General features: G+C 60.7%; 51 protein-coding genes, 1 tRNA gene and 2 riboswitches. Of the genes, 25 read left to right on the top strand and 27 right to left on the bottom strand.

Features of this window, described 5'->3' with window-relative positions; all coding sequences use genetic code 11:
• Positions 1-27 precede the first annotated feature (27 nt).
• Positions 28-654 carry a TetR/AcrR family transcriptional regulator gene (locus AB0P14_RS14595; protein ID WP_363843675.1) on the top strand — a complete coding sequence of 209 codons (627 nt, stop codon included), beginning with the start codon at positions 28-30 and terminating at the stop codon, positions 652-654.
• A 10-nt stretch (positions 655-664) separates the two neighbouring features.
• On the opposite strand, the gene AB0P14_RS14590 is transcribed toward AB0P14_RS14595, so the two are convergent.
• The 5 genes from AB0P14_RS14590 to AB0P14_RS14570 all read right to left on the bottom strand — a co-directional run bounded on the left by AB0P14_RS14590 (position 665) and on the right by AB0P14_RS14570 (position 5,841).
• The gene (locus AB0P14_RS14590; protein ID WP_363843672.1) at positions 665-1,714 is read right to left on the bottom strand and encodes a hypothetical protein; all 1,050 of its coding nucleotides are present in this window, start codon (positions 1,712-1,714) and stop codon (positions 665-667) included.
• Between the two features lie 21 nt (positions 1,715-1,735).
• On the bottom strand, positions 1,736-3,331 hold the full coding sequence (locus AB0P14_RS14585) for a helicase HerA-like domain-containing protein (RefSeq protein WP_363843669.1): 1,596 nt from the start codon (positions 3,329-3,331) through the stop codon (positions 1,736-1,738).
• A gap of 84 nt (positions 3,332-3,415) precedes the next feature.
• Positions 3,416-4,342 (bottom strand): AEC family transporter, encoded by a 927-nt coding sequence (locus AB0P14_RS14580; RefSeq protein ID WP_363843666.1) that lies wholly within the window; start codon positions 4,340-4,342, stop codon positions 3,416-3,418.
• 179 nt (positions 4,343-4,521) lie between these two features.
• A complete protein-coding gene (gene panD / locus AB0P14_RS14575) occupies positions 4,522-4,932 on the bottom strand; it encodes an aspartate 1-decarboxylase (RefSeq protein WP_363843663.1) in 411 nt (136 codons plus the stop codon).
• A gap of 48 nt (positions 4,933-4,980) precedes the next feature.
• A complete protein-coding gene (locus AB0P14_RS14570; RefSeq protein ID WP_363843962.1) occupies positions 4,981-5,841 on the bottom strand; it encodes a LysR substrate-binding domain-containing protein in 861 nt (286 codons plus the stop codon).
• A 143-nt stretch (positions 5,842-5,984) separates the two neighbouring features.
• On the opposite strand from AB0P14_RS14570, the gene AB0P14_RS14565 reads away from it, so the two are divergent.
• Positions 5,985-7,316 (top strand): MFS transporter, encoded by a 1,332-nt coding sequence (locus AB0P14_RS14565; protein WP_363843660.1) that lies wholly within the window; start codon positions 5,985-5,987, stop codon positions 7,314-7,316.
• Between the two features lie 24 nt (positions 7,317-7,340).
• Here AB0P14_RS14565 and AB0P14_RS14560 read toward each other — a convergent pair whose 3' ends face one another.
• From AB0P14_RS14560 to AB0P14_RS14535, 6 genes are all read right to left on the bottom strand, one after another.
• Entirely contained in the window at positions 7,341-8,504 is a 1,164-nt protein-coding gene (locus tag AB0P14_RS14560) for a N(5)-(carboxyethyl)ornithine synthase (RefSeq protein ID WP_363843657.1), read from the bottom strand.
• Complete coding sequence (locus AB0P14_RS14555; protein WP_363843654.1) at positions 8,501-8,635, bottom strand: hypothetical protein; 135 nt, start codon at positions 8,633-8,635, stop codon at positions 8,501-8,503. Before AB0P14_RS14555 ends, AB0P14_RS14560 begins: the two co-directional genes overlap by 4 nt.
• A gap of 116 nt (positions 8,636-8,751) precedes the next feature.
• A tRNA-Gly gene (locus AB0P14_RS14550) sits at positions 8,752-8,822 on the bottom strand.
• A 214-nt stretch (positions 8,823-9,036) separates the two neighbouring features.
• Positions 9,037-9,369 carry an SHOCT domain-containing protein gene (locus AB0P14_RS14545; RefSeq protein WP_363843651.1) on the bottom strand — a complete coding sequence of 111 codons (333 nt, stop codon included), beginning with the start codon at positions 9,367-9,369 and terminating at the stop codon, positions 9,037-9,039.
• A 178-nt stretch (positions 9,370-9,547) separates the two neighbouring features.
• Positions 9,548-10,726 carry a cation:proton antiporter gene (locus AB0P14_RS14540; protein WP_363843648.1) on the bottom strand — a complete coding sequence of 393 codons (1,179 nt, stop codon included), beginning with the start codon at positions 10,724-10,726 and terminating at the stop codon, positions 9,548-9,550.
• A gap of 8 nt (positions 10,727-10,734) precedes the next feature.
• The gene (locus AB0P14_RS14535) at positions 10,735-11,220 is read right to left on the bottom strand and encodes a cation:proton antiporter regulatory subunit (RefSeq protein ID WP_363843645.1); all 486 of its coding nucleotides are present in this window, start codon (positions 11,218-11,220) and stop codon (positions 10,735-10,737) included.
• A 121-nt stretch (positions 11,221-11,341) separates the two neighbouring features.
• On the opposite strand from AB0P14_RS14535, the gene dcd reads away from it, so the two are divergent.
• Positions 11,342-11,929, top strand: a complete 588-nt coding sequence (gene dcd / locus AB0P14_RS14530; RefSeq protein WP_363843642.1) for a dCTP deaminase — start codon at positions 11,342-11,344, stop codon at positions 11,927-11,929.
• Positions 11,930-12,168: 239 nt separating this feature from the next.
• On the opposite strand, the gene AB0P14_RS14525 is transcribed toward dcd, so the two are convergent.
• Positions 12,169-13,488, bottom strand: a complete 1,320-nt coding sequence (locus AB0P14_RS14525; protein WP_363843639.1) for an MFS transporter — start codon at positions 13,486-13,488, stop codon at positions 12,169-12,171.
• A 244-nt stretch (positions 13,489-13,732) separates the two neighbouring features.
• Between AB0P14_RS14525 and AB0P14_RS14520 the strand changes: the two genes are divergently transcribed.
• Genes AB0P14_RS14520 through mnhG form a run of 6 tightly spaced genes read left to right on the top strand, consistent with a single transcriptional unit; the run spans position 13,733 to position 20,180 of the window.
• The gene (locus AB0P14_RS14520; RefSeq protein WP_363843636.1) at positions 13,733-16,714 is read left to right on the top strand and encodes a Na+/H+ antiporter subunit A; all 2,982 of its coding nucleotides are present in this window, start codon (positions 13,733-13,735) and stop codon (positions 16,712-16,714) included.
• Positions 16,711-17,277, top strand: coding sequence for a Na(+)/H(+) antiporter subunit C (locus AB0P14_RS14515; protein WP_363843633.1), 567 nt, complete (start codon positions 16,711-16,713; stop codon positions 17,275-17,277). The genes AB0P14_RS14520 and AB0P14_RS14515 overlap by 4 nt, the downstream gene beginning before the upstream one ends.
• Positions 17,274-18,902 (top strand): Na+/H+ antiporter subunit D, encoded by a 1,629-nt coding sequence (locus AB0P14_RS14510; protein ID WP_363843630.1) that lies wholly within the window; start codon positions 17,274-17,276, stop codon positions 18,900-18,902. The genes AB0P14_RS14515 and AB0P14_RS14510 overlap by 4 nt, the downstream gene beginning before the upstream one ends.
• Entirely contained in the window at positions 18,899-19,549 is a 651-nt protein-coding gene (locus tag AB0P14_RS14505) for a Na+/H+ antiporter subunit E (RefSeq protein ID WP_363843627.1), read from the top strand. Before AB0P14_RS14510 ends, AB0P14_RS14505 begins: the two co-directional genes overlap by 4 nt.
• Before the next feature lie 5 nt (positions 19,550-19,554).
• On the top strand, positions 19,555-19,821 hold the full coding sequence (locus AB0P14_RS14500; RefSeq protein WP_363843959.1) for a monovalent cation/H+ antiporter complex subunit F: 267 nt from the start codon (positions 19,555-19,557) through the stop codon (positions 19,819-19,821).
• Entirely contained in the window at positions 19,818-20,180 is a 363-nt protein-coding gene (gene mnhG, locus AB0P14_RS14495) for a monovalent cation/H(+) antiporter subunit G (protein ID WP_363843624.1), read from the top strand. Before AB0P14_RS14500 ends, mnhG begins: the two co-directional genes overlap by 4 nt.
• Positions 20,181-20,333: 153 nt before the next feature.
• Here the strand turns inward: mnhG and AB0P14_RS14490 are convergent, their stop codons facing one another.
• The gene (locus tag AB0P14_RS14490) at positions 20,334-20,594 is read right to left on the bottom strand and encodes a DUF4235 domain-containing protein (RefSeq protein WP_363843621.1); all 261 of its coding nucleotides are present in this window, start codon (positions 20,592-20,594) and stop codon (positions 20,334-20,336) included.
• 193 nt (positions 20,595-20,787) lie between these two features.
• Positions 20,788-20,905, top strand: a riboswitch (TPP riboswitch).
• Positions 20,906-20,951: 46 nt separating this feature from the next.
• Here AB0P14_RS14490 and AB0P14_RS14485 point away from each other — a divergent pair.
• The 7 genes from AB0P14_RS14485 (at position 20,952) to AB0P14_RS14455 (ending at position 28,820) form a co-directional block, all read left to right on the top strand.
• Positions 20,952-21,602 (top strand): ECF transporter S component, encoded by a 651-nt coding sequence (locus tag AB0P14_RS14485; RefSeq protein WP_363843618.1) that lies wholly within the window; start codon positions 20,952-20,954, stop codon positions 21,600-21,602.
• Between the two features lie 3 nt (positions 21,603-21,605).
• Positions 21,606-23,171, top strand: coding sequence for an ABC transporter ATP-binding protein (locus tag AB0P14_RS14480; protein ID WP_363843615.1), 1,566 nt, complete (start codon positions 21,606-21,608; stop codon positions 23,169-23,171).
• A complete protein-coding gene (locus tag AB0P14_RS14475) occupies positions 23,168-23,965 on the top strand; it encodes an energy-coupling factor transporter transmembrane component T (protein ID WP_363843612.1) in 798 nt (265 codons plus the stop codon). The genes AB0P14_RS14480 and AB0P14_RS14475 overlap by 4 nt, the downstream gene beginning before the upstream one ends.
• Before the next feature lie 233 nt (positions 23,966-24,198).
• A complete protein-coding gene (locus AB0P14_RS14470) occupies positions 24,199-25,593 on the top strand; it encodes an extracellular solute-binding protein (protein WP_363843609.1) in 1,395 nt (464 codons plus the stop codon).
• Positions 25,593-26,561, top strand: coding sequence for a sugar ABC transporter permease (locus AB0P14_RS14465; RefSeq protein WP_363843606.1), 969 nt, complete (start codon positions 25,593-25,595; stop codon positions 26,559-26,561). Before AB0P14_RS14470 ends, AB0P14_RS14465 begins: the two co-directional genes overlap by 1 nt.
• Positions 26,562-26,571: 10 nt before the next feature.
• Positions 26,572-27,459 (top strand): carbohydrate ABC transporter permease, encoded by an 888-nt coding sequence (locus tag AB0P14_RS14460; RefSeq protein ID WP_363843603.1) that lies wholly within the window; start codon positions 26,572-26,574, stop codon positions 27,457-27,459.
• Between the two features lie 71 nt (positions 27,460-27,530).
• Positions 27,531-28,820, top strand: a complete 1,290-nt coding sequence (locus tag AB0P14_RS14455) for a glycoside hydrolase family 32 protein (protein ID WP_363843600.1) — start codon at positions 27,531-27,533, stop codon at positions 28,818-28,820.
• Here AB0P14_RS14455 and AB0P14_RS14450 read toward each other — a convergent pair.
• Positions 28,817-29,992 (bottom strand): LacI family DNA-binding transcriptional regulator, encoded by a 1,176-nt coding sequence (locus AB0P14_RS14450; protein WP_363843598.1) that lies wholly within the window; start codon positions 29,990-29,992, stop codon positions 28,817-28,819. The genes AB0P14_RS14455 and AB0P14_RS14450 overlap by 4 nt on opposite strands.
• Positions 29,993-30,291: 299 nt before the next feature.
• Between AB0P14_RS14450 and AB0P14_RS14445 the strand changes: the two genes are divergently transcribed.
• Complete coding sequence (locus AB0P14_RS14445) at positions 30,292-31,824, top strand: UDP-N-acetylglucosamine 1-carboxyvinyltransferase (protein WP_363843595.1); 1,533 nt, start codon at positions 30,292-30,294, stop codon at positions 31,822-31,824.
• A gap of 106 nt (positions 31,825-31,930) precedes the next feature.
• On the opposite strand, the gene AB0P14_RS14440 is transcribed toward AB0P14_RS14445, so the two are convergent.
• The 4 genes from AB0P14_RS14440 to AB0P14_RS14425 form a co-directional block, all read right to left on the bottom strand.
• A complete protein-coding gene (locus AB0P14_RS14440; protein ID WP_363843592.1) occupies positions 31,931-34,732 on the bottom strand; it encodes a rhamnogalacturonan lyase in 2,802 nt (933 codons plus the stop codon).
• Between the two features lie 415 nt (positions 34,733-35,147).
• Positions 35,148-36,359, bottom strand: a complete 1,212-nt coding sequence (locus AB0P14_RS14435; protein WP_363843589.1) for an O-succinylhomoserine sulfhydrylase — start codon at positions 36,357-36,359, stop codon at positions 35,148-35,150.
• 113 nt (positions 36,360-36,472) lie between these two features.
• A complete protein-coding gene (locus tag AB0P14_RS14430) occupies positions 36,473-36,865 on the bottom strand; it encodes a rhodanese-like domain-containing protein (protein ID WP_363843586.1) in 393 nt (130 codons plus the stop codon).
• On the bottom strand, positions 36,862-37,122 hold the full coding sequence (locus tag AB0P14_RS14425) for a DUF1737 domain-containing protein (protein ID WP_363843583.1): 261 nt from the start codon (positions 37,120-37,122) through the stop codon (positions 36,862-36,864). The genes AB0P14_RS14430 and AB0P14_RS14425 overlap by 4 nt, the downstream gene beginning before the upstream one ends.
• An 89-nt stretch (positions 37,123-37,211) precedes the next feature.
• Positions 37,212-37,331, bottom strand: a riboswitch (SAM riboswitch).
• A 112-nt stretch (positions 37,332-37,443) separates the two neighbouring features.
• Between AB0P14_RS14425 and AB0P14_RS14420 the strand changes: the two genes are divergently transcribed.
• The gene (locus tag AB0P14_RS14420; protein ID WP_363843580.1) at positions 37,444-38,088 is read left to right on the top strand and encodes a Pr6Pr family membrane protein; all 645 of its coding nucleotides are present in this window, start codon (positions 37,444-37,446) and stop codon (positions 38,086-38,088) included.
• Positions 38,089-38,096: 8 nt separating this feature from the next.
• On the opposite strand, the gene AB0P14_RS14415 is transcribed toward AB0P14_RS14420, so the two are convergent.
• The 4 genes from AB0P14_RS14415 to AB0P14_RS14400 all read right to left on the bottom strand — a co-directional run bounded on the left by AB0P14_RS14415 (position 38,097) and on the right by AB0P14_RS14400 (position 40,976).
• Entirely contained in the window at positions 38,097-39,008 is a 912-nt protein-coding gene (locus AB0P14_RS14415) for an aminodeoxychorismate lyase (RefSeq protein WP_363843577.1), read from the bottom strand.
• 77 nt (positions 39,009-39,085) lie between these two features.
• The gene (locus AB0P14_RS14410; protein WP_363843574.1) at positions 39,086-39,607 is read right to left on the bottom strand and encodes a GNAT family protein; all 522 of its coding nucleotides are present in this window, start codon (positions 39,605-39,607) and stop codon (positions 39,086-39,088) included.
• A gap of 68 nt (positions 39,608-39,675) precedes the next feature.
• The gene (locus AB0P14_RS14405) at positions 39,676-40,206 is read right to left on the bottom strand and encodes a class IV adenylate cyclase (RefSeq protein ID WP_363843572.1); all 531 of its coding nucleotides are present in this window, start codon (positions 40,204-40,206) and stop codon (positions 39,676-39,678) included.
• A gap of 155 nt (positions 40,207-40,361) precedes the next feature.
• Positions 40,362-40,976, bottom strand: a complete 615-nt coding sequence (locus AB0P14_RS14400) for a DUF308 domain-containing protein (protein WP_363843569.1) — start codon at positions 40,974-40,976, stop codon at positions 40,362-40,364.
• A 184-nt stretch (positions 40,977-41,160) separates the two neighbouring features.
• On the opposite strand from AB0P14_RS14400, the gene cls reads away from it, so the two are divergent.
• Positions 41,161-42,639 carry a cardiolipin synthase gene (cls, locus tag AB0P14_RS14395; protein WP_363843566.1) on the top strand — a complete coding sequence of 493 codons (1,479 nt, stop codon included), beginning with the start codon at positions 41,161-41,163 and terminating at the stop codon, positions 42,637-42,639.
• Positions 42,640-42,692: 53 nt separating this feature from the next.
• Here the strand turns inward: cls and AB0P14_RS14390 are convergent, their stop codons facing one another.
• From AB0P14_RS14390 to AB0P14_RS14380, 3 genes are all read right to left on the bottom strand, one after another.
• Positions 42,693-44,864: a chorismate-binding protein gene (locus AB0P14_RS14390; RefSeq protein WP_363843563.1), complete on the bottom strand. Its 2,172-nt coding sequence runs from the start codon at positions 44,862-44,864 to the stop codon at positions 42,693-42,695.
• Complete coding sequence (locus AB0P14_RS14385; RefSeq protein ID WP_363843560.1) at positions 44,857-45,342, bottom strand: low molecular weight protein-tyrosine-phosphatase; 486 nt, start codon at positions 45,340-45,342, stop codon at positions 44,857-44,859. The genes AB0P14_RS14390 and AB0P14_RS14385 overlap by 8 nt, the downstream gene beginning before the upstream one ends.
• Positions 45,343-45,441: 99 nt before the next feature.
• Positions 45,442-46,062: a LysE family transporter gene (locus AB0P14_RS14380; protein WP_363843557.1), complete on the bottom strand. Its 621-nt coding sequence runs from the start codon at positions 46,060-46,062 to the stop codon at positions 45,442-45,444.
• A gap of 126 nt (positions 46,063-46,188) precedes the next feature.
• Here AB0P14_RS14380 and AB0P14_RS14375 point away from each other — a divergent pair, with 126 nt between their 5' ends.
• Positions 46,189-47,673, top strand: coding sequence for a multicopper oxidase domain-containing protein (locus tag AB0P14_RS14375; protein WP_363843554.1), 1,485 nt, complete (start codon positions 46,189-46,191; stop codon positions 47,671-47,673).
• A gap of 44 nt (positions 47,674-47,717) precedes the next feature.
• Here the strand turns inward: AB0P14_RS14375 and AB0P14_RS14370 are convergent, their stop codons facing one another.
• Positions 47,718-48,536, bottom strand: coding sequence for a class I SAM-dependent methyltransferase (locus AB0P14_RS14370; protein ID WP_363843551.1), 819 nt, complete (start codon positions 48,534-48,536; stop codon positions 47,718-47,720).
• A 331-nt stretch (positions 48,537-48,867) separates the two neighbouring features.
• Between AB0P14_RS14370 and dnaK the strand changes: the two genes are divergently transcribed.
• The 4 genes from dnaK to AB0P14_RS14350 all read left to right on the top strand — a co-directional run bounded on the left by dnaK (position 48,868) and on the right by AB0P14_RS14350 (position 52,972).
• A complete protein-coding gene (gene dnaK / locus AB0P14_RS14365) occupies positions 48,868-50,739 on the top strand; it encodes a molecular chaperone DnaK (RefSeq protein ID WP_363843548.1) in 1,872 nt (623 codons plus the stop codon).
• Positions 50,740-50,741: 2 nt separating this feature from the next.
• Positions 50,742-51,338, top strand: a complete 597-nt coding sequence (locus AB0P14_RS14360; RefSeq protein ID WP_363843545.1) for a nucleotide exchange factor GrpE — start codon at positions 50,742-50,744, stop codon at positions 51,336-51,338.
• Between the two features lie 90 nt (positions 51,339-51,428).
• Complete coding sequence (locus AB0P14_RS14355) at positions 51,429-52,412, top strand: DnaJ C-terminal domain-containing protein (RefSeq protein WP_363843542.1); 984 nt, start codon at positions 51,429-51,431, stop codon at positions 52,410-52,412.
• An 83-nt stretch (positions 52,413-52,495) separates the two neighbouring features.
• Complete coding sequence (locus AB0P14_RS14350) at positions 52,496-52,972, top strand: helix-turn-helix transcriptional regulator (protein WP_363843539.1); 477 nt, start codon at positions 52,496-52,498, stop codon at positions 52,970-52,972.
• Between the two features lie 68 nt (positions 52,973-53,040).
• Here AB0P14_RS14350 and AB0P14_RS14345 read toward each other — a convergent pair whose 3' ends face one another.
• Positions 53,041-56,442 carry a DEAD/DEAH box helicase gene (locus tag AB0P14_RS14345; RefSeq protein WP_363843956.1) on the bottom strand — a complete coding sequence of 1,134 codons (3,402 nt, stop codon included), beginning with the start codon at positions 56,440-56,442 and terminating at the stop codon, positions 53,041-53,043.
• A gap of 108 nt (positions 56,443-56,550) precedes the next feature.
• On the opposite strand from AB0P14_RS14345, the gene AB0P14_RS14340 reads away from it, so the two are divergent.
• Positions 56,551-56,733: a hypothetical protein gene (locus AB0P14_RS14340; protein WP_363843536.1), complete on the top strand. Its 183-nt coding sequence runs from the start codon at positions 56,551-56,553 to the stop codon at positions 56,731-56,733.
• Positions 56,734-56,742: the final 9 nt, after the last annotated feature.

Genomic DNA, 56,742 nt, shown 5'->3' with positions numbered 1-56,742 from the left:
ACGAAATTTACCTGCGCACATCCCTGCGTGTCCCTGCGCGAGCGTCTCTACCGGGGCGGCTATACGCTCAGGATAGTCGCCCGGGCAGTTTGGGCCGCAGCCTCGGCGGGATCGGCCACCGGCATCAGCCAGCCCTATGCGGTGCGCATGTTCGGCACCAAGGAAAATCTCTTCCTTGAGGCGATGGACAGGGCGATGGGCAAACTGTTCGTGACGTTCCGTGCCGTAATTTCCGAGTACGACGCCGGTCAGCTCACCACCGAGGTGGCCGCCCTCGAACCATCCATGGATGACACACGTGGCGGGCATCTTGCAGGCCTGATGGGCCGAGCTTACGCTGACTTGATTCAAGACCGCGGGATCCTGTTGCTACTGATGCAGTCGTTTGTCTCCGGCCATGAGCCGGTCATTGGTCCGCGTGCCCGGGACGGCTTCCTGGCTCTCTATGAGCTGGTGCGCGATGAGGCCGACCTAGGAGCCCACCACGCATCGGACTTCCTCGCGCAGGGCATGCTGATGAACACGCTCATCAGCTTGCGGATGCCCGAGCTCTTCGACTCCAGCGCCGTGGCCAACGATCTACTCAAGTGCACCATGAAGACCAAATTGGACGTGGTGTTGGCCGCCAGCCAGGCTCACCCGCGTATCAGCTGAACCGGGAGTTCTAGTACTCCACCACCGGGGTAACCACCACGTTGTTCCCCGTGATGGTCAGCTTGGCTGTGAAGCCAAAATTCTTGGGCTGTTTGACGGGGGAGATCAGACCCGTGAAAAGGTCCTGCTCCTCGTATTCCACCTGAGCCTTTACCTTCAGCGGTGCCACAACCCACTGACCACCAAACGGTGAGATGGCGATGGGTGGGTATTCCACAATGGACCATTTCACCGGGGAGACTACCCGGTTGTTGGTTTCAGCGGTCATGGGGCACCCGGTAGGCATCAACACCGCTTGCTTGGCGCAGGCGTCCAAGTATTTGCGGATGGTGCCGTCAACTTGGGACAGGAGATCGCTGGTGGGTCCTGTTGCGAGGCTCACCGTGGCATTTGATTCACCGGCCGCCGTGACGGTGCGAGTCACTGGGGGAGCGGCAAAGAGAGGCGAACGGTACTCCATCTCGTAGCTGCCGGGGTAGAACACGGCAAAGGTGTTACTGCCATCGGGCATGTTGGCGTCAGCGCCGTTGATGCTGGCCTGATTGGCGTTGACCACCGAGGCGTTGATGACAGGCAAGGTGGTTGGAACCATGGTCCAGCTGTCAAAGAACAGCCAGTGCTTCTCGCCCGGAGCGAGCAGGAAATCTGTGCTCAGCGCGGTATCGCCAACCTTGTAATTAACAGTGACTTTCTTCCGGTCATCGGGGGCGGGCACGGCTTCGGCGATGCTGACATCTTTCAAAGCCTCTTGAGATTTCGCTAAGGCTTCGCCGTCCAAGGCTGCCGCATTGGCGCCGGGCACCTTGGCTTGCGAGAGGCCAAGTGCTGTAGCGCCGTCGCCTGCTTTTAGGGCAGCCAAGTAGTTGGCCACGGTCTTTTCGGGGCCAAAATCCTTGGCGTTGACCATGGAGATGGTCACGATGGACGCGGCGATACCGAGCAGGAAGATCAACAGCCAGATGGCAGCGATCTTGATGAGTTTGGTCCCGTTCTTCACGCCGTCAACTGTACCGGCTCTGGGAGCTGGGGCATGAACCTGAGGTTCTTGGCTAACGCTCATGCTGTCTCCTCTGCCGCCCGGTTAGCGACGGCGTTTTCGAGGCGCTGTCCCGAAGATGTCGCGCATCAGATTACGGCCAAGGGAGGAGCCCATGGAACGGACCATGCTTTTCAGTCCGCCGCCCAAAGCCCCACCCAAGGCGCCGATGACGTCTGAGGCGATGCCGCCGTCGTTCGCGGGAGCAGGAAGCGCAACGGGAGGCGGCGGTGGTGGCAGCGGGGTGCCCACGGCCGGTCCGGTGCTCGGTGTAGGGGCGGGCGAAGCTGTGGGCGCCTGCAACTTCTCGTAGGCGGAGACCGGGTCGACGGCGGTGCCATAGGTGGGCAGCAGCGCTGAGGCGGCGATAACGGCCTTGACGGTCGCCTCGGAGCTGGGCCCCATGACGGAACCGGGGGCGCGCAGACGGGTCAGGGCCACCGGGGTCGGGGCGCCATTTTCATTCATGACCGTGACCACGGCCTCACCAATGCCGGCGCTGGTCAGCACTTCCTCAAGATCGTAATCGTTGATGGGGAACGTGGAGACCGTGGCCTTGAGCGCCTTGGCGTCCTCGGGAGTGAAGGCACGAAGGGCGTGCTGGACGCGGTTGGCCAGCTGGGCCAGGACATCGGCCGGGACGTCCTTGGGAGTCTGGGTGACGAAGAAGATCCCCACGCCCTTGGAACGAATGAGCCGGACCGTCTGGGTGATGGCGTTCAGGAATGCCTTGCTGGCGCCGTTGAACAGCAGGTGCGCTTCGTCGAAGAAGAACACCAGCTTGGGTTTGTCGGCGTCGCCAATCTCGGGCAGATCGCGGAACAAATCGGCCAGCAGCCACATGAGGAAGGTGGAGAACAGCAGCGGCTTGTCTTGGATGCTGGGCAGTTCCAGGCAAGTGATGACGCCGCGGCCGTCGGGGGCCGTGCGCAGCAGCTCGGCGGTGTCGAACTCGGGCATGCCAAAGAACTCGCCCATGCCTTGGGCGTCGAGGGTGATCAGGTTACGCAGGATGACGCCGGCCGTGGCCTTGGAGAGCCCGCCCAGGTCCTTCAGGTCCGCCTTGCCCTCGTCGGAGGTGAGGAACGCGATGACGGCGCGCAGATCCTTCAGATCGTAAAGTTCCAAGCCTTTGGTGTCCGCGTAATGGAACACGAGCTGCAGGCTGGATTCCTGCGTTTCGTTCAGGTCTAGGACGCGGGCCAACAGGATGGGGCCAAAGGAGGTGATGGTGGCACGCACCGGGACGCCATTGCCATTACCGCCTAGGGCGAGGAACTCCACGGGGAACGCCTTGGACTCCCATTGCTGACCCAAGGCCTGGGTGCGGGCCGTGAGCTTTTCACTGCCCTCTGCGGCGGTGGTTAGGCCGGTGAGATCGCCCTTGATGTCGGCCATGAAGACCGGGACGCCAGCTGTGGAGAGCTGTTCGGCGATCATGTGCAGCGTGACGGTCTTGCCCGTCCCTGTAGCGCCGGCAACGAGCCCGTGCCGGTTCATCATGGCCAGCGGTAGGGAGACTTGAGCCTCGGGGTGAATTTCGCCGTCAATCATGGCTGCACCCAGCGCGATAGATGAACCGCTGAAGGTGTAGCCGGCCTGAAGCGCGGAAATGAGTTCTGCCGGGGTCTTGGTAGCCATAATCACAGCGTACCGTGGCTCATATTCCGAGCGCGGTAACTGGTGCCAGGTGGTGCCGTGCCGTCTTCGCTGAGGAGGTCCTGATCAGCCGAGCAGGAAGGCCACGGCAAACATGGCGGGAATGGCTAAGACCGTGGTGAGCAGGACGGTGTCCTTGGCCACCGCGACGCCAACTTGGTAGCGCTGCGCGGTCACGTACACGTTCTGTGCCGTGGGCAGCGCTGCGGCAACCACGATGGCGAACAGTCCGGCCCCGTCCATGCCGAGGACAAAGTGCCCCAACAGATAGGCGACGAGTGGGTGCAGCAGAAGTTTGAAGGACGTGGCCAGCAGAATGTCGGGGCGCCGCCCGTCCTCAGCCGAGAGGGGCTTGGTGGTGCCCAGTGACATGCCAAAGGCGATCAAGATCGCTGGGATGGCTGCTCCGGCAATGAGATGAAGTGGTTCAGCGACGAGGCTGGGCAGCTGCCAGCTGGTCGCGGCTAGGACGAGGCCCACGGCGGTTCCTAGGATCATGGGGTTGCTGATGATCTGGAGCAGGATCCGTCCGGGGGTGGCTCGCCGTCCGCTGGTGAGGCTGTCCAGCACCATGAGGTAGACGGGGGTGTAGAACGCCAACTGAAAAACAAGGACGGGGGCGATCAAGGCGGCGTCGCCCAGAACGTAGGCCGCGATGGGGATACCGAGGTTGGCGGCGTTGGCCGTGGAGGAAGACATGGCCGCGAGCAGTGACTCGGCGACGGGCCGTTTGAGCCAGAACTTTACGATCACCAAGAATATGAGGGCGGTGGTGACGGCACTGCTGGCAGCCACGAGTAGGGGTTCGGCAAAAACGGTGTGTAGATCTGCGCGGGCCAGAGTTTCCACTAGGAGTGCCGGGCTGGCGACAAAGAACGACAGGCGGCTCAGCACCATTTGCGCGTTGTCGCCGAGAACTTTTTTGCGGCCGACAAACCAGCCCACCAAGATGACCAGCCAAACAACCGAAAAGCCCTCGATGACGGCTAACACGGGGTTCCTGGTGCTGCGGCTTTTACAGTTGGCACTCCCCCAGACTAAACAGTGATGCTCGCTGTCCGCACATCAGTCCGCAGGCCGGGACAAAAAAAGGCAGAACGGGCAGGGTTGGGCCGTCGTTTAGCTACGCAGTTGTTTGGCTGCGCAGTTGTTTAGCTGCGCAGTTGCTTGGCTTAGAGGGCCAGCGCGGGGCGGAGGAGGCCCTCGGTGATGGCTTCGGCCGGGTCTGTGCCCAGGTGCACAATCTTGTTCTGGGCATCGACGTGAACTACGGAGGGCACATAGTCGCGCGCCTCGGCTTCGCTCATCTGGGCGTAGGTCATCAAGATGACCAGATCGCCAACATTAACGAGGTGGGCGGCTGCGCCATTGATGCCAATGACGCCGGAACCGCGCTCGCCGGGGATGGTGTAGGTTTCCAGGCGGGAACCGTTGGTGATGTCCACAATGGAGACCAGCTCGCCGGGCAAAATGTCGGCAGCGTCCAGTAGATCTGCGTCCACGGTCACGGAGCCGACGTAGTGCAGATCGGCGTGGGTGACGGTTGCGCGGTGAATCTTGGATTTAAACATGGTTCGATTCATAACCCCACTAGTCTACCGTGCCGGGGTGTGGCTTGGCTGTGAGCTAAATTACCGCCTGCTGACCGGGGTGAGTTTGCGGCCCATGATGGCCCGCGTCAGGGCGTCCACAACTTCGGTGTTGGCCAACGGATTGCGGATCAGGGTGAAGTCCACATCGCCCACCGGCGGCAAATCAAAGCGCTTGGTGATGATTTTTAGGTCTTCCGGAACCAGCGACGTCGGCATCACCGCAATGCCGATCCCTGCCCGTAATGCTGCCAGGACCCCGCTGATCTGCTTGGTGGTGCACGTGACTTGCCACGTGCGCCCGGCGTCCTCGAGCGCATCGAGGGCAAGTTTGCGGCTCAGGCTCGGGGCGGGATACACGATGACCGGAACCGGCGCGCCGGGCTCGAGGACCGTTTCTTCCAGGCCCACCCACGCAAAGGTGTCCTGTTTAACCACTTCGCCTTCCTGCGTGCCAGACACCCACTTCACAAACACCAGATCCAGCGCGCCGGCCTTCAGTCGGCGATGTAGTTGATCGCTTTGGCTGACGGTGAGTTCTAAGTTGATTTGCGGATACAGCTGGCGGAATTCGCGCAGGATCCGCGGTAGGCCGGTGATCGCCAAATCGTCGGCGGTGCCAAACCGCAGCCGGCCACGCATGGCAGCACCGGAAAAGTAGCGGGTGGCCAGATCGTTGGCGGCCAAGATGGTGCGGGCAAAACCGGCCATGGCATCGCCGTTATCGGTCAGGCGGACCTGGCGGGTATCGCGGGTAACCAAGGCGCGCCCTGCCGCTTGCTCTAGCTTGCGCACATGTTGGCTGACAGTGGGCTGGCTAATCCCGAGCCGTTCTGCGGCGCGGGTGAAGTTGCGGGTTTCTGCCAACGCTAGGAAGCTCTTGAGTTGGATGGGATCAAACATCGGGGCGTCGGCCATGGTCGGACTCCTGTAACTATTACGAATCTCAATAGTATTTATAGGCACCATACCCTTTTATTATGAATTGGAGCTGCCTAGGGTTGGGAAGGTAACCACACCCATCCTCGAGTCTCAGGACTAACGCGTTGACGCCCCCATCAGCAGAACCGAATGCTGCCCTGACCGCCCCCATCAACCTCGTCACCACACGCCCGCCGTGGAGCCAGACCTTTTCCTCGCTGAAAATCCGCAACTACCGCATCTTTGCTTCCGCGAATTTGCTGGCCGTCATTGCCGTGTGGATGCAGCGGGTGGCGCAGGACTGGATGGTCCTAGAACTCTCGGGTTCGGTGACCGCCGTCGGAATCACCGTCTTCATGCAGTTCATCCCCTCACTTCTGCTGATGCCACTCGGCGGAATTCTGGCCGACAGGTATTCCAAGCGTCTAATCCTGATGATCAGCCAAGGCGCCGCAGGAATACTGGCCGCCACGATGGCTGTGCTCGCGCTGACAGGAAACCTGGCGGTGTGGCACATTTACGTCATCGCCTTTGTTCTTGGTCTGGTGGTGGTGGCCGATCAGCCCGCCCGCCAAGTGTTCGTCAACGAGTTGGTGGGCCCGCGGCAGTTGCGCAACGCTATCAGCCTGAACTCCTCGATTTTCCAGATGGGCGGCATGATCGGTCCGGCCATCAGCGGTGTCCTCATCATGGCGGTGGGTGGCGGCTGGGCCTTTGCCGCGAATGCGCTCGCGTGCACCATCACAGTGGTTTCGCTGACGCTGATCCGCAAGCAGGACCTGGTGCAGATGCCGCCGGTGAAGCGAGCCAAGGGGCAGCTCATGGAGGGCGTCCGCTACCTCTTGAAAAAACCCACCATCTTCTGGCCAGCCGTCATGGCGGCGGTCTTTGCCGTGTTTGGGCTGAGCCTGGCAGTGCTGATGGCGGCCTACGCCAACAACGTGTTCGACGCCGGTGCCGGAGGCTACGGCCTGCTGAATACTCTCGTTGCGCTCGGCGCCCTAGGTGGAGCCATTGCCTCCACCCGCTTCGCTACCCTGCGCCTTCGCGGTGTCATGGCGGCGGCAGGTAGCTATGGGATTGTGCTGATGATCGCTTCTGCAGCGCCGAACATGGTCACCTTTGGAGCCGTCATGGTGGTGGCCGGATTCGCATCGCTGCTGTTTCTGACCAGCGCTAATCAGCTAGTTCAGATGTCTACGAATGTATCGATTCGTGGGCGCGTCATGAGCCTGTACATCATGGTCTTGATTGGGGGCCAAGCCCTAGGTGGTCCGCTCATGGGTTGGCTCGCCGAACACTGGGGCGTGCAATGGGCTACCTTGATTGCTGGCGGAATGCCCGCCCTGGCCGCCGTGGTGATCGGCTTGATTCTGGCCAAGCGCGGACAGCTGACGCTGCGCGTGAATCTGCGCAGCGTCAGGAACCCGGTGTTCATTGTCCCCAAGCTCGGCTGAGCCACCGAGCCTAACCGTCTAAACCTAACCGTCTGTGAGCGGCAGGTGCGGGTAGCTTTCCTCACGGTGCTGGAACTCAAGGATCGCAGGGTTGACGATGACGCCGTCGGATATTTCAATGGCACGGGTGATGGTGTCCGATTCAGCCCACGCCTCCCGCCCGGCCATAACAGGTTCGATAAACGGGATGAGACCCTCGCTGATTTCCCAGGTGGCGGAGTTCCACAGATAACTGGGGCTGTGGTCAACGGCGTAGTAGTTAATGTACTCACCCACGGTAAACATGGGATCGGTGAAGGTGGTGTTGCGGGCCCAGCTAAAGCCCATGCCCTCGTCGCAGGAGACATCCACGATCAAGCTGCCGGGCCGGAACGCGTCCAGATCGGCTTCCGTCAGGTAGGTCATGGGCGCGTTGGGGTCCTGCAGGGTGCAGTTCACCACGATGTTGGCCTCAGCCAAGAAAGTACTGAGCGGAACATCGCCGTCCTCCACCATGACAAAACCGGTGTGGGGGGCATCGGGCGCAAAATCGAACTGCACCATTTCGGCCGAGTGAATGGGAGAAGCCACGGCTGCAACATTGCGGCTGGTCAAGACCTGCACCTCGTGGATGCCCAGCGCATTCAGGGCTGTCACGGCGCCCCGAGCGGTGGCGCCAAAGCCAATCACAACGGCCTTGAGTCGGCGGCCATAATCACCGGTTGAACCCGTCAAGCCCAGTGAATGCATGACGGAGGAGTAGCCTGCGAGCTCGTTGTTCTTGTGGAAAACGTGGAGACCAAAGCCGCCGTCGGGGGCCCAGTGGTTCATGGCTTCAAAGGCAATCAGCGTCAGCTTCTTGTCGATGGCCAGTTGGGTGATGGCCCGGTCCTGGACGCAGTGCGGCCAGCCCCACAGGATCTGCCCGTCCAATAGATCAGCCAGGTCCGAGGCCTGCGGCTTGGGCAGCAGCACGACGTCGGACTGCGCTATGACCTGTTCGCGGGGTGCGACGGCGCCCACCATCGTGGCGAGTACCTCGTCAGTGACCCCAAAACGCAGACCATAGCCTTCCTCAACCGTCATGCGTGCGCGGAGTTCTTCATCCATCCGGGAAAAGTGCTCCGGGTGGATGGGTGCGCGCCGTTCATCGGGCTTGCGGGATTTGCCTATCACTCCCAAGCGCAGCCCAGCTGCCGGGGTGCTCATTTCTTCTTCGCCGGGGTGGGTTTATCAGCAGCAGCTGAGGTGGTTTCGCCGGCTCGTTTGTCGGCGCGCTTTTCCTTGATTGACTTGCTGGACTTCTTCGACGCAGTTTGTCGTGGTGATTTGTCGCCCATGTCAGCTCCCTAAAGGAGGGCAAAATAGCCCCGTAGCCCGACCCTACACGCTTGGGGACGTTAAACGGCTGTTGCCCCGGGAAACGAATCCCGGGGCAACAATCGGTGATACAGAGAGCGGGCGACGGGAATCGAACCCGCGTATCGAGCTTGGGAAGCTAGCGCTCTACCATTGAGCTACGCCCGCATTGAACTTCTTCTTCAGAACCACTGCGGTGAACCGCAGCGTTTGTTCCGGTATTGATTCTAGCCCGATCGTGGGAGTGTTTCTGACCATTTCTGGCCGGTGGTGTTTCGGAGCGCTGACGATCCTGAGCTCATGGACGCTGACCGGGCCCGGCCATCCCGGCGCACCCTAAAGGTGCGTGCCGGATGGGGGCCGAGCTGTGCGCCGCCGAGGGTTAGCTGATGATGGACGCCTTGACTGCGGCGAATTCGGCGTCGGTAAGAGCACCAGATGCGTGCAATGCGGCGAGACGTTCCAACTTGCTCAGCAAGTCATCAGCCGGTGCTGCTGATTCGGGGGCTACTGCCGGAACTGCTGCCGGAACGGGGAGCATCTGTGCCTGCTGCGTAAGTGCCTGCTGCTCGGAAGCTTGCTGCGCAGCCGCCTGCTGGCCTGCGGCCTTGGCGTTGACAGCGTTGCTGGCGGCAGTTGCGGTGCCTGCAATAACAGCCGTCCGAGCTGCGGTTCCTAGCAGGCTGGGGCGTCTATTACGTCGTCCAAAAGCCATGGTGATCTCCTGTGGATAATTACCGCGCCGAACAGGTGCCCTGCCGGTCTCTATATCTTACGCCGGACCGTGGGAGGCGAGCTGAAAACGCAACTGTTGTGACGTCGTCGTACTTTCTGAGGCTGGAGCAGTTTGGGTGGTGCCCAGCGAGGCGGCGTCGGCAGCAAAGGGTGGCTGGCTAGAACACTGGTTCCGGCTTTTTGCCTTGCAGTAGTCGCACGAGTGGCTCGACGTAGCGTGCCGCGACGGGGCCGCCCACGGCCATGATCAACACGTAGGTGGTGGCGAGGGCTGCCAGCTCTACCGGCACTGCTCCGGAGGCGACGGCCAGCCCGGCGATGACGATGGAAAACTCGCCACGGGCAATCAGGGCGGCGCCGGCCCGGGCGCGGCCTGGCACGCCAATGCCTTGTTGCCTGGCCGCCCACCAGCCGGTCACCACCTTCGTGATGGTGGTGACTAGAGCCAGTAACAGTGCCACGCCGAGCACGGGCGGGATGGTGCGTGGATCGGTGTTCAGGCCAAAAAGTACAAAGAACATGGCGGCGAAGAGATCGCGCAGGGGCTCCAGAACACGGGTGGCGTTTTCGGCCGTACCACCGGAAATCGCGATGCCCAAGAGGAAGGCACCCACGGCTGCCGAGACCTGCAGCGCCGAGGCCACCCCCGCCACCAGCAGGGCGGCGCCGAGCAGCTTAAGCAGGAACGATTCCCTGTCGGGGCTGTCCAAAACATTGGAGACCATGTGCCCGTAGCGCAGGGCGCCCAGCAGCACCAGTGTGATGACGGCCAATGAAATTCCGACGGCGGTGAGCCCGCCCAGGAAGGAAACTCCCGATAAAACGGCGGTGAGGATCGGCAAATATGCGGCCATGGCCAGATCCTCGATGACCAAAATGGCCAGCACCACTGGTGTTTCACGGTTTCCCAGCCGGCCCAGATCGCCCAGGACTTTGGCGATGATGCCTGAGGATGAGCTGTAGGTGACGCCCGCCATGACGAGTGCGCCGACCGGTCCCCACCCCAAAATGAGGGCCACGGCAGCTCCGGGCAGCATGTTCAGGATCAGGTCCAGCAGCCCTGCCATCCAGGACTGTTTTAGGCCAGTCACCAGCTCCTTGGCCGTATATTCCAAACCGAGCATAAGTAGCAGGAGGATGACGCCAATCTCGCTGGCAATATGTGCAAATCCGTCAATGCCGCCAAGGTTAACCAAGCCGCCGTCACCAAAGGCCAGACCGCCCAAGAGATACAGCGGCACGGGGGACAAGCCAATACGGCCTGCTAGACGACCTAAGAAACCGAGCCCGAAAAAGACTATGCCGAGCTGGATGAGGGAGAGGGTCGTCGCTTCCATGGCTGGGGCTAGGGGCGAGACTGCAGAATCAGGGCAGCCTCCGCCAGTCCGTCGTCAGTTCCGACAATAACCACCATGTCGCCCACATGCAGGACTTCATCAGGGCGCGGCGAAGCAACCACATCGCCGTCGCGTAGCAACGCCACAATGGAGGCCCCGGTTTGTGTCCGCATTTGGGTGTCTCCCAAGGTGCGTCCAGCAAAGTTGGAACCCTTGCGAATCAGAATCTGGTGGGTGCTGACACCCGCAACATCTTCTTGTTCGGCGCTGAGTTGGGCAATAAGCTGGGCGCTTCCCAGTAACTGTCCCAAGGCAGCGGCCTCCTCCGCGCTGAGCGGAATCGACGCTGCGCACGCGTCAGGGTCATCCATGCGGGAAAGGATCAATTCGGTGTGGCCATCACGATGAGTCACCACGCCAACGCGTCGTCCAGTGGCAAGGCGCAGTTCCCTACGGACACCAATACCTGGAAGAGGAGTCTCTTCAATATTCATGGTTCTCACCTTAGCTGCGCAGATGGAACTACGCGCCCTTGTACAACGCTGAAAAAGGGAAAAATAGTCCCGAATCAATTCTGGCGGGCGGTCTTGGGTCCGAATGCGCTATTTTTAGAGGGTGCTGATCTCTGACCGCGACATACGTGCCGAAATTGACGCCAAGCGGATTGTCTTGGACCCCTACGACCCTGCCATGGTGCAGCCATCAAGTGTTGATGTGCGCATTGACAGGTTCTTCCGACTTTTTGACAACCACCGCTACGCGCACATCGATCCTGCGGAGGAGCAGCCGGAGCTGACCCGGATGATCGAAGTCGATCCCGAGGAAGCCTTTATTTTGCATCCCGGCGAGTTCGCGCTGGCATCCACTTATGAAACCGTCACGCTGCCCGATGACGTGGCTGCACGTCTCGAGGGCAAGTCCTCCCTGGGGCGCCTTGGCCTGCTCACGCACTCCACGGCCGGCTTCATTGACCCAGGTTTCTCCGGCCACATCACCTTGGAACTCTCCAATGTGGCGACCTTGCCCATCAAGCTCTGGCCCGGCATGAAGATCGGCCAACTCTGCTTCTTCCAACTGTCCTCACCGGCCGAGAACCCGTACGGCACCGGCCCTCACCAGAACCGTTACCAGGGTCAGCGCGGCCCGACAGCGTCCAAATCGTTCCAGAATTTCCACCGCACCAAGATCGAGATGGGCGAGTAACTGACATCTGGTCGGTTAACGGCTGGTTGACCTAACGACTTCCAGAACTTACGACGGTGGCCGGTACCTTCCATACAGAAGGTGCCGGCCGCCGTCGTAAGTCAGTTACCTTCATGCGCTGAACTCGAGCTGAGTTTGGCGCATAGACGCCCACGCGCCAGACCCATGCCGGGCTCGGCGCATAAAGAAACGGCGCGAGGGTTATGCGCTGAACTCGAGCTGAGTTTGGCGCATGCGGGTTAGCGGCCGTGCGCCGGGGCCTTGACAGGCAGTAACAGCAGCAGTCCGAGCAGCAGCACCACCAGAATGCCGATGATGCCCCAACGCTGAGCACCGAAGATCAGGATGGAGTACCCGAACAGCTGCGGGGCTAGGAAAGAAACCGCGCGTCCCGTGGTGGCGTAGAGGCCAAACATTTCGCCCTCCTGTCCGTCCGGAGCCAGCCGCCCCATGAACGTTCTGGCCGAGGATTGTGCCGGGCCCACGAACAGGCACAGGATCAGCCCGAACACCCAAAATGCGTTCTTGCCGTCGAGGAAGAGCAGTGCCCCGCCTGAGACGAGCAGGCCCACCAGCGAGGTAACGATGACGGCTTTGGGGCCAAATTTGTCGTCGAAGAAGCCGGCCGACAACGCCCCAAAGGCGGCCACGACATTTCCAGCGATGGCGAAGATCAGTACATCACCGGCCTTGAAGCCAAAAGAGCCCACGGCCAGTACGGCACCAAAAGTGAAGATAGCGGCGAGTCCATCACGGAATATGGCACTGGAAATGAGGAAGTACACGGTGTGACGGTCGGTACGCCACAGCCGCATGATGGTTCGGAAAAGTTCCTTGTAGGACTGGAAGAATCCCACTTTGGGCATATTCGGATCGGGCTTTGATTCGGGGATTGCCAGCAACACCGGGATGGAGAAAACCAGAATCCACAGTGCCGAGAACACGGCTACGGCCCGGTAGGTCATGCCATCGGCGCTGGTGATGCCAAAAATTCCGACGTCAGGCTTGATCAAGGCAAAGTACACGATCAGCAGGGCCACGATGCCGCCGAGGTAGCCCGCCGCCCAACCGAAACCGCTGATGCGCCCGATGGTCTTCTTGGTGGAGATCTGCAACAACATGGCGTTGTAGTTCACGCCGGCGATTTCAAAGAACACGTGGCCGGCGGCAATCAACATGCAGCCAAAGAGCAGGTACGATTCCTGCGGCTGCACGAAGAAGCACGCACCGGTCAGCGCCACCACAATGAGCGTGTTGATACCCAGCCAGAGCTTGCGGCGTCCGCTGTGGTCGGTGCGTTGGCCGGCAACAGGGGCGAATAGTGCAATGGCAAAGCCCGAAATGGACATGGCAAAGGCAAGGGTTGCCGTGGCCTTATCCGCGCCGCCAAAATCGTCGCCTGTCAGGTACAGGGCGGTGAAAATGAAGGTCGTCATGACGGCGTTGAACGCTGCCCCACCCCAGTCCCATAAAGACCACGCCGTGATTTGCCAGATGGTCCCTGGAGTCTTGGTCGTCGCTACGGACAGGGAAGCGGCGGGGGGAGGGTACTCAGTCATAGGGCACATGCTATCTGTCACTACCGGCCCGACGGGGTAAGACAGATGAACATTAAGCGACATCCGCACAGCTAAAGCGCGTGCAACTCGTCCGCAACGCAGTCGCAAAGTAATGGCAAATGCGTTCCGCTAGGCACCGGCCCGGCATTTTCAAAGGGGCCGGGTTGCTAGGATGGGAGGGTCGGGAACCGACTTTAAACCCCGTGATTCGCTCATTTCCAGCCCGAAACATGTGGAGCTCTTAGTGCTGTTTGTCCTCTGTGCGCACGTCATTGTTGCCATTTTCGCGCCCATTTTGTTTACACGATGGGGCCGATCGGCGTTCTATATTCTCGCCGCGGTTCCCGCAATCAGCTTCGGCTGGCTTCTGGCGCAATACAATAATGTGTTTTCCGACACACTTCCCAGCCCGTCATTAGAGATCCTCTGGGTCCCTGTCATGGATCTGGGCCTGTCCTTCAAAATGGACCAATTGTCCTGGCTGATGTCCCTGCTGGTGCTGGGCGTTGGCGCGTTGGTGCTCGCTTACTGCGCCAGATACTTCAAGTCGGACGACGCCGGCCTCGGCGGCTTTGGTGCCCAGCTGCTCGCTTTCGCCGGGGCCATGTTTGGTCTGGTAACAGCCGACAACCTCATTCTTTTGTTTATTTTCTGGGAACTGACAACAGTCCTTTCCTACCTGCTGATTGGTTACGCGCGAACCCGTATCGCGGCTAGAAGAGCAGCCCTGCAGGCTCTGATCGTGACAACCTTCGGCGGCTTGGCCATGCTGGTGGGCCTGATCATGGTGGGCGAAACCGCCGGCACCTACAGTATTTCGGCAGTCTTGGCGCAGGCGCCCGAGCTGATGGCCGCCGTCGGAAGTTCCAAGACGGTACTGAATATTGGGATCGCCCTGCTCTTGGTCGGGGCGGTCACTAAATCGGCCCTGCTGCCATTCCACTTCTGGTTGCCGGGCGCCATGGCAGCGCCCACGCCGGTAAGTGCTTATCTGCATGCGGCAGCCATGGTGAAGGCTGGAATTTACCTCATTGCGCGTTTGGCGCCGGGATTCTCGCAGAGCGAATACTGGCAGACCATGATTGTGGTGCTTGGGCTGAGCACCATGCTTTTGGGCGGCTGGCGTGCTCTGCGCCAGTATGACCTGAAATTGATTCTGGCCTATGGAACCGTCAGTCAGCTCGGTTTTATTGCCTTGGTGGTTGGCTTGGGCGGGCAGGAAGCGGCCATGGCGGGCATGGCCATGGTGCTTGCGCATGGTCTGTTCAAGGCCTCCTTGTTCCTTGTTGTAGGCATCATTGACCACCAGAGTGGAACCCGCGATATCCGTGAACTCTCCGGAGTCTTCAAATCCGCACCGAAACTGGGTGTGGTGGCCTTGGTCGGTGCCGCGTCCATGGCAGGGCTTCCGCCCATGGCCGGTTTTGTTGCAAAGGAAGGCATCTTCCAGGCCTTTATTGCCTCCGCCATGCACGGGCCCGCGGGGGCGAGTGTGGGTTGGATCGTCCTCGTGGGAATGGTCCTTGGCTCTGTTCTGACCTTCGCCTACAGTGCCCGGTTCATGTGGGGAGGCTTCGCGAGTAAGTCCAAGGGTATGGCGACGGTGTTCAAGCCGATCGGGTGGCCGTTCCTCGCTGCACCAGCTCTTCTGAGCCTGTTGACGCTGGGCTACGGCATGTTCCCGCAAACTGTTGAACGCTGGATCAAGCCCTACAGTGACCAGTTCCCCGCATATGACCCAAATGGCATACATCTACTTTTGTGGCATGGTTTCACCCCTGCTCTGGGGCTCAGTGCCATTGTGATTCTCCTCGGAATCGCCCTGTTCTGGGCGCGGACCAAGGTGGAAGCATTCCAAGCGATGACGCCTTCGCCGATGGACTTTGAGCGAGGTTACCGGCAGGGCATTGTGCTTTTGGATGCCGTCGCCATTTGGGTCACGGGCCGCACCCAGCGTGGTTCGCTGTTCTTCTACCTTGCCGTCATCTTGTCCACTGCGATGGCTTCTGTCCTAGCCGTTCTGCTCTTGACCGAACAGAACTGGAGTAACGATCTCTACTTTGTAGACCCCACCTCGCCCTTCCAAATTGTTGCTGGCGCGGTTGTGGTCATCGGCGCCATTGCCGCGGCCAGGGCCAACAAGCGGTTCATGGCCGTACTCATGGTTTCGGTGACAGGCTACGGGATTGCGCTGATCTTTGCCCTGCAGGGGGCGCCTGACCTCGCCTTGACCCAGATGCTCGTGGAAACGATCGTTCTCGTGGCCTTCGTGCTGGCTATGCGCTCCCTGCCACCTAGGCTGATGGAACGCAAACAGGTAGGCAGTCACCGCACGGCGCGGGTGATCCTCGGCATTGGCTTCGGCGCAACCATGGTGGGCGTGGCTATTCTCGCCATGGGTTCACGCATCCACGAACCGGTGAGCCTAGCCCTACCCAAGCTCGCCTACGAGGTGGGCGGCGGACTCAACGTGGTCAATGTGACGCTCGTGGATATCCGCGCGTGGGACACCTTCGGTGAAATTTCCGTTTTGGCCATCGCCGCGACCGGTATAGCCAGCCTGATCTTCGTCAGGGGCCGCGGTCAAAACCTCCCGCGGGCCGTCACGGTAGAAACAGGCAGTATCGGTGGTCTCAAGAAGGTGCCAGGTTTTGGGCCGACCATTGAGATTGCCAAAAAATTCACCGCCTCACCCAGCAACCCCTGGCTCGTGGCCGGGCGCACGCTGGCACCGGAACGGCGCTCCATCATTATTGAAGTGGTCACACGGCTGGTTTTCCACAGCATCATCGTGGTGTCCATTTACCTGTTGTTGGCAGGGCACAATGGCACCGGCGGTGGCTTCGCCGGAGGTCTGGTGGCCGGCCTGGCCCTGACCATCCGCTATCTTGCTGGTGGACGTTTTGAGTTGGCTGAAGCCACAAGAATTTCTGCTGGAACACTGCTGGGTCTTGGGCTCGCCGTGGCCGCATTGACCGGAGCGGTTCCGCTGTTCTTTGGTGGGGAGATTTTCCAAAGCGCCATTATCGCCTTTGACCTTCCCGTCTTTGGACACGTGAAATTTGTAACATCCACTCTCTTCGACATTGGCGTGTATCTGGTGGTGGTGGGCCTGGTTGTCGATGTGCTGCGCAGTCTGGGGTCTGAGATTGACCAACATGAAGAGGGTGGCATGGAAGGTATTGAGATGATCGAGGACGACGAGCCGTTGGAGGCTGGCCGATGAGCGTGAATCTGACTCTTCTGCTGGTCATGGGTGTGCTCTATGCCGTGGGCATCTACTTGTTGCTGGAACGCAGCCTGACGAGGGTTCTGCTCGGCTTGATGCTGCTGACCAACGGCACAAATATCTTGCTCCTCACTACAGGTGGTTACGCCGGACTGGCGCCGATCTTCAATAAAGACATTCCTGCAGATACATATAATGACCCGCTGCCCCAGGCCTTCATTCTGACGTCCATTGTGATTTCCTTCGCCGTGACAGCCTTCATGCTCAGCCTGATCTACAGGTCTTGGTTGCTCAGCCACGCTGACCACATCCAAGTTGACCGCGAAGATATTCGCGTCGCCAAGCAGGAACTGTTCGACGAGGAAGAGGACTCCGAGATCGCCATTGAAGTCTCTGACTTCCACGAGAACAACCAACCGGAGGCAAAACGGGAAACCGTTCCCGGCATCGGTACCAAGAAGGTGGCTCCAGCGCCAGATCCTGATGCGCCCGGAGCTGACACTCCGGAAAATCCCCGAACATCAGAACAGCATGAACAGCCTGGAAAGGATAAGGAATGAACGTTGCAAGTTTTGCCCCGCTCGCTGTCGTCCTGCCTTTCTTGGGAGCGGCCTTAGCGTTTGCACTGATCCGACGGCCGCGCGCCCAGCGCCGGGTCAGCTTGGGCACCATTACGATCACGCTGGGACTAGAAGTCTGGCTGCTGTCCAGCGTTTGGACCACGGGTCCCATCGCCGTCCATTTGGGCGGCTGGTCTCCACCCTTTGGCATCGTCATGGTGGCCGATCAATTCTCCTCACTGCTGCTGGTGATTTCTTCGGCAGTGAGCCTAGCCGTTCTCGCCTATGCAACCGGGCAGGGCGCCGCCGACGGTGAGGAAGGCGGCCCCGTGTCTGTCTTCCACCCCACCTACCTGATCCTGATGGCTGGGGTCTCCAACGCCTTCTTGGCCGGGGACCTCTTCAACCTCTACGTGGGCTTTGAAATCCTCCTCACAGCCAGTTATGTGCTGATGACGCTCGGCGGCACGGGATCCCGAATCCGGGCCGGCATCACCTACGTGGTGGTCAGCGTGGTGTCCTCGCTGCTGTTCCTGATTGCCATTGCCATGATTTACGGGGCCACGGGGACGGTCACGCTGGCAGATCTGGCGGTCAAGCTCGGCGAGCTAGATTCGGGAACTCAAGATCTCTTGCACGTGCTCCTGCTCGTAGCTTTCGGTATCAAGGCCGCAGTGTTCCCGCTGTCATTCTGGCTTCCTGACTCTTACCCAACCGCACCCGCGCCGGTGACGGCGGTGTTTGCCGGGTTGCTAACAAAAGTTGGCGTCTACGCCATTATCCGCACGGAGACGTTGCTGTTTCCCGCGGATCAATTCAATAGCGTGCTGTTAGTGGTTGCCCTGTTGACCATGATTGTGGGGATACTTGGCGCCGTGGCCCAGACGGACATTAAACGTATGTTGTCCTTCACGTTGGTGAGTCACATCGGATACATGATCTTCGGCGTCGGTCTTTCCTCGGTATTGGGACTGGCCGCCACTATTTTCTACGTCATTCACCACATCACCATTCAGACCTCGTTGTTCATGGTGACCGGTCTCATTGAACGGCGCGGTGGCACGTCCTCGATCATGCGTCTAGGCGGGCTGGCAAAACTGTCACCGATCCTGGCGGTGCTGTACTTCATCCCCGCTATGAACCTGGCCGGCATCCCGCCATTCTCCGGGTTCCTAGGCAAACTGGGACTGCTGCAGGCAGGTGTGGCCGACGGTTCACCGTTGGCCTACGCCCTGGTTGTGGGCGGCGTAGTGGCCAGCCTCCTGACACTGCTGGTCATGGCCCGTGTATGGAACCGCGCGTTTTGGCGCAGCACAGTCGACGCCGAAGATCCTGATCCGGTCCTATTGGCCACGGCTCCGGATGCTTCAGGGGAACAAAGCATGCGCGCGCTACGCTCCAGCAAGCACGTGGACGCTACCTCGGGCCGCTTCTCCGGAGACAACGAGATCCCCATCCTGCCAAAGATGATGGTGTACTCAACTATGGGATTGGTGCTGCTCGGGGTTGCCATGACGGTCTTTGCCGGACCGCTCTTTGAACTGAGCCAGGAAGCGGCCACCAGCATGCTCGAACGCACTGACTACATTGAAGCCGTGTTCGGCAGCGGGGCGGGTAAGCCATGAGCCAGTCAACAAGCCACCGGCGCAAGCTAAATGTCCTGCAAAAACTGCCACTGCTGATTTGGCTGGTGGTGGTCTGGGGTGCACTGTGGCAGGACTTTAGTGCCGGCAACCTACTCTTTGGAGCGTTGATTGCGCTGGGTGTTACCCACGCGTTCTATTTGCCGCCCATTGAACTTAGCGGCCGGTTCAACGTGCTGCGTGCGGTGTTATTTATGCTGTGGTTCATGAAGCAGGTGACCATCGCCAGTTTCCATGTGTTGCACTGGTCCGTTGTCAAGGGGCCGAGGATCCGCAACGCCGTCATTGCAGTTCCACTGCGCAGCCCCTCGGATCTGCTCATGACGGCCGTAGGCCATGTGTTGTCGCTGATCCCTGGCTCCTTGGTGGTCGAGGTGGACCGAGGAACGGCGACGCTCTATGTCCATGCCATGAACGCGCCTACGCCAGAAAGTGTTGTGCAGGTGCGTGAAGGCATCCAAGGCATCGAAGCAAGGCTGATCAAGGTCATGGGGACCAAGGCAGAGTTGGCTGCACTCAAAAGCGAACAGGTGGGTTCGCCCATGGTGACTCACGCACAGACCCTGCACGGGCACAGCGGAGCGTCCTACGGTACTGCCAAAGAAACGAACGCGGGGGAGGACCAGTGAGCGCTATGGGTATTGTTGTCATCATTGTTGCTGTCCTGCTCGCACTGGCGGCTGCCGGCACCATTTACAGGATTGCTGCCGGGCCGTCATTGCTGGACCGTGTGATCGCAGCTGATGTGCTGCTCGCCATTTTTGGCGCCGCACTGGCCACGGAAATGGCTATCAACCAACACCTCGATAATCTAGCACTACTGGTGGTGTTGACGGTGATCGGGTTTATTGGATCCGTCACGGTGGCTCGATTTGTGGCGCATAAGAGAGATGACGGATGAACACGTTCATAGATGTCCTGACGGCAATCTGCCTGCTGGTGGGCGCCTTGATGAGCCTTGCAGCAGCTATCGGCCTGCTACGTTTTCCTGACCTCATGAGTCGCATGCACGCAGCCACCAAGCCTCAGGTGTTGGGGTTACTGCTGATGCTGGCAGCTGTCGGGCTGCAAATGCGCGCCTGGGCTTTGCTGCCGATTCTGATGATCGCCTGGCTGTTCCAACTGCTCACGGTGCCGGTGTCCGCGCACATGGTGGGTAGGGCTGGATACCGCACCAAACATCGCCGACCGGAATTGCTTAGTGTCGATGAACTGGACCAGGTTGTGGCCTCCGTCGTGGAGGATGACAGCAACCGCTAAGGGCGTCTGGGGCGTCCCTTGAGGGCGTCTCTTCGCGGTAAGCCGCGTGGCTGCCGGGGAACGCACAAGGCGCCAGCCGCCGTCGTACGTGATCATCAAACGTGTGATCAAACGCGACGGCGAATGACGCCTTGGTGACGATGGAGTGCGCCCCTAAACCTCTTCGGGATGCTTGTTGAAACGCGCAATGGCCTTCTGTGTGGTGCGCCCGGCGAGGGTCTGAATGATGGCGGCAACCACTGAAGAAACCAATGCAAAGGTCAGTGCTGAGCGAAGGCTATTCTCCAAGTCCGCACCATCCTTGGGTGGCTTGTTACCGGTGCTCTTCTCCCAAGCCGTGTCCACGAGCTTGCTGGCCACAAATCCGGCTCCCAAGCTGATGCCGGTTCCGAGCAATTTGAAGACGATGTTCATGAATGACTCCTGCGTAGTTGAGTGAGGTTGACTGGGCTTGCGCGGCAAAAACTCTAGTGTCAGCCTAGCCCTTTTACCGAGACAACAGCAGCCGCCCACTCCGCAATGTATAGGTGATGTCTTGTTGTTATCGCCGTTGTTATCGCACGCATTGGCCCCCGGCAGGGCGCGGGGGTACACTGAATCCGCAATTCAAACACGACAGGGGAGCGTCATCCCATCCTGGGATCCGGCGCTGAGAGTGCGGTTTACCGCAGACCCTCGAACCTGCTCCGGCTAGTACCGGCGAAGGGAGTCGAGTTCTCTTCGGCTGCGCGGAAATACCGCTGTAGCCGCCCCTCCTGAAAAGGAGGAATCATGAGCAAGTCATTCGCGGGCGGAAACGCCACGCAACCAAGTAAGCAAAACAAGCAAGATTCACCGGCGCGCAAGAGTACCTGGCGGGTGGTGGACATCGTTGTGGTCTCCGTTCTCGGCGTTGCCTTGGGAGTCATCTTCTGGCTGTGGTCGGCTGGATACGGTCTGACCAGCGCCATCACCGTTGCGTTCCCGCCTCTTGGCGCGCTGTACGGTGGCGGCTGGTTGATCGCCGGCGTCTTGGGTGGGCTCGTTATCCGCAAACCCGGTGCCGCACTGTATTGCGAACTCATCGCCGCCATGGTCGAAGGACTGCTGGGTACGCACTTTGGCTTTACGGTGCTGCTGTCCGGTCTGGTTCAGGGCCTTGGTGCCGAACTGGGCTTCGCGCTTTTCCGCTACCGCAAATTCAACCTCCCTGTGGCCCTGATTTCCGGCGTTTTGGCAGGTCTGGCCTTGGGAATCAACGACAGCATTGTCTGGAACATCGAGTGGGCCATGGAGTGGAAGCTGGTCTACGTAGCCCTGGCCATGGTCTCCGGTGCAGTCATCGCCGGGCTGGTGTCCTGGTTGGCCGTGCGTGGTCTGGCCAGAACCGGCGCCCTGGCAAATCTGCCCTCCCGTGGAGCCGCTACCGAACGCGCGGTGTAGGCAGTGACTATTCAGCGCAACCGGGGCAGCGCCCCGGCGAGAGTCAGTGCCAAGGGTTGGGGCTGGCAGCATTCGGGCCGTAGTGGCCGGGCCGTTGCAGACTTGGATCTGGAGATCGAACCGGGGGAGCGCGTCTTGTTGCTGGGTCCTTCCGGGGCAGGTAAGTCCACGTTCCTGCATGCCTTGGCCGGTGTGCTGGGTGATGATGAGGACGCCAACGAATCGGGCCAGCTGCTCATCGATGGCCGTCCCGTGGCAGAATCCCGTGGCCGTTCTGGGCTCATGCAACAGGATCCGGATGCACAGGTGGTGCTCTCGCGTATAGGTGATGACGTCGCGTTTGGGGCCGAAAACCTCTGTGTTCCACGTGAGGAAATCTGGCGCCGCGTGGGCGCCGCACTGGAGTCCGTGGGCCTTGAGCTGCCCCTGGATCATCCCAGTTCTTCCCTCTCCGGCGGACAGAAGCAACGCCTTGGCTTAGCCGGAATGCTAGCCATGCTTCCTGGCCTGCTGCTCCTGGATGAACCCACCGCCAACCTTGATCCGGCCGGAGTGGTGGAGGTCCGCGATGCCGTGCGCCGCAGCCTGGATGAATCCGGGGCCACGCTGGTGGTCGTGGAGCACCGGGTCTCGGTCTGGCTAGAAGTGGTGGATCGGATCGTGGTTCTGGCCCCGGCCGGTCTGGGCCAACCTGGCGGTGTCCTCTTCGATGGCCCGCCCGCGACCGTCCTTGCCCAAAGTAGGGAGCTACTGGCGGCGGCGGGTATCTGGGTTCCAGGGTACCTCCCGGCGGTCCGGCCGCGGAGCGCCTTAGGCCTGAAAACGTTCGACGCCGGAGCGCACCTGCTGCTCGAAGCGGAAGATCTCGCTGTCTCCCGCACCAAGGGACGCAAGCGTCGCCCGGTGGTGCCGGCCGCCGTCGTCCCTTCTGTTGAGGTGCGGGCCGGTCACGCGCTGAGTGTGACCGGACCCAACGGTGCGGGCAAGTCGACGCTGGCGCTGACGCTGGCCGGATTATTGGCGCCTGCCGGTGGCCGTTTGTGTGCGCTGCCGGAGTTGGCTCGGGGGGCCGGGACGCGGCCGTTGTCGTGGCGTGGGCGTGAGCTGATTAGCAGAATCGGCACGGTTTTTCAGGAGCCTGAGCATCAATTCGTGGCGCACAGTGTCCGAGATGAGTTGTTGTTTGCGCCGAAGATTTTGGGCCACGGTGGCGAGCTGGTCGAGGAGCTATTGGCGCGGTTGCGGCTAGAACATCTGGCGGATGCGAACCCGTTCACGCTGTCGGGCGGAGAAAAGCGCCGCTTGTCCGTGGCCACAGTGCTGGCAGCTAGCCCGCAGATCTTGGTTTTGGATGAGCCAACATTTGGTCAGGATGCCAATACGTGGGCGGAACTAGCGTCCATGCTGACTGAGCTGTTGGACGCCGGAACTGCCGTTGTTTCGGTGACGCATGACGCCGCCTTCACCGCGGTTCTGGGCGGAGAACGGCTGGTCCTGGGAGGCGCGGATGGATTTGCTGATGTGCCGAATCCGCGGGTGCGGCAAAAGGCTGCGAGGTTGCACCCATGAGCGTTGACATTGTGGCTGTGCCCCGGTCCACGGCATGGCTGGCACAGGCGAACCCGCTCGCTAAGTTGGGCGCCGGCATGGCCCTGACCATCGTGCTGCTGATTAGCGTGGATTGGGTCTCGGCCACCTCCGCCTTGATCCTGGAGTGCGCGTTGCTTCCCCTGGCCGGTTTGAGTCTGCGGATGCTGTTGATACGCGGCTGGCCCATCCTGATGGCAGCCGTGGTGGGTGGTTATGGGACAGCCCTCTTGGCCCCTAAGACGGGAGAACTACTGTTCTCTTTGGGGCCCGTAACGTTCACTTCCGGATCGTTGGAAGCGGGAGTGGCCATCGCACTCCGTGGTCTGGCTATTGCCCTGCCCGGAGTCATTGTCCTGGCCTCCACCGACCCCACCGATCTGGCCGACGCACTGGCACAAAAGCTACGTTTGCCACACCGTTTTGTCCTCGGCGCGCTTGCAGCCATGCGGCTCGTGGGTTTGCTGGTGACAGAGTGGCAAACCCTGGGCATGGCTCGCCGTGCACGGGGCGTGGGCGGCGGGAAGGGTCTTTTCCGCGGGCTCAAGGCTCAGCTGGGCCAAGCCATGGCGTTGTTGGTGCAGGCGGTGCGGCGTGCCACGCGGCTCGCCACCACCATGGAAGCTAAAGGCTTCGGTGCCGGAGCGCGCACTTGGGCCCGGGAATCCACTTACTCGCAGCGAGACCTGTGGGTTGTTATCGGCGGAGTTCTCATCGCGACAGTCTCCGTGAGCGCCGCCGTGGTACTAGGCACCTGGAATCCGGTGTTCGGCTAGAAATCCCGGAATTACTTGGATCGGGCTCCTGCTGGATCGGGTTTTCCTGGCTCGGGGGGCGTTATTACCATTCGCTGCTGGCAGGCCGGGGGCGAATGGTAATAACGCCCCCCGAGCCATAGATATGTCCTCGTGCGCAGACCTTGAGAAATGTGACACGCCTCATACTTGACACGCGTTAGGTTCTTCTGTCATGATTCCTAACACGCGTTAGGTAGTTGCGAGGAGGCAACATGAGTGATGTATCAAGACGGGCGATGCTGAGTTTGTTGGGCATCGGGTCCGTGGGTGCTGTCGGGGCAAGCTGGCCCCGGCTGACCGGAGCGGATATCCCCGGACGGGGATCTGATTCGCTCAACGTTGCCATCCTTGGCAATGCTCAAGATGCGGCGAGCCGTGCCAACTTGGTGAAGGCATTCTCCGCAGCCCATCCCAACATCAAGGTGCGGATTCAGGCCATTCAAGGTGCGGACTGGGGCGATTTTTTCGCCAAGATCCTCACCATGGTCGCCGCCGGAACCTCACCCGATGTGGTGCTGGTGGCTACAGAGGGGGCACAGCTCTTTGCCGAACGACTGGCTGAACCGCTGGATACGTTCGTAAAGCGGGACCAATCGGAGGTGCAGGACTACTTCGACGATGTGCACCCTTCGCTGGTTGAGGCGTTCATGTACCAGGGCAGCTTGTTCCAGCTCCCGCTCGATTTCAACAGTGCCAACATGTATATGAACACCGGCGCCTTTGAAAAGGCCGGACTAGCCCGGCCTGGTGACAACTGGACGCACCACGATTTCTACAATTCCCTCACTGCCATGAAGAAGACCGGCGGCAAACAGTTTGTCCCGTACTACTGGACCAACCGGCTCTTCGGTGGAGTGGTGCCGTGGCTGTACGTCAATGACACGAGCTTCCTGAAGGAAACTCGGAGCACGGGCGGCAACTGGTTCTGGGACAAGTTCTATGCCAACGATCCCACGCGCGGCATGCGCTCCGGCGGTTACCAATGGCTAGAACCCAACGCCGAGGATCCCCGAGTGGCTGAGAGCTTTGAGTTTCTGCGCACGCTCGTGGCCGAAGGCCTGGGCACCAGTCCGGCGCAGGGTGGCGGCAATGAGCTCGTAGCCCAGTTCGCCTCGGGCCTCATTGGCACCACTCCGGCTGGCGGCTACTGGGTGCAGGGTCTCCACGAAGCTGGCATGGCCGAAGATGCCTTTGACGTGCAGTTCTTCCCGAAATGGCGCACGCAACGGCACCAATTTGGCGCTGCTGGTTACGCCATCATGAAGACCTCCACCCGTAAGGATGAGGCGTGGGAATGGATCAAGTTCTGTGCTTCCAAGGAAGCCATGGAGTTGGCCATGCCGAACCCCAACACCACCCCTACGCGCCGCTCCATGGTCAATGAGGCGCTGTATTCAGGCAAGGGCCCGGCCCACTGGCAGGTCTTCTACGACACGCTCGATAAGTTCCCCAGTTCCGGACCCATCCCCGCCCCGCCGCAGCAGGCCGCGGTGGAAAGTGCCCTGATCAAAAATGTCCTTGGCGCCGTCACTGGCTCCGCAGCCGATGTTCGGCCCGCCCTGTCCACGCTGCAGCGTGACCTCGAGCTGGCTCTGAGGAGGGTCTGATGTCCACCACAGTGAAAATTTCCCCGTCAGAAACAGCGCCCGCCGGCCCCCGCGGCCCCGGCCGCCGTTCCTCGGCGCAGCGTGGCTCCGGCAAGGACAAAGGCGCCAAAGGCTTGGCAGCACTCTTCCTGGCACCCACCATTATCGGCATTGCCATCTTCACTTTGGTGCCCATTGTGGCGTCCTTGACGCTGGCATTCTTCCGTTGGGACATCATCAGCGCCCCGGAATTTGTGGGCGTCGATAACTTCGTTGCTATCGGAGCAGACCCCACCGTCAGAACGGCGTTTCTGAACACCATGGGCTTTGTGGTGGTGGCGGTCAGCCTGCAGTTGACGGTGTCCATTGGACTGGCCGTGCTGATCCAGTCGAGGATGCCTAACTGGTTGCGGACCTTCTTCCGCTCGGCATTCTTCTTCCCGCTGGTGCTGTCAGCCTCCAGCGTCTCCATCATCATGAGCTACCTGTTCAATCAGAACTTTGGTCTGGTCAACAAGGTCATCGGCCTGATTGGGATCCCGGCCGTGCCATGGCTGACCTCGCAGGCCGGGGCCATGATCGTCATCATCCTGGTATATGTGTGGCAGAACTTCGGCTTCACGTTCCTGCTCATCATTGGTGGCTTGAGTTCCATCCCCACTGAAATGTATGAAGCCTCCTCCATTGACGGGGCTACGGGTTGGAAGCAATTCAAAAACATCACGCTGCCGCTGCTGAGCCCCACCCTCCTGGTGGCCAGCGTCATGGCGATCATTTCCGCTCTGCAGATCTTTGACCAGCCGTACGTCATCACCCGTGGCGGGCCCGGCGATTCCACTCGCACCGCAGTCATGGTCATCTACGAGACAGCCTTCAAGCAGCTCGATTTCGGCCGCTCCTTTGCCATCGGCATTGTGCTGACGCTGCTGATCATGCTGGTGACGGCCATCCAATTCCGCCTCTCACGACGCTTCGTGCACTACAACTAGGAGCCGTGCCATGACCACCCTTTCCGTGAAAGAAAGCAGTTCCGCACCGGGCCGCACCCCAGCGCCCCGCAAAAAATTCCAAGTTTCCGGGCGCACCGCCGGCCGGGCCGCCATTCTCATTGCTGCAACCTTCCTGACGCTGGGCCCGGTTCTCTGGACCGTGCTGACCTCCATGCGCCCGCCCACCGAATCGCTCGGTGCCGGCGGTTCCATCTTCTCTGGCGGCCTCGACTTTAGCTCTTACGCCGATGTGTTCACGCAAGTGAATATGTGGCTGTTGATTTGGAACTCGGCCCTCGTCACCGGCATCATCGCCGTGGGCCAAATGTTCACCGCAGCATTGGCCGGCTACGTGTTTGCCCGCATCGACTTCAAGGGCCGCGGCATACTGTTCAGCGTTGTCCTGGCCACCATGATGGTCCCCATGCAGGTCACGATTGTTCCGGTCTTTATGCTGATCCGCGGCATGGGCCTTTCGGACACCCTGATGGCCCTGATTCTGCCGGCCATTCCGACGGCGTTTGGCACCTTCTTGATGCGCCAGTTCTTCATCGGTTTGCCCGGTGAGCTTGCTGAAGCTGCAGCGATCGACGGCGCATCCCCCTTGCGCACGTTCCGTTCCGTTTACCTGCCGCTGGCCTGGCCCGGACTCGCCATCGTGGGCATCCTCGCCTTCAACTTCCACTGGAATGAATTCTTCCGGCCACTGATCATGACCATCAGCGAGGAAAACTTCACCATGCCACTGGGTCTGGTGTCGCTGCAAGGAAATATGGGCACCGGATCGGTCTCCACCGTACTCGCCGGAGTAGTGCTCTCTATGATCCCGGCACTGGTGGTCTTCCTCTTTGGCCAGCGCTATTTGCGTGAAGGCCTGACCGCTGGCATCAACAAGTGACCAAACAGCAGAGCCCCCCAAAGCCCCCAGAGCCCCCAAAACCTCATCAACCCCTTCAAGGAGCATTAGCTGTGAGCACCACCGACCCCGCCTTCCTCGACCCCGCGTTTCCCGCACTGCACGGCCGCCCGGATCAGGGCTGGATCAATGACCCCAACGGCTGCATCAAGGTCGACGGCGTTCATCACCTGTTCTTCCAGTTCAACCCGGACGCGCCCACCCACGGCAACGTCCACTGGGGGCACGCCACCTCCACGGATTTGGTCCGCTGGACCCAGCAGCCCATCGCGCTGTATCCACGTAAGGGTGCTGCGGACGCCGTCGGTGCCTGGTCCGGCGTGATTGCCTTGGACGGCGATGTGCCCACCGCGTACTACACCGGCATCGCCGAGACCGAGCATGAATCACAGGTCATGACGGCCACCTCGGACAGGGCCCTGACCGAGTGGAAGCAGGAGCAGCAGGGCATTTTGGGCATGCCGGACGAGCCAAATATTGGCGATGTCCGCGACCCCTTCCTGTTTACCTTTGAGGGCACCCAATACGCCATCCAGGGTGCCGGTTACAAGGATGGCACCCCCGTCATCCTGCTCTACCGCTGCCACACCATGACCAACTGGGAGTATCTGGGCCCGCTGGTGACTGGCGGCTCGGGAGTAGCCCAAGAGTGGGCTCCGGCGCAGATCTGGGAATGTCCGCAGCTATTTGTTGTCGACGGCCAGTGGGTGCTCATGCTCTCGCTCTGGAACCGCGAGGACCATAGTTTGGACCGCGTCACCTACCTGACGGGCGAGCTGAGCGAAGGCGGTTCGGGTCTAAAATTCCTGCCTACCGGCGGCGGCCTGATCGATGCTGGCCCCGATTTCTATGCACCCCAAGTGGTGGCCGGAACAGCTGAGGAACCGCGCACACTCATGTGGGGCTGGAGCTGGGAAAAATCAAGGAACGACGCCGATATCCTCGCCTCGGGCTGGGCTGGTGTGCTCAGCTATGCGCGCGTACTTTCGTTCCGCGACGGAGCCTTGCGCTCGGAACCGGTGGCTGAAGTTGCGACGCTGCGTGCCGGGATTCTGCATGAGAGTACGGCGGGAGATTCTGAACAGTTCGCTGTGCCGGCCACCAGCCGAGCCTTTGAAATCCTCGCCGACGGAGCTGTGGAATTGGTTCTGGTGGATGGAGAATCCCGCGGTGCAGTCCAACGGGTTGTTGCGGCTGTAGATGGTGGACGCATCCTGGTTGATGGCTCACTGCTGGAAATCTTTACTGCGGACGGTCAGGCCACGACGGTACGGGCCTACCCCACAGCGACCTCATACTTCCTGGTGCGGGGCGCAGCCACAGTTCATAAGCTGGCGCTCTAACGCCGGCTCGGCGGAGCCGCCACGGAACCGCGCATCACCACAGAACCCTGCACCAAGATCGGTGTAAAGGATCCTGCGGAGCTCTCTTTGGAGCGAGCTTCAGGGGTTCTGGTGGTGGCGCCGGCTGATGTGGCGGCTTTTGCCGTGTCCGGGGAAGACGTGCCCGGGGAAGAGAGGTCCTCCAGCAGTAGTTTCACGGCCATTTCGCCCATTTCGCGGTGGGGCAAGGATACGGTGGTGATCCCCGGTACTGTTGTCCTGGCGAGAGGTTCGTCGTCGTCATAGCCCACAATGCTCACGTCTTCAGGCACGCGTAGCCCCAACTTTCCACAGGCCAGAATGACGCCCATGGCCACCCGGTCGTTGGCGCACACGACGCCGGTGGGGCCCACATCGGTGTGGCCTGAACCCGTAGAGCCCGAGCCAGTGGAACCCGCGCGCTTGGCTGGGGACACGCCGTCGTCCGTGAAAAGACGCATGGCGGCGGTGTAACCGTCACTGATCTCCCAGCCGGATTCCAGAGTGGGGATTGGGGCTAGGCCGGCGTCCTTGACGGCGGCGTTGACGCCCTCGGTGCGCAGCCCGGTGGCCACGAGTTCGTGCCCGCCGGACAGGTAAGCGATGTTGCTGTGGCCGGCGTCGAGGAGGAGTTGTGCAGCGGTGCGGCCGCCGAAAACCTCGTCGGGAATGATGGAACGCCGGGTTCCTGACGGGTCAAAGCTGTTAGCGAGTAGTGCCGGCACGCTGTTCATGGAGGGATGAGGCTGGTGTTCACGCAGACTCTCGGCGGCGAAAATGAGCGCGTCCACCTGACGGTTCAGCAGAGTGGTGAAGGCGATGTCTTCGCGACGTTCATCACTTTGGGTTTCGATCACCAGGAGCAAGTAGCCGGCATTGAACGCGGCGTTGCTGGCGCCCTGCAGCAGCTTTCCCGCAAACGGACCACCGGCAATGGCGTCGGTGACCACGCCAATGGTGTGCGTGCTCTGACGTTGCAACGATCGGGCCACCGCGTTGGGTGTGTAGTTCAGTTCTTTAGCGGCAGCCAAAATGCGGAGCTGCTTGTCCTTGGCAATATTGCCGTCGGCGCGGCCGTTGAGCACAAAGCTCACCGCGCTGCGGGAGACGCCAGCACGGTTGGCGACGTCCTGCGAGGTTGCCTTGCGAGCCATGGGGTGGCCTCCTAAATCGTGTGAGGTCAAGCCTATCGCGGGAATCTTGCGGCGTGGTTCGTGCCACGGTTCAGGGGCGCGACGCCGGGGCGGGGTACCGTAGAGGAAGTGAGGCACGCTGGCGCAAGTGATCGATGGCCAGGGCAAAGCCGTGGCAACCAAAGGCGCGATCCAGCGCGATCCAGCGCCGAACCCGAACTTATCGCATGTAACGGTTAAATTTGGTCCAAAGGGATAGATTTTGCCCAATAGCTCACAAAAAACATGTGAAATATGCATCCCGTGATATAAATAATGTCATGACTCAAGTGGCTGCAGAAACCGTTGGCGTACTCGTGCGAGACGCGCGCACTGAAAAGGGCTGGACCCAGGGTGAATTGGCATCCCATTTGGGCACCAGCCAGAGCGCCGTGGCCCGCATGGAACAGGGTAAACAGAATCTGAGCCTGAAGATGATCCAGCGCATGGAGACCTTGCTCGAAGCGAACCTCTTCAACTTTGGAGCACCCACTAAGAGCGCCGTGACGCATCTGCGCGTCCACGGTGGTCACCAGCTTTCCGGCAGCGTCGAGGTCAACACCAGCAAGAACGCTGGCGTTGCCCTGCTCTGTGCCAGTTTGCTCAACCGCGGCACCACCACCTTGCGACGCCTAGCCCGCATCGAAGAAGTCAACCGCATTGTGGAGTTGCTGACCTCCATCGGCGTCGAGTGCACCTGGCTCCACGACAACGATCTGCTGATCCGCCGCCCCGCCGTGCTGGACCTTGCTGCCATGGACATTGCCGCAGCCAAGCGCACCCGTAGCGTCATCATGCTGCTGGGCCCGCTGCTGGACGAAGAGAACACCTACCGTATCCCCTACGCCGGCGGCTGCGATCTCGGCACCCGCACCGTGGAGCCGCACATGCAGGCGCTGCGCGAGTTCGGGTTGGACGTCAACGCCCACGACGGCTTCTACCAGGTGCAGGCTCCGCTCTCCGACACCGAAGATCGCACCTTTGTGCTGACCGAACGTGGAGACACCGTCACCGAAAACGCCATCATGGCCGCCGCTCACCGCGAGGGCACCACCGTGATCCGCAACGCCAGCCCCAATTACATGGTCCAGGACCTCTGCTTCTATTTGCAGGGCTTGGGCGTCAGCGTTGACGGTGTTGGCTCCACCACGCTGACCATCAAGGGCAAGTCCCGGATCGACGTCGACATTGAGTACGCGCCCTCCGAGGACCCGATCGAGGCCATGAGCCTGATCACCGCCGGCATCGTGACCAAGTCCGAGGTCACGGTGACGCGCGTGCCCATCGAGTTCATGGAAATTGAACTCAAGGTGCTTGAGCAGATGGGCTTCCGCTACCTGAAGTCCCCCGAGTACATGGCCCGCAACGGCAAGACTCGCCTCGTGGACATCACCACCTTGCCCTCTGAGCTGAAGGCCGCGCAGGACAAGATTCATGCCATGCCGTTCCCCGGCCTGAACATTGATAACCTGCCGTTCTTCGCCGTGATTGCCTCCTGCGCCGAGGGCACCACCATGATTCACGACTGGGTCTACGAAGGCCGCGCCATCTACCTGACGGAACTGAACCGCCTCGGCGCCGGCGTCCGCCTGCTGGATCCGCACCGCATCGACATCAAGGGCCCGGTAGCCTGGCGCGCCGCCGAAATTGGCTGCCCGCCCGCACTGCGCCCGGCAGCCTGCATTCTGTTGGCCATGCTTGCCGCCAAGGGAACCAGCGAGTTGCGCAATATTTACGTGATCGAGCGCGGCTACGAGGATCTGGCCGAGCGCCTGAACACCATCGGTGCCGAGATCGAATACTTCCAGGACTAAAGCCTGCAAAAGTGCGACGGCGGGAGGTTCCCTTTGTGTCAAGGGGAACCTCCCGCCGTCGGCCTTAGAACAGGAACTGCCGGTTATGAGACGTAGCTAAGGACGCTCAGTGGCGCACCTTGGCGCGCCTCTTGCGCCCATTGAGCAGTACCAGCAAGACGCCCACGGCGCCCAAGCCCAAAGCAATTGCCAGGGGCACCATACTGCCAAAGCCTGTGTTGGCCAGGTCGGCGTTTGTGTCGGTGGCTGAGTCGGTGCCGGTGCCCGTCTCGGTAGCGGACGTGCTCGGGGCCGGAACATTCGATGCCGGATTGCTCGGCTCAGCGGTAACTGTTGCCGAGGGAGACGGTGCGGCAACGTCGGTCAACGTTGCCGTCCACTGAACCTGGGCGTCCGTGGCGAAGCGGTACCAGGGCTGCGGCACGGCGACCACGGTGGCATCGCCTCGAACAGCGGCCGTGCCGTGGGTAGCGGTCAGCAATTTCCCGTTCACATACCAATCAATACCCGCCGTTGGCGTAACTCGCACACTGTCTTGAGCCGTTCCCGGCAAATCCTGGAACTGAGGGGCAGCCGGGGTGATTTCCGTTGTCAGGAGCGGGACATTTTTGAAATCCATGTCGCTGGCCAAGTAGTAAGAGGTGTAACTAGGCTGATTGTAGGTGGTGTTCTGGCGAGCAGCTTCGGCCCGGTACTGCACATCCTGCATGGGCGTGGGTAGCTTATGCGTGGTGACTTCGGTGCTCGTGTAAATGCGCAGCGCCGAAGAGTCCTCGGTACGCAGCAGCAATTCCTCGCGCCAGTCACCAAACACATCAGCAATGAGCGAGGCGTTGCCCTTGGTGCCGTTGTTGCTCAGCGTTCCGGTAGCGGTCAGGACCGTACCATCCGTCCAATCGTCAATGGTGGGAGTGCCCGTTCCGCTGCCGTTGAGCAGCTGCGTGGTCATGTCGGCCGCCCAGTGAATTGACTGGTTGGTGCCGGGAGTTTCGGCCGAGAGGATCTCGCCAGCGGAACTCAGCAGGCCGCTGGCGTCAGTGCCACCGGGCATACTGGACCATACTTCAAGCCCGGAAACGTCGCTGCGAACATCACCAATCATGCCGCGGCCGGTGTCCTTGCCGGAGTAGGCGCCCAACAGGACCTCACCGGTTTTGGCGTCACGCAAAGCGGATCCGTAGGGTGCGCCGGCACCGCCCTCATGAACCGTGAAAATCTCCAGACCCGGGCGGCTGGGATCAATGTCCGCCACATGCATGGCATCGCCATGACCCAAGCGAGCCGATTCGCCCGGAGCAGCGCTGCCTTCCGGAAGTACATCCTTGGAGGAGTACAGGATGCTGCCGTCGTCATCGATGGTGGCGGAGCCATAAACAATTTCCTGCTTGCCGTCACCGTCAACATCTGCGGCGCTGAGTGAGTGGAAGCCCTGTGTTGTGAGTGTCCCGTACACCGGATCAGATCCATCAACGCCGTGAGGTGAATCGTTGAAAGGGTTGCTCATGGGGGCGTGCCCGCTGTCGATCAACCAGCGCTGTTTCAGATTTGTGCCGTCCCAGTCATAGGTGGCCATGGTGGTGCGGGTGTAGTAACCGCGCGCAAAAACGGCCGAGGGGTGGGTTCCGTCAAGGTAGGCAACACCTGCCAGAAAGCGGTCAACGCGGTTCCCCGGCTCAATGCGGGACATGGCGTAATCGCCCCAGAGCAGGCCGTCATCGCCGCGGCCCGGCTCGTAGTTGATGGTCTGCAATTCCTTGCCCGAGGCACTGTCAAAGACGGTCAAGTATTCTGGACCGTCAACAATAAAGCCCTCAAAGTTGCGTAGGACATTACGGCCGCTGCGGGAGGGTGCGTACTCATCCATGAAGTAGTCGGCGAGCTCTTCGGCGCTGCTCTGCGACAGGGGGTAGCTGTGCGTTACGGGGATGCCAAAGGCTTCTTCCAGCGTTGCAGGCCAGTTACCGGCAACAACTTCCGGGTGCTTGGTCCAGTCCTGGAACATTTTCACCACGTGGGTGTAGTAATCTTCGGTGCTCAAACGGTAGTCGTCGCTGGTGGAGTAGCCGGCGTCAATATCGGCTTGCGGCAAGGTGACGAAGGCTTCGCTTGTGGCTTTTCCCGTGGCGTCGTAGCTCGTGGACTTTGTGCCGGGAGCGGTCTTGAGGATGGTCTCGGAACGGCCATCGCCGTCGAAGTCGTAGACCATGAACTGTGTATAGTGCGCGCCGGCCCGGATATTGACGCCAAGATCAATACGGTTCAGAAGTGTTCCGTCAATTCTGTAGGTATCCAAAAACACCGGACCTGTGTAGCCAATCTGGGAGACGTCCTTTGAGTTGGACGGGTCCCATTTGACGATGTATTCGTACACGCCGTCACCGTCAACATCGCCTACGGAAACGTCATTAGCTGAGTAGCTGTACGCCTCGCCGGCAGGAGTGACGCCGTCGGCCGGGCGCTGCAGCGGCAAGTCGTAATAGCCCTCGGCCCACGCGTTTACAGAGGTGCTGGCAGCCATCTCAATCCCGTTGACCACGGGCGCCACGGTGTAGCTAGCTTTCGACGTACCGCTGGGGTCCGAGAAGTTTGTGCTGTCGGTGACGGTGGCGATCTTGGTGCCATCCCGGTACACAACAAAGTCAGGACCCAAGACACCCGTGTCCGATGCGCCCGAGGTTTCTGAAGCCAAGAGACGCCAGCTGAGGAATACGCCGTGGTCCGTGGAAACCGCAACGAGACCCCGGTCAAGGGCTTCGAGCTGTACGGCGCTCACGGGGGTGGTTGCTACAGCGTCGCCAGGTGCGGCCACAGCGGCTGAAGCTGTTCCGGCAATAAGGCAGGTTACGACCGCGGCGCTGGCAAAAGCACTGCCATAAATGCTGCGCGGCCTCTTTTTGAGATTCGTCATTGATTCCCTTGCTGTTGTTGAAACGGTGGAGGAAGTGTTGTGAAACTGTGCTGCGTCCACCTCAGCTACCGTGAGTGAAGCGAGGCGGTCGGTGAGCGTCAAGACTGTGAAGGAGCTGGCGTACGGCTGGCTTCTTGGTGGCGATAGTTGCACGCCGAAACCGGGTGGTGGCATGCCCGATCGCCTCGTGGCACGAAGAGGGCCACGAGGTGAAGAGTCGTGCAGGGTTGAAATCGGGGTAGAAGTGAGTGATGAAAAACAGTCAGGAAAACGCTTACCGCCCATCTTGCACGAGACTGTGTCGAAGGTCAATGAATCGATACAAAATTTCTTTGCGAATTAGCTATGTGACGCGGGTTACCCGAGCGTGGTGCGCAAGGCGCGCTGCTTGTGGGGAAGGGGGAAGTGCAGCCGACTAGATAGCCGCCAGTGCCGCGGCCAGATCCTGCTTCAGATCCTCTACGTCCTCGAGGCCAACGGAGAGGCGCAAGAAACCGTCAGAGAGTCCGATGGCTGCGCGGCCTTCCGGACCCATAGCGCGGTGCGTGGTAGTGGCCGGGTGCGTGATGAGTGATTTGGTATCGCCAAGGTTATTGGAAATATCGATGATGGATAGGGAATTGAGCAGCGCAAAGGCAGCATCCTTTCGGGTGCCGTTGGCGGGTTCGGCCAGCTCGAACGTCAACACGGTACCGCCAGCCTTCATCTGCTTCTTGGCCAGCTCGTACTGTGGGTGTGAGGGGAGATGCGGGTACAGCACGCGTGCTACCTGCGGTGCTGATTCTAGGAATTTGCCCAGTGCCAGTGCGTTGTTGCAGGAATGTGTCACGCGCAGATTCATGGTTTCCAGGCCTTTGGTCAGCACCCAAGCATTGAAGGCAGACAATGCCGGCCCCGTGTGGCGCATCAGGTTTTTGACCGGTCCATCGATGAATTCCTTGGTGCCCAAGATGGCGCCGCCCAGCACCCGGCCCTGACCGTCAATGTGCTTGGTGCCCGAGTACACAATGATGTCCGCACCAAAGTCGCCGCACTTTTGCAACAGGGGAGTGGCGAAGACGTTGTCCGCCACCACTTGCGCGCCCGCCGCATGGGCTAGATCGCACACGGCCTGAACATCCACAATTTCCTGCATGGGGTTGGATGGGGATTCAAAGAAGACGGCCGTGGTGGGCACACTCAACGCCTCGCGCCACTGATCCAGATCCGGTCCGTCAACGAACACCGTCTCCACACCCCAGCGCGGGAGCAGCTCATTCAGTATCACAAAGCAGGAGCCGAACAGTGAGCGCGACGCCACCACCCGGTCCCCGGCACCCAACAAGGCACCCAAAGCGGTGAATACGGCGGACATGCCGGACGCCGTCGCAAAGCACGCTTCTTTGCCTTCGAGTAGCCGCAACCGTTCCTGAAACGTGGCCACGGACGGGTTGCCGTACCGCGAGTACACAAAACGGTCCACTTCTCCGGTGAAGGACGCCTCGGCGGCCTCGGCGGATTCGTACACAAAGCCGGAGTTCAGAAACAGGGCCTCGGAGGTCTCTTGGAAGTTGGTGCGGTCAAGCCCGCCGCGCACGGCAGCCGTGTCCGGGGACCAGGTGGCTGCGTGCTCGTTAAAGTTGCTCAATTACTTGTCCTTGGCATTCGCTGGTGAGTGAGGAGGCTGGATGCTGGCATGCGATGGCACAGTGCAGACGCGCGGGACGCGGCGTTCCGCATGCCGCGTTCCGAGGAAAGGCGTTAGTGCCAGGGTAGATTGCGGTTTTTCCAACCGTTCAGGACACGGTCGCCGAAGCGGTCGGGTTGACCCTCGAATCCCTCGAGTACGTTGTACGCCGTGTAGCCGGCCGCAGTTGCTGCCTCGGCCGCCGCGATGGATCGGACGCCCGAACGGCACAGCAAAACCAGCGGCTTCTCGGCGGGCACTGCGGCCTGTAGCTGTTCCAGGAACTGGGGGTTGTTGGTGCCGTCAGACAGATTCCACTGGATGAAGACCGGTTCGGAGTTCAGCGCGGAAACGTCGGGGACGCCAATATGCGTCCATTCACCTTCGGTGCGCACATCCACCAGGGTGGCTCCGGCAGCTAGGTGTTCCCAAGCTGTTGCCGGGGCCAGATCCCCTGCGTAGCTCACGCGATGCCCTCGCCGTCGAACTCCAGCTCGGCGTCCAGATCGTGCACTGCGTTAGCCACGGCGGCGTCGCTACTGGCAACTGCCTGGGGGAGGATCACGGCCTGGGCGCAGATCACGTTCGTGCCATTAAAGGTGACGGCCGGCCCTCCGTGAAGCACATAGCCTTCGTCGAGGGCTGCTGAGATGCGCTCGCAGAAGGAGCGATCGTCGGGACCGGTGATGAGCCGGTAGGCCAGGGGTGATTCGTCCGCGGACATGTTCTCTCCTCATTGCAAGTGGCCGCAAGGCTGCAAGCGAGAGCTGAGGACGGTGCTCAAAAAATTTGGACATTGAGTTACCGCACCGGGGTTCGCGCTTGCAAACTTCAGCCGTGGAAGCTGGGTTTGCCGAGTAGTCACCTGAGGCACCCCGCCGGAAAGAGGGTTGCCGGCCAGCAAGTCAGGGCTTGACACTGGCACTCATTACTCCCTTTGAAACTAACACATCCACCGCCCCTTGGGACCCTAAGAAGTGCATGTATGGCGCAAAATGACGGCAGCACTACAGACGCGCAGCCCATGAGCTGACAGTATGAATCCATGAGCCTCAGCCGCGCCTTCATCGCCGTCCGTTTCCTCTTTGGCGCGGTGACCTTGGTCGCCGTGGGAATCCAGCTGGGCATTCACATTGGCCACGGCTTCAGCGTGCTGAACTTCTTCAGCTATTTCACCAACCTCTCCAATATTTTTGCCGCCGTGGTGCTGGTGGTGGAGTCGGTGCTGAGCTGGCGCGGCAAGGATCTGGGACCCGCGTGGGCGCTGTTGCGCTGCATTTCCGTGGTGTGCATGGCGTTGGTGGGAATCGTCTTCAGCGCCCTGCTGCGCGATGTGGATTTGGGTTCGCTCCTGCCCTGGATCAACACGTGGCTGCACTATGTGATGCCTGTGGCGATCGTGGCCGACTGGCTCATCACCCCGCCGCGCCACCCCATCGCCTACAAACGCGTGCTCGTCGCCATCGCGTTCCCGCTGGCGTATTTGGCGTATTCGATCATTCGCGGCGCGGCCATCACCTGGTACGCCTACCCCTTCCTCAACCCGTCCGACGGCGGATATGGTCCCGTCCTGCTGACTTGCCTCATCATCGCCGTGGCCTTCGTGGCCATGACATTTCTGATCATGTGGTTGGGTAATTGGCTGAGCGGGCGCTCGGCCCGGCGGGCAGTGGCAGCTTCTGCGGTTTAACTCGGCAGTTAGAGGGTCTGTGCGAGAAGCCCTGAAAGTTCCGCTGTCAACTCCGAACGGATCTCCGGCGTGCCAATCTCTTGGCCGTCAATGGTGTTAACGGGAGCCAACAGACGCAGGCTGGAAATCAACCACACGGCATCGGCATCCAGCAGATCAGCCGGAGTAACAGGCCCGTAACCCAGCTCCCAGCCTGCGGCTTTTGCGGCTGCAAAGAGGGCGCCTTGCGTGGTGCCGGGCAGGATTCCGGTGTCCAGATGGGGCGTGATGAGTCGCTTGACTGGCACGCCGGAGTCGTCGGAGATGTGTGCCAAAAGTACCGACGACGTCGGCCCTTCCAGTACGAGCTGGTCGCCGCTGGTAAAGATCACGTCATCGGCGCCTTGGCTATGGGCGTGGCGCAAGGCCGCCATATTGACGGCGTAGGAAAGGGTTTTGGCGCCCATCAGTAGCCACGGTGCGCGGGCAGAAATGTCGCTGTCGTAGCCGCGCTCCAGTAGTAGGACGTCCAAGCCCTTGGCGCGTTGTGCGGCCAGTGCGAGCGAGACTGGGCTGACCGTAACCCAGGCTGTGGGGGAGTTGGCGCCCTCGGGCCCGCGGGTGACGACCAGCTTCACCACACATTGACCTGGCTCGCCGGTAGCGGCGGCATCGCTGACGGAGTAAGCCGTGAGCGCCGTCGTGATGGCGGCTTGCCACAGCTCCGCAGCCGGAATCTCCAAGTCCATGGTGCGGGCGGATGTGGCGAGCCGGTCAAGATGAGCTTGAATTTTGCGAGTTGCGCCGTCCACGGCCAGCATCGATTCGAAGATGCCATCGCCGCGGGTGACGCCCTGGTCCGTGGCCAGAATGCTCGGCTGGGCGGGATCTGCCAGCCTGCCGTGCGGATGGGCGGGGTCTAGGAACACCAAAACAGTCATGGTGTCGAGCATATCCCCACCCGCTCCCCAACCATCGTTCCTCGGCCGGGGCCCCTCGCCTTAGTGCGGCCGGAACTCTAGAACTTGAGGTCCTCCCATTCGAAGCGGCTCACGGTGCCGTTCTCCCAGTCCTGACGCAGGATTGAGTAAGCGATCGAGGCAAGATGTCCGCCGTCGCTGGTGGGCCAGGCCAAACGGTAGTGGGCTTCCTTGACGAATCCTGCGCGGAGGAAAGTCTTGCGCATGGCGATGTTGTCTTCTCTGGTTTGGCCCTCGAAGCGTCGAGTGTTCGGCATGGCGTGAAAAACCAAATCACAGAGTGCCCGGAGCACGGGAACCCCCAAGCCTTGGCCGCGATGGGATTCCTCTAGGCGCAGATCGAAAAGCGGGGTGTCGTCTTCTTGCAAATCCTCAAGCGCCGCCATGCCGATCTGGTTTTCGTCCTGAGTGACCCAATAGCCCTGGGTGTCCTCATTCCAGAAGCGGCCCTTCGCAATCCCCGCCCGTACGTCCGGTGCATGCGGCGCTGCCTGAACATGGAAGGGGAAACGGTTGCGCGCCAGAAAACTGACGACGTCTTCAGCGTCTGCGGGCGTCATTGGAACAAAGTTTATGGACATTCACTCACCCGATCCACCGAGTTGGATCTCGCCCCAGGAAAGCACCTCTAGTGGGGGTATATGACATTTTCGGCGTTGAGAAGATCCAGATAGGCGCCCTTGACGAGCGCACTTTCATCGATTCCGAATGCAGCAATAAGTCGGTGAGCTTCGGCAACGGCGGCGTCAGATGTCAATGCGTCTTGGAGCGTGACTTCAAGTTCTAGGAATTCACCGAGGCCATCAACACGGTCCAGATGCACCCTTGTTTGGCCAACGCCGAACACCATGCGGTGCTTCCGCACACGTCCAACCTCACCATAGGCAACAGCCAGAACCGATCTCAGCCCGTCTGGATCTGACGTTTCAGAATGAACGTAGAAGGACGGCTTCGGCCCGAGTTCGTCTTCCCTGCGGTAGTAGATCAGCACGCCACGCCCATCAGACAGAACCCGAAGTTTTAGCCTCCCGTTCGGACAACTGAAAAAAGTATCGTCCTGTACAAGCTGTTCGGGTTCCCCGCCAGCCATGGCAGCGACAACGGGGACCAACCTTTCGAGACTGTCCACACGGGCTTTGATTTCGATGTTTGTCGGCATGATTCCACTCAACCACGGAGCTGTTGTGAAGAAGGGATCTGGGGTGCTCCATCAGTGAACTGGTCGATTCTCGATCCTTCTCGGATAGCGGTACCGCGCCACAGCGAAACGGCGGCACCCGGCGTGTGCCGAGTGCCGCCGTCGTACTTGGAAAACTAACTGAGCCTAGCCAGCACAGACTTGCCGAAGGTGAAGGCGCGGATCAAGCCCACCACGCCCAGCACAATCAGCATGATCGCGGTGATGAGCAGCAACCATGCAGCGGTCCAACCGGGAACTGCCAGCACCACGACGCCAGCGATGACGCTCAGTGCGCCGAAGACGATGGCCCACAGGCGGCTGGAGCTTTTGCCGGCCTCGGCCATGGCGATGATGCCTTCGATAATCCAGCCGATGCCGATCATGATGACCGTAAAGATCATTAGCGCCTCGCCCGTGGCCGCCGAATTGCGTATGGCGATGATGCCGGCGACCAGGATGAACAGACCCAGCAGCACATCCAGAATGCGTGTTCCTGCCGAAAGGCTGTGGCTGAAGATGCCGATGGCGATCTTGATTGCACCGGTGATGAGGAAGTTGATGCCCAAGATCACCGCCACGACGGCCAAGGTTTTTGTGGGCCAGACAAGGAGGATGACGCCCAGAATCAAGGCCGCGGCGCCGCTGACGCCAAACGCGATTCGAAGGCCCTTGATGGCCGCGGCCGTGAGCTTGTGGGGGTCAAGTGCGAAGGAGTCAAAAGTGACTTGGGGGCTGCTAGGAATACTCACGGCATTAGTCCTTGGTTTCTTAGTGAAATTACAAGCCAGCTTATCCGGATAGCAGTGTCCCGTACTCGATGTGTCGGGACGTTTTACAGAGCGCTGCGACAGGAGCATTTGCCTATAGGCTGTTGTCATTTGTAGTTGCCGTGAGGTCGCGGCTGACGCGCTGGCGAAAAAAGGGGATGACTGGATGATCTGGACAGCATTTAGTTTTCCAACCGGCAGCATCTGGCTTACGTCGCTGCTGATGCTCGCTGACTTGGTGATTCGTGTTGTCATGCTCGGCATCATCCCCGGTAATCGCCGCCCTACCACCGCCATGGCCTGGCTGCTGTGCATTTTCTTCCTGCCCTACATTGGCTTGGTCCTCTTCCTCATGTTTGGCAACTTCCGACTCTCACGACGGCGTCGGGAGAAGCAGGATGACGTTAACCGTCAAGTGGTGGAAGGGACCAAAGAAATTGCAGAACTGGTCCCGGAATATGAGGGCCCGGCCTGGGTGAAATCGGCTATTGAGTTGAACCGTAATCTCGGTTCCTTCCCGGCTCTGGGGGCTAATTCTGTCCGGCTCATTGAGGGCTATCAGGAGTCGCTTGACGCGATGGCTGATGATGTCAGCAAGGCCGTTCACTACGTTAATGCCGAGTTTTACATTATGAGCTCGGATCACTGCACCGACCGGCTCTTCTCGGAGCTTGAAGCTGCTGCAGCGCGGGGTGTTCGAGTGCGAGTGCTGTTTGACCATATTGGCTCGGCACGAGTCCCCGGCTATCGAGGGATGGTTCGACGGCTCAAGGCCAGCCAGATTGAATGGCGCCGCATGTTGCCGCTGTTACCCGTCAAGGGTCAATGGCGCAGACCCGACTTGCGCAACCACCGCAAGATCCTGGTGGTCGATGGGCGTGTGGGGTACACCGGTTCACAGAACGTCGTTGAGCCCTCCTATCGCAAAAAGAAGAACCGCAAGATTGGGCGCGAATGGGTAGAGCTCATGTCCCGTCTGGAGGGCCCTATTGTGGGAACCCTCAATGTCATGTTCTCCACGGACTGGTCCTCCGAGACCGAAGAAAGCCTGCTGGATCAGCTGGCCACCCACCATTGGGATTCCTACGCCGACGGTTCGCTCTGCCAGGTGGTTCCCAGTGGTCCGGGGTTTGTCACCGAGAACAACCTGCGCTTGTTTAACACCCTGCTCTACTCGGCTGAAGAGTGCATCACCATCTCCAGCCCGTATTTTGTGCCGGACGATTCACTGCTATACGCCATCACCACCGCCGCTCAACGGGGCGTTGTTGTTGAGCTGTTTGTTTCCGAAGTAGGGGATCAGTTCCTGGTCCACCATGCCCAGCGTTCCTACTACGAGGCGTTGTTGAAAGCCGGGGTGCGGATCTATTTGTATCCCAAGCCGTTTGTGCTGCATGCCAAGCACTTCACTGTGGACTCTGACGTGGCCGTGATCGGTTCCTCCAATATGGACATGCGTAGTTTCTCCCTCAACCTTGAAGTCACTGTCATGATGATCGACAGCGACGTGGTCAAGCGGATGCATGAAGTGGAGGATCACTACCGCGCCATCTCCCGAGAACTGCAACTCGATGAATGGATGAACCGTCCGGTGCTGGCCCGCTACGTGGACAACGTGGCCCGATTGACCGCCACGATTCAGTAGCACCTTCGGCGGATTTTACGGTTAGCTAGGCGCTAATCGTAAAATCGTGCAATTCAGTCCGGGAAGTTGGAGCCCAGCGTGGACAAAACACCGTGCGCCTTGGCCTGAATCTCATCCCATTCGGCATCGTCCTCGGAGTCGGCCGTGATGGCGCCGCCGATCCCCAACGAAAGGTGCGTGCCGCCGTCGTCCGTGTCTTGGAAAACCAGGGTGCGGATCACCACGGATAAATCGGTGGCCGCATTGAGCGAAAAGTAACCGATGGCGCCAGAATAAATGCCGCGCGGGCCGGCTTCAAGATCGTCCAGGATGGCCATGGTGCTGATTTTCGGGGCGCCCGTCATGGACCCGGCGGGGAAGGCGGCGGCCACGGCCTGCGCGCGCGAATTGCCCGGTGCCAGCTGCGCCTCGATGGTGCTGACCATCTGATGCACGGTGGCGTAACTTTCGATCGCACACAGCCGCGGCACGGTCAACGAATTCGGCAGAGCGAAGCGCGAGAGGTCGTTGCGGAGCAGGTCCACGATCATCACATTCTCCGCCCGGTCCTTGAGCGAGGTGAGTAGATCCTGTTTGAGCGCGGCGTCGGCGGCCGGGTCACTGTCGCGGCGCCGGGTCCCCTTGATCGGTTCGGCCCGCATCAAACCGTCGGCATCAATACGGAGGAAACGTTCAGGGGACGTGCTGCAAATACTCAATCTGCCTAGGCGCAAAAATGCCGCAAACGGCGCCGGATTGCGCTTTCTCAACGCCTGATACGTTGTCCAGGAATCGAGCCGTTGCGGCAGCGCCGACTCCAGCGTGGTTGTCAGGCAGACCTCGTAGGAGTTGCCCTCGTAGATCTGGGCCTGCGCTGCCGCGATCATGTCCTTATACCGGTGCTCGCCGTCCCGAGCCGTGAAAACGGGCGCGCCACTGTGGATGCTCGACGCCGGGAGGTTGGCTGGTGCGGTGGGTGTAGCGGGGTGGGAAGCGGCGTGCGTAGTGCGAACCGCTTCCCGGACAGAGGCGAGAAAGCTGGCCGCTTCGGCGACGGCGCCGGGCTGATGCGGGCCGGTCAAGGTCAAGACGTACAGGCAATCGTCGTGGTGGTCCAGAACTACGGCGCGGCCAGCAAAGAGCAGCATGGCGTCAGGCAGGGAATCCGTGGTGTGCGCAGCCGTCCCACCGGTTTCGGCTTTGAGCTCATAGCCCAGATAGCCTAGCCAGCCGAGCGTGAAATCGCCGGGGTAATGCTGTGGTGCCCGGACAGCTTTCCGGCCCCACACCGAATCGAGCCAGTTGAAGAAGGGTCCGCGGATGCGGGTAGTGAGTTGCCCGGCAGTCACAGTGGTGACGTCATTTTCGTGGCGGGCCAGCTGCCCAAAACGGCCTAAGTCATCGGCCATGATGGAGAACCTAGATCTGGCCGCTGCTGGATCCTTACCGACGGGGCCGGGTCCGTCCAAGGCGGCCCCTATGGTTTCTACGCTTGCAGGCTCCTCGTTTGCGTCGATCCGGGCAATGGAACTATCGAGCCACACTGCGTTCCGGGACTGCCCGTACACTGTGTGAAACAGCTCCTCAACGGGAGGCAGGCCCTCAATGCGGACGGCGGAAAATTCCAGTCCGCGGCGCCGAGCCAGTTCGGGTCCCAGCACATGTTCCATGGCAGGGAGCTGGGTGAGAGCGTCGAGGACGGGGGCCGGGGCATTGGCAACACCGTTACTGCCATCGACCACGATGTCGGCCGTTGCGCTAGCCACGGCAGCGGCGTCCGTGCCACCGGTATTGCCAAGTAGCCGATCCTCCTGCGCGGCCCAGCTGTCCCAGAAAGGAGCGTACGTTTCGCCGTCACGTTCCAGCGCCCGCATTTTTCGGGCCTCGCTGGGGGCATCCACCCAAATAATCGCATCCAAGAAGTCGGCAGCCCGCCCATGCGAGGAACCCACACCTTCGACAATGACCACCGGGGCAACGGCGGTGGTCCGGGAGGCGCCGTCGTGCTTTGCCTCCCAATCCCACGCGGTCCACGTAGCGGGGAGGCCTTGATGAAGGGGCTGCAAAACGGAATCAATATAGCGTTCCACGCCACCTGCGAGGCCGTCCCAACCAGGGTAGATGTCCTCGAGGTGGAACAACGACACAGCGCGGTGACGGCGCAATAGGGCTGCCAATTCAACAGCAACAGTGGTTTTTCCTGCACCGGAACGGCCGTCCACTGCGATGATGACCGGCCTAGCCACGGGCGTGCGCCACAATGCCGGAGAGTGCTGCGGAGATCAGGTCCCAGCTGACGTCAAAGTCCTTGGCGTCGCCGTACCAAGGATCGTAAATTCCTTGCTGCTTGGGTTCGGCATGGGCAACTTCGGGGTCAAAGGAACGCAACATGCGCACTTTGTCAGCGGCCGCCGCGTTCGGGGCCAAGGCACGTAAGTCCTCGTAGTGGTCAATATCCAGCGCCAGAATCAGGTCGCGTTCGGCATACCAAGCCGGGTTGAATGTGCGTGCTGTGTGGCCTGTGGCCTCGATCCCGTGGCGGGCCAAGACAGCTAAAGCTCGCGGATCCATGGGGTTCCCCACCTCCCACGCCGAGGTTCCCGCAGAGTCCACTTCAACGTTCAGGCCGGCCTGCGCAGCAGCATGCGACACCATGAATTCAGCCATGGGGGAGCGGCAAATATTGCCTGTGCAGACGGTGAGGATCCGGTACGGGGTGGTCATTGAATCAGTCTATCGGCGTAGTGCTTTGGAGCAGGCGCGCGGTGCTGTCGGGCCGTCGGGCTGCCGGGCTGCCGGTTCCGCTGTCCAGCGTCAGTGGTGCTAGACCAGTGCCAACAAGATACCCACAACGATAAACAAGATGCCGAAGATCCGGTTCAGGATCAACTGTCCGCGCGGGCTGGTGGTGAGGTGTTTGAGCTGCTTGGCCCCCGCGGCAAAGATGAACCACATGACGACGATGTCAATGGCCACCACCGTGGCTGTCAAGATCACGTACTGGGGCAGCAGTGGCTCGGCGGGACGGATGAACTGGGGCATGAACGCCAAAAAGAAAACAATCGCCTTCGGATTCAGCAGATTGACCCACAAGCCGCGGCGGAACATCGAGAAACCAGACTCCACCGTGGCAGTTTCGCCCCCTGCATCGGCCTTTTCTGGCTTTGCCAGTAGCTTCCGGATGCCCAAATACACCAGATATGCGGCGCCACCATAGCGAATCAGCATGAACAGGAATGGGGAGTTGGAGACGATGATGCCCACGCCTGCTGCCACGATGACCACGTGGATCACGAGAGCCAGCTGCTGGCCCAAAATGCCCCAAAAGGAGCGGCGGAAACCGCTGGTGAGCGCATTGGACATAGTGTTGATGGCGCCTGCGCCCGGGGTCAGGGAAATCATGGCGCCGGCGCCGGCAAGGGCCAGCCAAAGAGAGAATTGCACCCGCTCATCTTACGTGCCATGGGCAGCGAGCCCGCCCGCTTGCGGCTATCGAACGGGATATGACACATCCGGCGCGAGCCCCCGCCGTCGAGGTTCCTCCCAGAAGTGGCAACTATGATGAAGCAAATGAGCGCTCCCAGCCAACGATTCGGTCTCAGCCGCCGCCATTTTCTCCAACTGTCCACCTTGGGACTTGGTGTGGGCGCGATGGCCGCACTCGCAGGGTGTGGCGGCCCGACCGGCCGGAAGCCTCTGGACACCGCGGGTCAGATTGATTTCCGCAACCCGCTGCACGTCCCGCCGCTCGCGAAGTCGGAACTCAAGGGTGGCCAGCGCGTTTTTGACCTCGTGACACAAGCCGGTCAAACGGAGATCGTGCCCGGCGGGAAAGCCGATACCTGGGGAGTCAACGGGGCATTTTTGGGGCCGACGCTGCGAGTGCGCCGCGGCGAGGAGATTCGCCTCAATGTCAGCAACGAACTCGACGAGCCCACCACCTTGCACTGGCACGGCATGCGCCTACCCGCTGCGGCCGACGGCGGTCCGCACCAAATGGTTGAACCAGGCAAGTCATGGTCCCCTTCATGGACCATCGACCAGCCCGCGGCGACCCTCTGGTACCACCCGCATCCGCACGGTCAGACGGAACGGCACGTCTACAAGGGGATCGGCGGCATGTTCATTATCGACGACGACGAAGAGGCTGCCCTGGCGCTGCCGCGCGACTACGGCGTGGACGACATCCCGGTCATTGTCCAGGACAAGACGTTCAACGACGTCGGGCAGCTCGTTGAGACAGGCCGGATCGGCGTCGGCATGTTGGGCAGCACGGTGTTGGTCAACGGCACCGCGGCTCCCATGTTGGATGTGGTGGCGGAGCACACGCGCCTGCGCCTGCTCAATGCCTCGAGCGCTCGCAGTTACAACTTCGGCTTCTCCGATGACCGCACATTCACCATGATCGGCAGCGACGGCGGCCTCCTGGCGGCGCCCGTGCCGCTGACCCGCCTCATGCTCACCCCGGGCGAACGAGCCGAAATCATTGTCGCGTCGGTTCCCGGGGAAACCGTGTCGCTGCGTTCGTTCCCGCAGGACCTTGGCGTTTCGGAGACGCGCGCCGCAGAGTCCGGCTCCCTGGACACCTTGGACATCCTCGAGCTCAAGGCGGCTTCCGTGCTGAAGCCTTCCGCCCCGATTCCTGCCAAGCTGGCCGAGGTGGTGTACCCGGATCCCGCCCTGGCCGGGGACATGGAGATGTTCCAGCTCGGTGACAACGTCATCAACAGCAAGCACATGGACATGGACCGGATCGACCTGGAGGTCAAGGCCGGGTCAACGCAGGCCTGGACCGTGTTCAACGCCCACAACCAGCCGCACAACTTCCACATCCACGACGTGCAGTTCCAGATTCTCACCGTGGACAACCAGCCGCCCCCGCCGGAACTCGCAGGCTGGAAGGACACCGTCTACGTGCCACCGGGCGTGACCGTCCGGCTGCTCATGCAGTTCGGCGAACTCACCGACCCCGTGATCCCCTACATGTTCCACTGCCACCTGCTCTGGCACGAAGACATGGGCATGATGGGCCAGTTCCTGGTGGTGGACGCCTAGCTTGCCGCGCCCAATGTGTGGCTATGCGCGGGGCTCAGTCGGGTTCAGGCGCGGGCGATGATTTCCCCGTTGGGCATGATGAACCAGCCGTCCTCGCTGGCACCCCAGTCCCGCCAGCCTGCCGAGATTCGCTCTAGAGATTCCGTGTTGGCTAGCCCGTAGCTCACGGCTTGTTCGGCAAATGCCGAATCTACTGTGCGGTCCGCCCAGACGCCCGCCAACCAGGCCCGCTGCTCCGGTGTCGCGTAGAGCCAGTTAGCGGACGACGGCGTGACATCCGTAAATCCCGCAGCTTGCGCCCAGTGCAACAACCGTCGCCCGGCGTCGGGTTCCGCCCGATTGTGCCTCGCCACCTGCTGGTACAAGTCCATCCACTCGTCCATTTCGGGTCGTTTCGGATACCAAAACATGCCGTGAAAATCGGCGTCCCGTACGGCCACGATGCCGCCCGGTTTTGCCACGCGTCGCATCTCCTTGAGGGCGGCCACCGGATGCGTCAGATGTTGCAAAACTTGGTGGGCGTGCACAACGTCGAAGCTGTCATCGGGAAAGTTGAGAGCGTAGACATCGCCCGCCTCAAAGCTCAAGTTCGCCAACTGCTGATCCCGGGCCAACACCGTTGCTGCTGCCACGACTTCCGGAGAACGGTCAAGGCCCAACACCGCACCGGGTGCTACCAGCCGGGCGAAATCTGCCGTAATCGTGCCGGGACCCGAGCCCACATCGAGCACTCGCAGCCCAGCAGTGAGGTGCGGGATCAGGTAGGGGGCCGAATTTTCAGCAGTCCGCGACGTGTGGGACCGCAGCACGCTTTCGTGATGGCCGTGCGTGTAGACATCCCCGGATGCTGGCTCTTTAGTCATAAAGGGGAGCGTACGCCTCGGGCCGCGCCGTCCACCAGAGCTGTCCAACTCTGGAGTTGCGTACCGTTTGTCAGTAACCATGCGCCACTTCTGGAGCTGCGCGTGGTTGTAATGTAACCGCGCGCGGCTTCAGGGGACGGGTGCCGCAAGACCCGGCCATCCGGCGTCGTGCCTGTTCGCCCAGCGTGAAAGTTGAGCCATGTGCGCTCAACTCTATTTGACATGGAAACGAGTCTGAGTAAAGTTGAGTGCAGAACGCTCAATACCGCTGGTTGAGCGACCCCGCCACCTTGGTGGAACTGTTCGCAGCGGCTCATGAAAGGAACCACTTATGTCACGTGCCGTAGGTATTGACCTCGGAACCACCAACTCTGTTGTATCCGTCTTGGAAGGTGGCGAGCCCACCGTTATCGCCAACGCTGAAGGCGGTCGCACCACCCCCTCAGTTGTTGCCTTCTCCAAGACCGGCGAAGTTCTGGTTGGCGAAATCGCCAAGCGCCAGGCCGTCAACAACATCGACCGCACCATCGCTTCCGTCAAGCGCCACATGGGCACCGACTGGACCGTAGCGATCGACGACAAGAAGTACACGGCGCAGGAAATCTCCGCCCGTACCTTGATGAAGCTCAAGAACGACGCCGAAGCTTACCTGGGCGAAAAGGTCACCGACGCTGTTATCACCGTCCCGGCCTACTTCAACGACGCTGAGCGTCAGGCCACCAAGGAAGCCGGCGAAATCGCAGGCTTGAACGTGCTGCGTATTGTCAACGAGCCCACCGCTGCCGCTCTGGCTTACGGTCTGGAAAAGGGTAAGGAAGACGAACTCATCCTGGTATTCGACCTCGGTGGCGGAACGTTCGACGTTTCCCTGCTCGAAGTCGGCAAGGACGAGGACGAGTTCTCCACCATCCAGGTGCGCGCAACCTACGGCGACAACCGCCTCGGCGGCGACGACTGGGATCAGCGCATCGTTGACTTCCTGTTGAACCAGCTCAAGGTCAAGGGCATCGACCTGTCCAAGGACAAGATCGCCCTGCAGCGTCTGAAGGAATCTGCTGAGCAGGCCAAGAAGGAACTCTCCTCGGCTACCAGCACCAACATCTCGCTGCAGTACCTCTCTGTTACCGCTGACGGCCCGGTTCACTTGGACGAGCAGCTGACCCGCGCCAAGCTCCAGGACCTGACCAAGGACCTGCTCGAGCGCACCAAGAAGCCGTTCAACGACGTCATCAAGGAAGCCGGTATCAAGGTTTCTGACATCGACCACATCGTGCTCGTCGGTGGCTCCACCCGTATGCCGGCCGTCGTGGAACTGGTCAAGGAATTGGCTGGCGGCAAGGAGCCCAACAAGGGCGTCAACCCGGATGAAGTTGTTGCCGTAGGTGCTGCACTGCAGGCTGGCGTGTTGAAGGGTGAGCGCAAGGACGTTCTGCTCATCGATGTCACCCCGCTGTCCTTGGGTATCGAAACCAAGGGTGGTGTGATGACCAACCTGATCGAGCGCAACACGGCTATCCCCACCAAGCGTTCCGAGACCTTCACCACCGCTGATGACAACCAGCCCTCGGTTGCCATCCAGGTCTTCCAGGGTGAGCGTCAGTTCACTCGCGACAACAAGCCGCTGGGCACGTTCGAGCTGACCGGTATTGCTCCGGCTCCGCGCGGCGTCCCGCAGGTTGAGGTCACCTTCGACATCGATGCCAACGGTATTGTGCACGTGTCCGCCAAGGACAAGGGCACCGGCGTCGAGCAGTCCATGACCATCACGGGCGGCTCCTCGCTGTCCAAGGATGACATTGAGCGCATGGTTCGCGAAGCTGAAGAGCACGCAGCCGAGGACAAGGAACGCCGCGAGGCAGCAGATCTGCGCAACTCCGCAGAGCAGCTGCACTACTCGGTTGACAAGGTTCTGGCCGACAACGATGACAAGCTCTCCGACGAGGTCAAGAACCCCGTCAAGGAAGATGTCACCGCTCTGAAGACCGCTCTTGCAGGCGACGACGACGCAGCCGTAAAGACCGCGTTCGAGAAGCTGCAGGCTTCACAGTCTTCACTGGGCGAGGCCATCTACGCCGCAGCCCAGGCTGAGGGTGCAACGGCCGACGCCGGTGCTTCCGAAGGTGCCGCATCTTCCGAGAGCGCTCCTGAAGAAGACATCGTTGATGCTGAGATCATCGACGAAGACGCAGACGAGAAGAAGTAAGCATGTCTGAGTCCGTAAACCCCGAAGAGGTCCCAGAGAACGAGTCTGTCGATCCCGCCAACCCGGTGGGTAAGCCCAACGAGACCCGCGGCGAGACCGAAGGCGACGCGCTCTCTCAGGCCGAAGAGATCCTCAACGGTGTTGAGGTTCCGGCCGAGGAGTCCGTGGCTCAGGGTAGCGATGCCGCCGAGGCTGCCGAGTTGAAGAATGACCTTCTTCGCTTGCAGGCCGAGTACGTCAACTACCGTAAGCGGGTTGAGCGTGACCGCGCCGTTGCCGGCCAGATGGCTGTTATCGGTGTCCTGAACTCGCTGCTTCCAGTTTTGGATGACATCGATGCCGGGCGTGCTCACGGCGATATCGTCGAAGGCCCGTTTGCAGCCATCGCCACCAAGCTGGAAACTGCTTTGGCCACCTATGGTCTAGAGAAGGTCGACGCCGTTGGTGTCGCCTTTGACCCGACCGTTCACGAGGCGCTGATTCAGCAGCCTTCGGCCGATGTTGAAATTGACACGGTCAGCCAGGTCCTGCGCAACGGTTACAAGTCCGGCGATCGCATTCTGCGTGCCGCACAGGTAATCGTGGCAGTTCCGGAGTAGCAAACCCCTAGTGGTCGAGCCTGTCGAGGCCAGTGGTCTCGGCAGGCTCGACACTTGGGATTAACCCACAAACTTTAGAAAGGAGACGTCTTGGCAAGTCAGGACTGGGCAGAGAAAGACTTCTACAAGATTCTTGGGGTATCCAAGGATGCTTCCGAAGCCGATATCAAAAAGGCCTACCGAAAGCTGGCCCGCAAGTACCACCCGGATACAAACTCCGGGGACCCGCAGGCGGAAAAGACCTTCAAGGACGTCTCCGAAGCGTACTCCGTGCTCTCCAGCAAGGACGACCGCGAGCAGTACGACGCCATCCGCGCCATGGGTGGCGGTGCCCGCTTCAGTGCCGGCGGCGCTGGCCAGGGCGGTGGCGGTTTTGAGGACGTCTTCGGTGACCTCTTCGGCGGCGGCCGTGGCGCACCCCGCGGCGGATCTCGGGGCAATCCCGGCTTTGGCGGTTCTGGTCTGCCACCGGAATTCGCGGACCTGTTCGGTGGTGGAGGCGGTTTTGGCGGCTTCCAGCCCACACCCACCAAGGGTGCGGACCGCACCGCTGCGACAAGTATTTCCTTTGGCGGTTCCATCAATGGAACCAAGATCGGTCTGCGCGAGCCCAATGGGGAAGTCATCGATGTGCGTATCCCCGCGGGCATCAAGGACGGTCAGAAGGTTCGGGTCAAGGGCAAGGGCCAGTCAGGGGCAGCCGGTCCCGGCGACTTGATGGTCACTGTCAACGTCAAGCCGCACGAATTCTTTATTCGCGACGGCAACAACATTCGCATCCACGTCCCGGTCAGCTTCCCCGAAGCTGCCCTGGGCGCAGATATTAGCGTCCCCACCTTGACCGGCGACACGGTCCGCGTCCGCGTTCCTGCCGGAACGCCGTCGGGCCGCACTTTGCGAGTCAAGGGTGCCGGCGTGCAGTCAAAGAAGGGCGACGGCGATCTGCTCGTCACGATCGACGTTGCCGTTCCGCAAAAGCTCAGTAAGGAAGCCGAAGAGGCGGTGCGTGCCTTCGCGGCAGCCACTGCCGATGGCGATCCCCGCTCAGGACTGGCAGAAAAAGCCAAGCTGTAATCCCCACCCGGCCCCACTTCATCTGGTGATCGAGCTCGATCACCAGATGATCGGCTCCACTCCACCGAAGGAAGGAAATTGCAATGATTATTGACCCGTACGCCCCGATCTTTGTGATTTCCGTGGCGGCTGAACTGGCCGATATGCATCCGCAGACCCTGCGCCAGTACGACCGTTTGGGGATCGTTAAGCCCAACCGGGCACCTGGCCGGGCCCGGCGATACTCCCAGCATGATGTCAATATGCTCCGTGAGGTCCAGCGGCTGTCCCAAGAAGGTGTTTCGCTGGAGGGCATCCGGCGGATTATGGAGTTGCAGAATCAGGTTGCCGCCTTGCGGGCCAAGGTCGTGGAGCTGAGCGAATCGCTCGAAGCTGTCACGGCTGAGATGGAATCGCGGCCACCGCGTCCCAACAGTCGGGTGTTTGCCGCGGGGCTGCTGGGTGGGGACATCGTGGCCCTAGCAAGAGGCCAACGTCCGCGCCCCCGCAGCCAAGCCATGGTGGTGTGGCGCCCGCAAGGAGTGCCCACTAAAAAGTCGATCACAGCAAAAAAGCGCTGATCAGCTAGGCCGTTCCAGGCCTGCCTGATCAGCGCTTTTCTGTGTCCGTAACAGGTAGCTGCCTGCCATCAGTCGCGGAACAAACCGGCCAGATCTGTGGCTGTCAAAGCCCCGCCGGAGAGCGAATCCCCGCTCATCACATCAGAGAACAGCTGGGATTTCTTGGCCTTGAGAGCCATGACCTTTTCCTCAATGGTGTCCTTGGCGACCAGCCTGTAGACCATCACGTTCTTCTTCTGGCCAATGCGGTGGGTACGGTCCACTGCCTGCGCCTCGGACGCCGGGTTCCACCACGGATCCAGAATGAACACGTAGTCAGCCTCGGTCAAGTTCAACCCGAAGCCACCGGCCTTCAAGCTGATGAGGAATAGCGGGGCGTCACCATTTTTGAATTCATCCACGACGGCGGCCCTATTTCGGGTGCCTCCGTCGAGATATGTGAAGTCAATGCCCTCGGCAATGAGCCGCTCCCGAACCTTGCCCAGGAAACCGGTGAACTGGCTGAAGATCAACGCGCGGTGGCCTTCCTTAACCACGTCCTCCAACTGTTCAAAGAGCACGTCCAGCTTCGAGGAGCGCACACCCGCCTGGTCTTCATCCACCAGTGACACGTCCAGGCTGAGCTGACGCAGCAGCGTCAATGACTGGAAGATGGTGAAGCGGTTCTTATTCACATCCTCCAGGAGGCCAAGAATCTTGGCCCGCTCACGTTGCAAGTGGGTCTGGTAGATCTTTTGGTGCCGTGGATTGAGCTCCACTTCCAGGATTTGTTCCTGTTTGGCGGGCAGATCTGCAATGACCTGTTCCTTGGTGCGGCGCAGCATGAGCGGTTTGACCCGTGCACGTAGCTTCGCAAGGAGTTCGGAGTCGGCATTCTTTTCAATGGGGCGCTGATAGAACTCGGCGAAGCGTTTGGGGCTGGGGAACAAGCCCGGCGCCACAATGGACAGCAACGCCCACAGTTCCATGAGGTTGTTTTCCATGGGTGTACCCGTGACGGCCAGCTTGAACGGAACCTTCAGTTTGCGTACGCACTGGTACGCCTTGGACTGATGATTCTTCACAAACTGGGCCTCATCCAGGATCAGTCCGGCAAAGGGCTGCATCGCGTATTCGGCAAAATCAATGCGGAAGAGAGCGTAGGAGGTGATGACAATGTCTGCCCCGGCAAAGAAATCCGCGGAGATCAATCCGCTCTTGGCAAAAGTTTCAGACACCGTAACTACCCTCAGTTCCGGCGCGAACTTCACGCTTTCACTAGCCCAGTTACCCACCACGGACGTAGGTGCCACCACCAGGAACGGTGATTTCAGCTCCGGGTCTTCAGCCTTGACCTGGCTGACGAGGGCCAGTGTCTGAACGGTCTTACCCAAGCCCATGTCATCGGCCAGTACCCCGCCCAGCCCAAAGCTGTAGAGGAAGTGCAGCCAGTTGAAGCCGTCTAACTGGTACGGGCGCAGTGTGGCATTGAGCCCGACAGGGGCTGGCAGCGGCTCGGGTGGGCCGCCGTCGAGCAGGCCGGAGACAGCCTTACGCCAGGCCTGCGCCTGTTCGTCCACGATGCCCAGCTGAGCCAGTTCGTCCCACAAACCAGCCTGGAAGCGGCTGATCCGTAGTTGGCCGTCCTTGTTGTCATTGAGACTGCGGGCTTCATCGATCAGGGCGCGCAGCTGGTGCAGTTCCGGGCGGTCCAAGGAGAAGTAGGCGCCACTGGGCAACAGCATGCGCGTGTTCCCGGCGGCCAAGGCGGAGAACACGGCCGCGAAGGAGACGTACTGGCCCTCCAGGGTGATCACAATGCCCAGATCAAACCAGTCCCGCTCATCGGTGGCCTTGGTGGAAATCGTGACAATGGGAGCTTCTGTGACCTCACGGTAGCTGGCAATGTCACCACTAGTCTCGACTTTAATGCCGGGCAGGGCTTGCAGCCGGGGCAGGACAGTTTCGGTGAACGTGAGTGTGTCTAAGCCGCTCAGAGCTGCAGATCCAGCCAAGGTGGGCTCGCCCCACGCGTGGTTGGCGGCCACACCCATGGCCGTAATGTCTTCCCAGGGCGTGCCGACGAGCTCCAAGATCCGTGCCTCGGCTCCGGTGTCCCGCACAGCGGTTTCACCCAGTTCGGGCCACAACGGCAATGAGGTGACCCGGGTACCTACGGGATAGTGCCACTCCCAGTGCAACCGCACGGTGTGATCGCTGCCGTATGCTGCCAACAGCGACAGTGTGGGTTCCACATAAGCCGGTAACTCCACCGAGTTGTTGGCTGAGACCACCGGTGCGGCCTGTTTGAGCTGCGGGTAAAACTGGGTCAGGAACTTATCCCTGGCCTGCTCCGGAATATGGACGGTTTCCTTGCGCAAAGCAAAATCCAGGAGCTGCGGTGAGGTGCCAGCGGGCAGCGGCGCCAACGTGAGGTTGCCGCGTACTGCTGCGGTGCGGTTGGGCGTGCTGGAAGTAGCCGTGGTGCCGGGCTCGAGCGGGTCGGAGAAGAACAGGCCGTAGACGGGAGAGCCGATCTGGCCCACCACCTCCGCGGTGACAGGTGCGCCGTCGAGCTCTATCAGCGGACCAACGTCCAAGGAGCCGGATTCACCCTGCGTGACATCGAGCTGGAGAGTGGCTTCCTGGCTGCTGACATGAATGGGGTCCCCGGAGCCCGACTGGATCAGGGCAACGCCGCTCTTGTGCGCTGTGGCGAGGAGCTGCCACAGGTTCCGGCCGGCAAAGTCGTTCAGTGACAGCCATGCCCCGGCGTTGCCGTGATTGAACTGGCGTGGGCTGTGCGATGACAAGAATTCGGTGAGCCATTCCAGCTGGGTGGGATCGTGGGCCCCACCATAAGAAAGGTAGCCCAAGGTGGCCCAGCTGACGCCTGACTTGACCCATTTGCCACGCGTTCCCATGACCACGGGACGGACGTTGAGCACCGGCTGCGAGGGCACGGTGCTGCCACGGCCCCGGTAGGAGAAACGCGGCGGCGGCACATGAAGTTCAAATTGCAGGCCCAACGCCGGGGTATCCGGACTGGGGCCGGTAGCGGCTGGCGGCAGCAGTGCCGAAAGGGCTGCTTCCCACGAATCCATGGCAGGAGCATCGGGGGCCGGAGCCGGGGCGGCCTTGCTGTCCTTAGCTTTGGCCAGCAGGGTTTCCAAGAAGGTGGGTTCCCGCGGAGCTTCCTCAGGAACAAAGAAATCGGTGAAAGAGGGGTCCTGCTCGGCTGCGGCAATCAACGCCACCACGTGCTTGCAGTTTTGCCGCACGGGGCAGTTGCAGATGCCCACGCGGCAGGCGATGACGCCGTCGTGCTCGCGGACTAACTTGGCTGTGGCCCGGTAGACCTGGGTTCCTAGGACCTTGCCGGAGAGCAGGCCGGTGGCCGGTTCTAGGACAATGCTGCTGACCCGGTCCTCGTCGGCGTAGACACGGCCGGCGGCAATGGACTTCTCGGTGAACTCGGCGATCCGCGTCATCAAACGTGAACCAGCGGAGGAGTGCGTCACGGAACTGTTCCACCTGTCGGTTGGGGGTGGCCCAAGGGCAAGAACCACATCTATCAATCCTACGCAGTATTGGCGGGCATGTTTACCCTGTTCGTCCCTGTGCCGAAAATGTGCTTGTCCGGTGAAATTCTCCGCTCTAAAAAGTACGACGGCGGTGGGCTGGGCACGTGCCCAGCCATCATCGGGATCTGCGCTTGGTTGTATGTCCGTGCCGCCACCAAGAACGAGGCCCAGTACCGGGACCTCGTGGAGGAAAAATGAATCCTGCCA

The organism is Specibacter sp. NPDC078709, from assembly GCF_040686795.1.
Classification (GTDB): Bacteria; Actinomycetota; Actinomycetes; order Actinomycetales; family Micrococcaceae; genus Specibacter.
The sequence above is the reverse complement of the archived record's forward strand: the minus strand, read 5'-3'. Positions and strand labels throughout refer to the sequence as shown.

Bases quoted from the DNA above. Each gene is read 5' to 3' on its own strand.
- AB0P14_RS14570 (WP_363843962.1), bottom strand. From the start codon at position 5,841: ATGTTTGATCCCATCCAACTCAAGAGCTTCCTAGCGTTGGCAGAAACC.
- AB0P14_RS14505 (WP_363843627.1), top strand. From the start codon at position 18,899: ATGAGCCAGTCAACAAGCCACCGGCGCAAGCTAAATGTCCTGCAAAAA.
- AB0P14_RS14535 (WP_363843645.1), bottom strand. From the start codon at position 11,220: ATGAATATTGAAGAGACTCCTCTTCCAGGTATTGGTGTCCGTAGGGAA.
- AB0P14_RS14425 (WP_363843583.1), bottom strand. From the start codon at position 37,122: ATGTCCGCGGACGAATCACCCCTGGCCTACCGGCTCATCACCGGTCCC.
- AB0P14_RS14360 (WP_363843545.1), top strand. From the start codon at position 50,742: ATGTCTGAGTCCGTAAACCCCGAAGAGGTCCCAGAGAACGAGTCTGTC.
- AB0P14_RS14350 (WP_363843539.1), top strand. From the start codon at position 52,496: ATGATTATTGACCCGTACGCCCCGATCTTTGTGATTTCCGTGGCGGCT.
- AB0P14_RS14470 (WP_363843609.1), top strand. From the start codon at position 24,199: ATGAGTGATGTATCAAGACGGGCGATGCTGAGTTTGTTGGGCATCGGG.
- AB0P14_RS14375 (WP_363843554.1), top strand. From the start codon at position 46,189: ATGAGCGCTCCCAGCCAACGATTCGGTCTCAGCCGCCGCCATTTTCTC.
- AB0P14_RS14585 (WP_363843669.1), bottom strand. From the start codon at position 3,331: ATGGCTACCAAGACCCCGGCAGAACTCATTTCCGCGCTTCAGGCCGGC.
- AB0P14_RS14445 (WP_363843595.1), top strand. From the start codon at position 30,292: ATGACTCAAGTGGCTGCAGAAACCGTTGGCGTACTCGTGCGAGACGCG.
- AB0P14_RS14450 (WP_363843598.1), bottom strand. From the start codon at position 29,992: ATGGCTCGCAAGGCAACCTCGCAGGACGTCGCCAACCGTGCTGGCGTC.
- AB0P14_RS14500 (WP_363843959.1), top strand. From the start codon at position 19,555: ATGGGTATTGTTGTCATCATTGTTGCTGTCCTGCTCGCACTGGCGGCT.
- AB0P14_RS14345 (WP_363843956.1), bottom strand. From the start codon at position 56,442: ATGACGCGGATCGCCGAGTTCACCGAGAAGTCCATTGCCGCCGGCCGT.
- AB0P14_RS14440 (WP_363843592.1), bottom strand. From the start codon at position 34,732: ATGACGAATCTCAAAAAGAGGCCGCGCAGCATTTATGGCAGTGCTTTT.
- AB0P14_RS14405 (WP_363843572.1), bottom strand. From the start codon at position 40,206: ATGCCGACAAACATCGAAATCAAAGCCCGTGTGGACAGTCTCGAAAGG.
- AB0P14_RS14370 (WP_363843551.1), bottom strand. From the start codon at position 48,536: ATGACTAAAGAGCCAGCATCCGGGGATGTCTACACGCACGGCCATCAC.
- mnhG (WP_363843624.1), top strand. From the start codon at position 19,818: ATGAACACGTTCATAGATGTCCTGACGGCAATCTGCCTGCTGGTGGGC.
- AB0P14_RS14560 (WP_363843657.1), bottom strand. From the start codon at position 8,504: ATGAGCACCCCGGCAGCTGGGCTGCGCTTGGGAGTGATAGGCAAATCC.
- AB0P14_RS14475 (WP_363843612.1), top strand. From the start codon at position 23,168: ATGAGCGTTGACATTGTGGCTGTGCCCCGGTCCACGGCATGGCTGGCA.
- AB0P14_RS14545 (WP_363843651.1), bottom strand. From the start codon at position 9,369: ATGGCTTTTGGACGACGTAATAGACGCCCCAGCCTGCTAGGAACCGCA.
- panD (WP_363843663.1), bottom strand. From the start codon at position 4,932: ATGAATCGAACCATGTTTAAATCCAAGATTCACCGCGCAACCGTCACC.
- AB0P14_RS14460 (WP_363843603.1), top strand. From the start codon at position 26,572: ATGACCACCCTTTCCGTGAAAGAAAGCAGTTCCGCACCGGGCCGCACC.
- AB0P14_RS14540 (WP_363843648.1), bottom strand. From the start codon at position 10,726: ATGGAAGCGACGACCCTCTCCCTCATCCAGCTCGGCATAGTCTTTTTC.
- AB0P14_RS14420 (WP_363843580.1), top strand. From the start codon at position 37,444: ATGAGCCTCAGCCGCGCCTTCATCGCCGTCCGTTTCCTCTTTGGCGCG.
- AB0P14_RS14415 (WP_363843577.1), bottom strand. From the start codon at position 39,008: ATGACTGTTTTGGTGTTCCTAGACCCCGCCCATCCGCACGGCAGGCTG.
- AB0P14_RS14510 (WP_363843630.1), top strand. From the start codon at position 17,274: ATGAACGTTGCAAGTTTTGCCCCGCTCGCTGTCGTCCTGCCTTTCTTG.
- AB0P14_RS14410 (WP_363843574.1), bottom strand. From the start codon at position 39,607: ATGACGCCCGCAGACGCTGAAGACGTCGTCAGTTTTCTGGCGCGCAAC.
- AB0P14_RS14490 (WP_363843621.1), bottom strand. From the start codon at position 20,594: ATGAACATCGTCTTCAAATTGCTCGGAACCGGCATCAGCTTGGGAGCC.
- AB0P14_RS14555 (WP_363843654.1), bottom strand. From the start codon at position 8,635: ATGGGCGACAAATCACCACGACAAACTGCGTCGAAGAAGTCCAGCAAG.
- AB0P14_RS14385 (WP_363843560.1), bottom strand. From the start codon at position 45,342: ATGACCACCCCGTACCGGATCCTCACCGTCTGCACAGGCAATATTTGC.
- AB0P14_RS14340 (WP_363843536.1), top strand. From the start codon at position 56,551: ATGTTTACCCTGTTCGTCCCTGTGCCGAAAATGTGCTTGTCCGGTGAA.
- AB0P14_RS14485 (WP_363843618.1), top strand. From the start codon at position 20,952: ATGAGCAAGTCATTCGCGGGCGGAAACGCCACGCAACCAAGTAAGCAA.
- AB0P14_RS14590 (WP_363843672.1), bottom strand. From the start codon at position 1,714: ATGAGCGTTAGCCAAGAACCTCAGGTTCATGCCCCAGCTCCCAGAGCC.
- cls (WP_363843566.1), top strand. From the start codon at position 41,161: ATGATCTGGACAGCATTTAGTTTTCCAACCGGCAGCATCTGGCTTACG.
- dnaK (WP_363843548.1), top strand. From the start codon at position 48,868: ATGTCACGTGCCGTAGGTATTGACCTCGGAACCACCAACTCTGTTGTA.
- AB0P14_RS14525 (WP_363843639.1), bottom strand. From the start codon at position 13,488: ATGACTGAGTACCCTCCCCCCGCCGCTTCCCTGTCCGTAGCGACGACC.
- AB0P14_RS14465 (WP_363843606.1), top strand. From the start codon at position 25,593: ATGTCCACCACAGTGAAAATTTCCCCGTCAGAAACAGCGCCCGCCGGC.
- AB0P14_RS14515 (WP_363843633.1), top strand. From the start codon at position 16,711: ATGAGCGTGAATCTGACTCTTCTGCTGGTCATGGGTGTGCTCTATGCC.